Raw genomic sequence first — 45,895 nt, 5'->3', positions numbered from 1 at the left:
GACGGGAGCCGAACAGTGCGAATGCCGGTGCATGCCCGTCGGCGGGAATCAATGCCGCGGCCGACGCCCAGGACAAGGGCGGTCCGGGGCTGATCGAGCGGATGGTCACCTCGAAACTGCGCGTCGCGCGTCCTTCGATTCGCACGGCGGAGCCGAGTGCCACCTACCGCTTGCCGCTCAGGGCCGACGCCCGCACCGTCGGGGTGACCGCGTACCGGCTCGGACTCACCGTCGACGGCCGCGAGACGCTGTCGGGCATCTCGTTCAAGGCGCGTCCGGGCGTGTTCACCGCGGTCGTCGGGCCCTCGGCCGCGCGCAACTCCGCCCTGCTCGGACTGCTCGCCGGCTCCAGGCAGCTCAGCTCCGGGCGCGTCACCGTCGACGGCCACGACGTGCACGCCGCGCCGCAGTCCATGCGCACCCGCATCGGCATCGTGTCGCCCGACGACCGCCTGCACCGGCAGCTCACGGTCGAACGGGTCGTGGGATACGCCGCCGAACTGCGCCTGCCGCAGGATGTTTCGCCCGAGCAACGAGACCGCGTGGTCAGCCAGGTTCTCGAGGAACTCGAGCTGACACCGCACCGGGCCACTCGGATCGGCAAGCTGTCGCCCGAGCTGCGCCGGTGCGCCGCGCTCGCGGTCGAGCTCGTCACCCGGCCGACGCTGCTCGTGGTTGACGAGCCGAACGCCGGCCTGGATGCGGAACAACAGCGCCACGTGATGGCGATGCTGCGCCGCCAGGCCGACATCGGCTGCGTGGTCGTGGCGGCCGCGTCATCGCAGACGTCGTTGACCGGCCTGGACCTGTGCGATCAGGTGCTGGTTCTCACCTCGGCCGGTACGACGGCATTCCTCGGGCCGCCCGCGCAGATCGGGGCCGCGATGGGCACGGCCGACTGGTCCGCGGTGCTCGCCCGGGTGGGCGCCGATCCCGGCGGAACCCATCGCGCGTTCCGTGCCCACCCGTCGGCGTCGGCGTTGACTGCGCCGCCCGAGGTGGCCGCCCCGTCGCCGCCGCCCGCCGAACCCCCGATGGCGCGGCAGGTCCGGCTGCTGGCCCGCCGCGACGTCAGGCTGATCTTCGCCGACCGGCTCTACTTCATGGTGGTGGTGGTTCTGCCGTTCCTGCTGGCGGGCGTGACGCTGCTGATTCCGGGCGATTCGGGCCTGGCCCGGCCGCCGGCGGGCGCCGCCCACCCGCACGAAGCCATCGAGATCCTGGCCGCTCTCAACGTCGCCGCGGTGATCATCGGCACCGCACTGACGATCCGGGCGGTGGTGGGCGAGCGGCGCGTCTTCCGGCGCGAGCAGACTCTCGGGCTGTCGACGACGGCCTACCTGGCCGCCAAGATCCTGGTGTTCGGCGTCGCCGCGGCCCTGTTGACGGCCATCGTGTTCGCGATCGTCGTCGCCGACAAGGGCGGTCCCACGCGCGGCGCCGCCTTGCTGCACAACGCCACCCTCGAGCTCTATGTGAGCGTGGCGGTGACGGCCATCGTGTCCGCGGTGATCGGGCTCGCGTTGTCGGCGCTGGGCACGCGGCTGCGTGAGGTGCTGCCCCTGCTGTTGCCGGTGATCCTGGCGTCGGCGCTGTTCAACGGGAGCCTCGTTCAGCTGGTGAGCAAGTGGGGCTTCCAGGAGATCTCCTGGTTCGTTCCCGCCCGATGGGGCTTCGCCGCCTCGGCATCGACGGTCGACCTGCGCAGGGTCGACGCGCTGGCCGCCGACTCCCAGACGTGGACCCACTACAGCGGTTGGTGGGTGTTCGACATGACCATGCTGGTGCTCTTCGGCGTGGCGGCGACGGGCTTCGTCCTCTACCGGCTGCGGCCCGAGCCCGGCCTGGCCGGCATCACATCGCCAACAACAGGAACTGAGTGACCTGGCGGGGCGAGAAGTTGTTGTCGCTGACCAGCACCACCGACTGGCGGCCGTCGGGCAGCTTGGGGCCCAGCGTGATGCCCTCGACATTGTCCAGCGGTGACAGTCCCGGCGTGGACGACAAATCGACCGCCAGCGTTTTACTCATGTGTGTCACCGCCCCGTGCTGCATCGACGGGGTGGTCAAAACGTCTGTCGCCGCCCCGATTTCGGCGCGGTAGATCCGCACCGTCGGCGGCAGGGCCGACGATCGTTCGATCACCAAGAAGGTGGTGTCCGACAGGGCGACCAGATCGGACACACCGTTGACATCGGCGGGCGGTGCCGGCGGCTCCATCGGGTAGGCGTATTGGGCGGTGGGCGCGCCGGTCGCGACGTCGAACTTCGTGATCCGGGTGAGGATGCGATGGCCGCCGTCGCTGAGCGGACCGTCGTTGTAGCCGGGGTCCTCCATCGCGGCGAACAGCGACCGGCCGTCGGGTGTCAGCGCCAGGCCCTCCAGCGCCTTGTCCCTGCGCGGGCCCATGCGCTGAACGGACATCGCCAGATTGGCCGGCAGGGTGAACTGGCCCAGGTAGGCGCCGTCGAGCGCGGCGGTCCGGATCCAGGGGTCCAGCAACACCGGGCCGGCGGTGAGCCGCTCACCTTCGGAGGACCAATACAGCCGCTGCCGGGCGGGATCGAACGCGATGCCTTCGGGGTCGGGGGGAACGATCGGCGGCGTGGTATCCGCCCTGAGCGGCGGGAACGGCCGGCCGGACGGGTCGAGCAGCGGATGGGTGCCGGTGAACGTGACTCTGTCAATTCCCCTGTCCGACAGGGACAACTGCACCGTGTAGAACCGGGCCGGATTCTTCTTGGAGCGATCATCGCTGATCACGTAGTAGAGCTGACGGCCCGGGTCGTAACTGAGCGCCGACAGCCCGCCGATGATGGTGCCGTCGAAGGTGGCGTCGAACGGGACCTGCGACTGGCCCAGATACGTCAGCATCGGCCGCGGCGCGGGCGGACGCCCGGACGCGCATGCCGCCAACGCCAGGGCGAGACACATGCACGCCACCCACCGCCTCATACCCGAGAAGGTAGCGGGCGAGCGTGCACTCAGCGCGAAAATCCGGCCTCGACCTCGCAATGAATGCACGTTCGGTGAAAATCGGGTTGTTGTTTCACGCACCGCGAACCGGGGGATACGGTCGGTTTATGGCGCCAGATAGCACAACCATTGCCGAGCAGCTGCGCAACGCCCTCGACGGGCGTTGGCGCGACGTCAAGAACCAGCTGCGGTCCACCATGAGCGAGGACCTCTTCCGCCCGCACTACACCCCGAACACGGTGATCGCGCGCACCAAGGTGGCCGAGCAGATGAGGATCATGGCCGCGTTCGGCGCCGCCGCGGACAACTTCCGCAAAGAACATGGCGGCACCGGCGACATCGGCGCCGCGATCACGATGATCGAGATGCTCGCGATGTCGGATCTGTCGTTGATGGTCAAGGCCGGCGTTCAATGGGGGCTGTTCGGCGGGGCCGTGGAAAACCTCGGTACCGAGCGCCACCACGAGGCGTACGTGAAGAAGATCATCAGCCTGGAATTGCGGGGCTGCTTCGCGATGACCGAGACCGGACACGGCAGCGACGTGCAGTCGCTGGAGACGACCGCGACATATGACCCCGCGACACAGGAGTTCATCATCGACTCCCCCACGCCGACGGCCCGCAAGGATTACATCGGCGGGGCGGCCGAAACCGCCACCATGGCAGCGGTATTCGCGCAACTGATCACGACCGAGAACGGCGAGCCGGTCCAGCACGGCGTGCACTGTCTGCTGGTGCCGATCCGCGACGCCGACGGCAACGACCTGCCCGGGGTGACGACGTCGGACTGCGAGTACAAGGGCGGCCTGCCCGGCGTCGACAACGGCCGCATCGTCTTCGACCACGTCCGCGTCCCGCGGGTGAACCTGCTGAACAAATACGGCGACGTGGCGCCGGACGGCACGTACAGCTCGCCGATCGAGAATCCCAACCGCCGGTTCTTCACCATGCTGGGCACGCTGGTGCGCGGGCGGATCACGGTGGGTGGCAGCGCGGGCGCCGCCGGTCGCGTCGCGTTGGACATCGCCACGCGATACGCCTTGCAGCGCAAGCAATTCAGCGCACCCGATGACGAGTCCGAGGTGCTGATCATGGACTACCTGGTGCATCAGCGGCGGCTGTTTCCGCTGATAGCCAAGTCGTACGCGCTGCAGTTCGCGCAGAACGAGCTGGTCAGTAAATGCCACGACATCCAGACCGCCGACGCCGTCGACGCCGACGAGCAGCGCGAATTGGAGGCGCGCGCCGCCGGCTTGAAGGCGGCCAACACCTGGCACGCGTCCCAGGCGATTCAGGAGGCGCGAGAGGCCTGCGGCGGCGCGGGCTACATGGCCGAAAACCGGTTGGTCGCGCTGCGCGGCGACACCGACGTCTTCACCACGTTCGAGGGCGACAACCACGTCCTGACGCAGCTGGTGGCCAAGGAGCTGCTGACGGCTTACGCCGACGACATCCGCAGCATGAGCCCCGTCGAATGGGTCCGCTTCGCCGCCAACACCGTCGGTGAGCGAGTGGTCAAACGCACTGCGGCAGAGACGATCATCCAAACCATCGTCGACGCCCGGCAGGACAGCGAGGAAGAGGGCAGCCTGTTCAACCGGGGCACCCAGATCAAGATGTTCGAGGACCGGGAGGAATACCTGCTCGCCTCCGTCGCGCGCCGGCTGCAGGCCAAATCCAAGGAGATGTCGGAGTTCGACGCGTTCAACGCGGTGCAGGACCACGTGCTGCACGCCGCGGCCGCGCACATCGACCGGGTGATCCTCGAAGCGTTCGTCGCCGGCATCGACGCCTGCCCGCACGAGGAGGCCCGCGAGCTGCTGGGCATCGTATGCGACCTGTACGCGCTGTCGGTGATCGAGGACGACAAAGCCTGGTACATCGAGCATCGGTACCTGTCCACCGAGCGCGCCAAGGCCGTCACCCGGGGTATCAACGATCGATGCCGCGCGCTGCGCCCGCACGCGCAAACGCTCGTCGATGGTTTCGGGATCCCCGAGCAGCTGCGCTATGCCGAGATGCTGCACCCGGAGAACTTGGCGGAGACGGTCACGAGCTGACGGGCTGCTCGCCGAGCATCTCCCAGCCGGACCGCGCCGCGTCCCGTTGCGGCCTGACGTATCTGACCCAGGTCAGGATCGCGGCGCCGACATAACAGATCAGAAAGAACCAGAACGCCGGCGTCTCGGTGTCGGCGCTGGCGTAGGACTGCCGCAGCACCAGGTTGATCACCACTCCCCCGAGTGCGCCCAGCGAGCCGGCGAATCCGATCAGCGCTCCTGCCCGCACGGTCTCCCAGTGCCGCCGCTCGGCGTCGGCGACACCCAGAGCACGGCTTCGCTCCGCCACGACCGACGGGATGAGCTTGAACACCGACCCCTTGCCGATGCCGCAAAAGATAAACAGCGCAATGAATCCGACGACGTAGCCGATTGTCGTGAAAGCCCCCACCGGGTCGCCGGGGACGCGGGTGAGGTCTTCGTGGGTGCTGACGGCGACCAGGAAGCCTCCGGCGGCGATCATGGCGGTCAGGACGATCAGCGTGACGCGACCGCCGTCGAAACGATCGCCCAGCCTGCCACCGACCACCCGCGCGATCGATCCCAACAGCGGTCCGACGAAGGCGATTTCGGCAGCGTGCAGGGCGGCCTGCCCGTGGCTTTGCCCGGCCGCCATCAGGTTGTGTTGCAGCACTTGGCCGAAGGCGAACGCGAAACCGATGAAGGATCCCGCGGCGCACATGTAGAGGAATGAGATCGCCCAGGTATCGGGAAACGACAGGACGGATCGCACGTGGGCGACCTCGATGGAGTGGTCGAGGTTGTCCATGAACAGCGCCGCGCCGACACCGACGACGGCCAGGAGCACCAGATAAACGGCGCACACCCAGTACGGCGCCCTATGGCCGGCGGTGGCCAGGACCACCAGGCCGACGGCCTGGATGGCCGCGGCACCAAGGTTGCCGATCCCGCCGGTGAGCCCCAGCGCCATGCCCTTGCGCCGCTGCGGATAAAAGGATTCGACGTTGGCCAGCGACGCCGCGTAGTTCCCGCCGCCCAATCCCGTCAGCGCCGCGCACACCAGGTAGGGCCACAGTGGCAGGCCGGGATGGGCCAGCAGTGCGATGGCTCCCACGGTCGGGATCAGGAGCACGACCGATGACAGCACCGCCCAGTTACGCCCGCCGAACCTGGCGGTACCCATCGCGTAGGGGATACGCACGAGGGCCCCGACCAGGGCGGCGGTGGCACCCACCAGCAGCTTGTCGCCGGTGGTGAAGCCGTAGACGTCCTCCGGCATGAACAGCACCATGACCGACCACAGGTACCAGATGGAAAAGGCGACGTGCATGGTCGCGATCGACCAGATCAGGTTCCGGCGGGCAATCAGCCTGTTCCCGGCTTCCCACGCCGCGACGTCCTCTGGGTCCCAGTGCGAGAGGCGCCGCGAGCTGCCCATGAGACCTGCCTTCCTCCGCCGGATCCACTGCCTGGCACTGGTTGTCAAGGATGACAGGGCTTGCCTGGTTATGGCGCAGCCCGGCGTAAGAGTCTACTGAATAAAGCCTGTGAAATTGGTCTTTTGTCCGCGCGAAAGCCCCTCTCGGGACTGAATATTCACAACACGGGCCGGACAATCAACGTGCGGGATTCGCGCGTGTTCGGCTTGTGGCCCAACGTCATTGATTCGGGATCTTGCCGAGCGCCCTCAGCTTGCCGTCCGGGCCGATCTCGAACTTCACCGTGCCGATACCGGTGGGGCAGCACGGCTGATCGTTGCCCTTCAACCATTGGTACTGAACCGTGATGGCGTCCTCGGAGGGCGGAAGCACGGTGATGTACGGCTTCGGGTTCGGGGTCGCCGTGCCCAGCGGCGTGTTGTGATCGAAGAACAGCAGCTGCTGGCCGGTGGATTCGCCGGCAATGGTCGGGATGATCTGCACCCAGTACAAGCGGCACTTCCTGGCATGTCCGCGAGCGATTTCCACCCACGTCGTACCCGGGACGGTGATGGGAACCGACGCGATGGCGCGCTGCACCGTGTCGGGCGCCGGCCCGTCGGAGTCCTTGCACTTGTCGGCCGGCGCGGGCGGCGCACCGGTGTGCTTCTCGCCGCAACCGGAGGCCAGCAGGATCAACAGGATCACCATCAGCCGACGCACGCGGTGAGCTTAGCGAAGGCTGTGAATGTGCCGTTTGTTTGGTCGGAGACGCCATTCCGATGGGTAATGCCGCCACCGGCCCCGGTAGCCTTGAGCGCAGCCAGCGGGTCGACGATGACCCTTGCTGACCTGGGGGTTTGCGGCATTTCCGAGACTTCACGGACGCGCTTTGGCCGGTGAGAGGAAGCCGTAAAACGGGGGAAACTCCGGATACCCGGTGCCGAAACATCCTCGTCGCACCATTCGATGTAAGCCTGTTGCGCTCAAAGGAGGGAAGTGCGTGACCAGGGAGTCCATGGCGTCTCACAACGATGCCGTGAACACCGTGTGCGCTTACTGCGGCGTGGGCTGCGGGATGGTGTTGCAGGTCACAAACGACGCCGAGAGCGGCCGGCGTCACATCACGAAGTCGGTTGGGGACAAACAACATCCGGCCAACTTCGGCCGGTTGTGCACCAAAGGAACCACCACTTCGGACCTGTTGCAGGCGCCCGGTCGGATGGAAGCGGCGCACGTGCGCGCCGACCGCGGTGAACCGATCGAGGCCGTCGACATCGACAGCGCGATCACGCAGTGCGCGAACCGGTTACGGGCGATCATCGATGCGCACGGGCCGGATTCCTTCGCCATGTACGTGTCGGGACAGATGTCCATCGAGGCGCAATATCTGGCGAACAAGTTGACCAAGGGCTTCATCGGCACCAACCAGATCGAGTCGAACTCACGGCTGTGCATGGCCAGCGCCGGTTCCGGCTACAAACTCTCGCTGGGGGCGGACGGGCCGCCCGGCTCATACCAGGACTTCGAACACGCCGACGTCTTCTTCGTCATCGGCGCCAACATGGCCGACTGCCATCCCATCCTGTTCCTTCGGATGCTGGACCGCGTCAAGGCCGGGGCAAAACTGATCGTCGTCGATCCGCGCCGCACCGCGACCGCGGACAAGGCCGACCTGTTCCTTCAGATCGCGCCGGGTACAGATCTCGCCCTGCTCAACGGGCTGCTGCACCTGATCGTCGAAAACGGACACACCGACCCCGAATTCATCGCGGAGTTCACCGACGGGTGGGAGGTGATGCCCGGCTTCCTCGAGCAGTACGCCCCGGGCACGGTCAGCGAGATCACCGGGATCCCCGAGGCCGACATCCGCGCCGCGGCCCGCATGATCGGTGAAGCCGAGAACTTCGTGAGCTGCTGGACCATGGGCCTCAACCAGAGCACGCACGGCACCTGGAACACCAACGCCCTGTGCAACCTGCATCTGGCCACCGGCGCGATCTGCAAACCCGGCAGCGGCCCCTTCTCGCTCACGGGCCAGCCCAACGCGATGGGCGGCCGCGAAATGGGTTACATGGGACCGGGTTTGCCCGGCCAGCGCTCCGTCCTGTCGGCGGAAGACCGCTCCTTCACCGAAGACCAGTGGGCCCTCCCCCGAGGAACGTTGCGCACTGATGTCGGCACCGGCACCATCGACATGTTCTCCCGGATGGCCGAGGGCGACATCAAGGCGTGCTGGATCATCTGCACCAATCCCGTTGCCTCCGTGGCTAATAGGCGAACCGTGCTGGCCGGGCTGGAGCGCGCGGAATTGGTCATCACCCAGGATGCCTTCCTGCAGAACGAGACCAACGAATACGCCGATGTGCTGCTGCCGGCGGCCCTGTGGTCGGAGACCGAGGGCGTGATGGTCAACTCCGAGCGCAACATGACGCTGTTCCAGCCCGCCGTCACGGCCCCGGGTGATGCGCTGCCCGACTGGCAGATCATCGCCCGGATCGCCTGCGAGATGGGCTTTTCGGGCGCCTTCAGCTACAACTCCGCCGACGAGGTCTTCGAAGAGATCAAGCGATTCTCGAACCCCAAGACCGGCTATGATCTGCGCGGAGTCAGCTACGAGCGGCTGCGCCGGGGCCCGCTGCAGTGGCCCTGCGCGCCGGAGAACCCGGGCGACCGCAACCCCATTCGTTACCTCAACAACGGGGTCAGTCAGACCCTGCTGGTCCGCGAAGACGGCAGCGCACCCCGTTTGGCCTTCCCCACCGAGAACGGTCGCGCGGTGTTCTTCGCCCGCCCGCACCTGCCGCCCGAGGAAATGCCGGACAACGACTACCCGTTCCTGTTGAACACCGGCCGCCTGCCGCACCAGTGGCACACGATGACCAAGACCGGCAAGGTCGCCAAGCTCAACAAGCTCAATCCCGGGCCGTTCATCGAAATCCACCCCGAGGATGCCGCACGACTGGAGATCGCCGACGGCGACGCGACAGAAATCGCTTCCCGGCGTGGCCGGGCCGTGCTGCCCGCCGCGATCAGCGACAGGGTGCGCCCCGGTAACTGCTTCGCCCCCTTCCACTGGAACGACGTCTTCGGCGAATACCTGGCGATCAACGCCGTCACCAACGACGCGGTCGATCCCATCTCGAACCAACCGGAATTCAAAGCGTGCGCCGTCACGTTGGCGAAAGTCGCTGTCGCCGCGGCCGATCCGGCCGCCAAGCCGGCGGCGGACGCCGACACACCGCAACCCGCGCCCACGGAGGTCACGGAAATCAGCGTGTCACAGGTCGATGCCCTGGCCGACTTGCTCGGGGTGGCAACCAAAGCCGTGCCGGAATTCGACGAGCTCGGCCGCTCCTACCTGGCCGGGATGTTGACCGCGCTTCGCTCGGACGCCGGGCGACGCGTGACGGGGGTGCCCACCCTGCCCCAAAGCGCTCCTTTCGATTCCGGCACCCGGCTATGGGTGGACGGTCTGCTCGCGGGTCTGTTCTCGCGCGATGACGCGCCCCGCCCGGCGCCGGCCGCCAAGCAATCCACGACCGAGCCCCCCAACACCAAACCCGCGCCACGGGCACCCATCGTGGTGTTGTGGGCGTCGCAGACCGGGAACGCCGAAGAGCTCGCCGCCGAGGTCGCCGCGCGGCTGGGCGACGCCGAGTTGCCGGTCGCGTTGCACGCCATGGACGACTTCCCGGTGGCCGAGCTGGCCACGACGCGGGAACTGCTGCTGATCACCAGCACCACCGGTGACGGTGAACCGCCGGACAACGGTGCCGGCTTCTGGCGGGCGCTGACGGCGGACGGCGCGGCCAGGCTGACCGACACCCGTTACGCCGTGCTCGCCCTCGGCGACTCGAACTACGACGATTTCTGCGGCCACGGACGCAGCCTCGACACACGCCTCACGGAACTGGGCGCGACCCGCATCGCCGATCGAGCCGACTGTGAGCCCGACTATGACGACGCCGCGGCCAAGTGGCTGGGCGAGGTGATGGAGGCGCTCACCCGCGCGCCGGCGCCTGTCGGCCGCGATCAGCACGCGCCGGCACGCGCAACGCCCACGGTCCCGTCGCCCTCCCGGGCCGCCCGGCCGGGCGCGGGCACCTACAACAAAAAGCATCCGCTGATCACCGGCGTGGTCCGCAACACCGTGCTTAGTCGGCCGGAATCGGCAAAAGACGTGCGTCAGCTGGTTTTCGACCTGCCGGAAGAAACGGTGAAGTACGAAGCCGGTGACGCGCTCGGGGTGTGGCCGCGCAACAGTGACCAACTGGTCGACGAATGGCTCTCCGTCACCGGACTGGACGGGCAGACCCCGGTCGAGGTCGGCGAGCACGGGTTGATGTCGTTGCGCTCCGCCCTGACCGAGCGCCTGGAGATCGCCCACATCAGCCGGGACCTCGTGCGGTTCGTGCAGGAGCGCACCGGCGACCCGAAACTCGCCGAGCTGCTGAAGCCGGACAACAAAGCCGCCCTGAGCGATTGGACATGGGGCCGCCAGTCCATCGACCTGCTGGCACGTTTACCGGTCTCGGCGTCGGCCCACGAATGGGTGCGGGTCCTCAAACGCCTTCAGCCGCGGCTGTACTCGATCTCGTCGAGCCCTAAAGAGCACCCCGGGGAAGTCCATCTGACGGTGTCGCCGGTGCGTTACAACTTCCAGGGCGTCCCGCGCCGCGGGGTGTGCTCGACATATCTCGCGGACCGCTCCCCCGGCGACCGGGTCGCCGTCTATCTGCAGCCATCGAGCAACTTCCGGCCGCCCAGCGATCCCGACACCCCGATGATCATGGTCGGTCCCGGCACCGGGATCGCGCCGTTCCGTGGTTTCCTGCAGGAGCGTCGCGCGCTCGGCCACACCGGCCCCAACTGGCTGTTCTTCGGTGAACAGCACGCGGCCACCGACTACTACTACCGGGACGAGCTCGAGCAGATGCGCAGCGACGGGTTCCTCACCGAGTTGGACCTCGCCTTCTCCCGGGACCAACGCGAGAAGGTGTACGTGCAGCACCTGATGCGTCAGCGCGGCGCCCAGCTGTGGCACTGGCTGCAGGACGGGGCCCAACTGTACGTGTGCGGCACCGCGGACCCCATGGCCAAGGACGTCGACCGCGCGCTCTGCGAGATCGCGGCCGAACACGGCCGGCTCGAGCCCGATGACGCCAAGGAGTACGTCCGCTCGTTGAGCGCCGACAAGCGCTATCACCGCGACGTGTACTAGGGCTGCCGTTCCCGCCCGACTCGTAATACGACGGAAACGTCGCGCACCTGTCGCTGAAACAACCTCGCTGCACCATTCAGTCATTGGTGGCGCCGAGGAGGGACTTACGCGTGGCTCTGGATTTCGATGGGCCCCTCGAGGACACCGTGCAGGCCGTCTGCCCGTTGCGGTGCCGCCTGCGCCGGGCCGCCGCAGGCGACGACGGTGACCAGGTCGACTGGGCCGGGTTGCCGATCAACTTGGACCTGGCGTTCTCGCCCCAGCAGCGCGACAAGGTGTACCGGCAGCACCTGATGCGCAAGCGCGGCACACAGCTGCGGCGCTGGGCGCCAATCGGGTCTCACTTGTGCGTTTGCGAAGAAACCGCCCGCGACGCACACCTCTAGCTACAGTTCGCATCCCGCGCTCGCCGTGAGATTCGGCGGCAGTTAAGTTCAGCGCGAGCGTAAAACATTATCTGCGAAAGCAATTCCGCGCGGATAGGCTGGCTGGGTGGCCGATCATCCGTCGTCATACTTGGTGCTGGCGTCCCAGCGCAGTGGCAGCACGCTACTGGTCGAGTCGCTGCGCGCGACCGGCGTCGCGGGCGAGCCGCAGGAGTTCTTCCAGTACCTGCCGGCCACCAGCCAGGCGCCACAGCCCCGCGAATGGTTCGCCGGCGTGGAGGACGAGTCGATCCTGCGCCTGCTTGACCCGCTCGACGCGGGCACCCCGGACCTCGCGCCGGCCGAGATCTGGCGCGACTACATCCGCACGGTCGGCAGGACGCCGAACGGCATCTGGGGCGGCAAGCTGATGTGGAACCAGACGCCGCTGTTGTTGAAGCGTGCTAAAAACCTGCCGAATCGCAGCGGCGACGGCTTGCTTGCGGCGATCACCGACGTAGTCGGCGAGGAGCCGCTCTTCATCTATGTGTACCGCCCCGACGTGATTTCGCAGGCGGTGTCGTTCTGGCGGGCGGTGCAGACGCGGGTGTGGCGGGGGCGGCCCGACCCGGCCCGCGACGCGCGCGCCACCTATCACGCGGGCGCGATCGCACACGTCGTGACCATGCTGCGCGCCCAGAACGAGGGCTGGCGAAATTGGTTCGCCGAGGAAGACGTCAAGCCCATGGAGATTCCGTATCCGGTGTTGTGGCGCAACCTGACTCAGGTGGTGGCCGCCATCCTGGAGGCGTTGGGGCTCGACCCGCGGCTGGCGCCCGAGCCGGTGCTGGAACGTCAGGCCGACCAGCGCTCCGACGAGTGGGTGGACCGGTACCGTGCGGATGCTGAGAAGCTCGGCCTGCCAACCTGACCGCGGTGGACGGCCGAGGGCTTCGGCAAACGACGAGCCAAACGGCGAAATCCTTGGATGTCCTATAGTGGGGCCTATGCAACAGGCCACACAGCCGTGCCTCATCATTACGCGCCGCTTGACCGTGCGCTGTTGTTGTCGCTGTTGTTGATTTCCTGACGCCGCAGGAATCGTCGCGCTTACCGCGGTTTGCGGGCACCGGCACAGGTAACACCCCCTTGCCGCCCACGCGCGACAGTCAATCCCAGGAAGATCAACCCATCGATGACCATGTTGTCCCCGCGCCACCGCGCCGCCATCGAATTCGACATCACCCGGCGCGCCGACGAAGCTTGTACTGACATCGTTTGAGGAAGACGGATGAGCATCGCAGAGAACGTCACGCAACTAATCGGAAATACGCCGCTGGTCCGGCTGAACCGGGTCACCGAAGGCGCAGTCGCCGACGTCGTCGCCAAGCTGGAATTCTTCAACCCCGCAAACAGCGTCAAGGACCGTATCGGGGTGGCCATGCTGGACGCGGCCGAGCAAGCGGGCCTGATCAAACCCGACACGATCATTCTGGAACCGACCAGCGGGAACACCGGCATCGCGCTGGCGATGGTGTGCGCCGCCCGGGGTTACCGGTGCGTACTGACGATGCCGGACACCATGAGCACCGAACGCCGAATGTTGTTGCGCGCGTTCGGTGCTGAGATCGTCCTGACGCCGGGCGCCGACGGCATGGCGGGTGCCATCGCCAAGGCCGAAGAGTTGGCCAAGAACGACCAGCGGTACTTCATACCTCAGCAGTTCGAGAATCCCGCGAATCCGGCGATCCACCGCAAGACGACGGCCGAAGAGGTATGGCGGGACACCGACGGCGAGGTCGACTTCTTTGTCGCCGGGGTCGGCACCGGTGGCACCATCACCGGCGTCGCCCAGGTCATCAAGGAACGCAAACCATCGGTGCAGATCGTGGCCGTGGAGCCCGCAGCGTCGGCCGTCCTGTCCGGGGGGCAGAAGGGACCTCACCCCATCCAGGGCATCGGCGCCGGATTCGTGCCGCCGGTGCTCGATATGGATCTGGTCGACGAAGTCGTCACGGTCGGCAACGAAGAGTCGCTGGAAATGGCCCGACGGTTGGCGCGGGAGGAGGGGCTGCTGGTCGGCATCTCCTCGGGCGCGGCCGTGGTGGCCGCGCTTGAGGTGGCCCGCCGCCCGGAGAACGCCGGCAAGCTCGTCGTGGTCGTGCTGCCCAGCTTCGGCGAGCGCTATCTGAGCACGCCACTCTTCGCCGACCTGGCGGGATAGCAATGCTCGCGACGATACGACGTGACATCCGGGTGGCCAGGGAGCGTGACCCGGCCCGCCCCACCACGCTGGAGGTGATCTTCGCTTACCCCGGCGTGCACGCCATCTGGGCGCATCGCATCAACCACTGGTTGTGGCTTCGCGGCGCACGGCTGGCTGCCCGAACGCTGGGGGAACTCACCCGCATCCTGACCGGCGTCGAGGTCCACCCCGGCGCGGTGCTGGGCCCGGGCCTGTTCATCGACCACGCGACCGGCGTCGTCATCGGAGAGACGGCCGAGATCGGCGAGGACGTCACGCTCTACCACGGGGTCACCCTGGGCGGCAGCGGCACGGATACGGGCAAGCGCCACCCGACGATCGGTGACCGAGTCGTCATCGGTGCCGGCGCGAAAGTGCTCGGAGCGATCAAGATCGGCGACGACAGCCGAATCGGCGCCAACGCCGTCGTCGTCAAAGAGGTCCCGTCGAGCGCCGTGGTCATCGGGGTGCCCGGACAGGTCATCAGCAGGCACGGCCGAAGCAGCCCGGACGACTCGATGATGCCCGACCTCGTCGGCGTCAGTCTCCAGTCCCTGCTCACCAGGGTCGCCAAGCTGGAGGCCGCCAACGACGGGCAACAATCCACGCGTGTCATCCGGCCACCCGAAGCCGGGGTGTGGCACGGCGAAGACTTCTCGATCTGAGGGATCCATTGAGCACTGTGATGGTCGTGGTGACCGCGCTGATCGCGACGCTGGGAGCCGCCAGCGCGGCAGGCGTGCTGGTCAATCGACGCTCGGGGGTGCTGCGCGAGACGGCTCCGGGCCTGCCGCAGGACACGGCCGACCTCGGCTTATCCGAGGTGGGTCCGACGGTCGTGCACTTCACTGCCGCCTGGTGCGGTCCCTGCGCCTCGGTGCGTCGCGTGGTCGAGCAGGTGTGTACGGATCTTCCGTACGTCACTCATGTCGAGATCGACATCGACGCCCACCCCGCCGCCGCCAAACGGCTTTCGGTGCTGTCGCTGCCGACCACGTTCATCTTTGACGCCGGGGGCCGTCAGCGATACCGCAGCGCGGGCGTACCCAAAGCCACGGAGTTGCGGCAGGCGCTGCAGCCTCTGTTGGCTTGACCGGCCGCCGACTGGCGCTTCAAACGCTCTTCAAGATGCGTTCACCGCGATCGACGCTACGGTTGCCCCAGGGGCCAAGCAGGGGACGGAGATTGCGATGAGCGACGCCCACGCGCCGCGGATTCCGCCGGCACTCGCTGCGCCGAGCCTGAACCGCGGAGTCGGCTTCACGCACGAGCAGCGCCGCCGGCTGGGGCTGACCGGACGACTGCCCTCGGCGGTGCTCACCCTCGACGAACAGGCCGACCGGGTATGGCATCAATTGCAAAGCCTGGCAACCGATCTGGGCCGCAACCTGCTGCTGGAACAGCTGCACTACCGCCACGAACTGCTCTACTACAAGGTGCTCGAAGACCACCTGCCCGAGCTGATGCCGGTGGTCTACACCCCCACCGTCGGCGAGGCCATTCAACGGTTCTCCGACGAATACCGCGGGCAGCGCGGGCTGTTCCTGAGCATCGACGAGCCCGACGACATCGAGGCGGCCTTCGCGACCTTCGGGCTGGAGCCCGGTGACGTCGACCTGATCGTGTGCACCGACGCCGAAGCGATCCTGGGCATCGGCGACTGGGGCGTGGGCGGCATCCAGATCGCGGTGGGCAAGCTCGCGCTGTACACCGCCGGCGCCGGCATCGACCCGCGCCGCTGCATCGCGGTCTCGCTGGACGTCGGCACCGACAACGAACAACTCCTGCAGGATCCCTTCTACCTGGGCAATCGTCACGCCCGGCGCCGCGGCGCCGAATACGACGCCTTCGTCAATCGCTACATCGAAACCGCGCACCGGCTCTTCCCGAGGGCCATCCTGCATTTCGAGGACTTCGGGCCCCTGAACGCCCGGGGCATCCTGCACACCTATGGCGACAAGTACTGCGTGTTCAACGACGACATCCAGGGCACCGGCGCCGTGGTCGTCGCGGCCGCCTACGGCGGATGCCACGTCACCGGTGTGCCGATGCGCGACCAGACGGTGGTGGTCTTCGGGGCCGGGACCGCCGGGATCGGGGTGGCCGACCAGATTCGCGACGCGATGGTCTCCGACGGCGCCACCGTCGAGCAGGCGACGGCGCAGATCTGGCCGATCGACAAGCAGGGCCTGCTGTTCGACGACATGGACGACCTGCGCGACTTCCAGGTGCCCTACGCCAAGAACCGCGCCCGGCTGGGCGTGAGCGACGGCGAGCGGGTGGGCTTGGTGGACACCATCAAGCTCGCCTCCCCCACCATCCTGCTGGGCGCCTCGGCCGTCTTCGGCGCGTTCACCGAGAAGGTCGTGCGTGCCATGGTCGCCTCCTGCGAGCGCCCGATGATCTTCCCGCTGTCCAACCCGACCTCACGCATGGAAGCCGTGCCGGGCGACCTGCTGCAGTGGTCCGACGGCAAGGCGCTGATCACCACGGGAACCCCCGCCGCCCCGATCGAGTACGACGGCACCACCTACACCATCGGCCAGGCCAACAACGTGCTGGTGTTCCCCGGGATCGGGCTGGGCATCATCGTTGCCGGGGCCCGGTTGCTGACCAAGGGAATGCTGCAGGCGGCGGCGGAAGCCGTTGTGCGACAAGCCAGCCCGTCAGCCCTCGGGGATTCGTTGCTGCCCGACGTCCGGGACTTGCGCGCCATCTCGACGGCGGTTGCCGAAGCCGTGTATCACGCCGCCATCGCCGACGGGGTGGCGACGCGAAACCATGACGATGCCCGGCAAGCAGTCCTCGACATCATATGGACGCCGATTTACGACTAGCGGCCGCGCGGTCAAGCGGCCGCGGGGTCACTCGGATGTACTGTGAGCGGCGTCATTTCCACGCTGATCCAGGCGAGCAGCGGCAGCGATTCAGAAGATCGCCGCATGGCCCCGGCGTCCGCGGCGCACCACAGGCCCAGCGCGCGCTGATCGCCGGACTGAGACGGCAGCATCCACAGCCGCTCGAGGTGTCCTTGTTCGGCGAGCCGGCGGGAATGGGCGGCCTCGCGCGCGGACGTCATCGACGGTTTCCGGTGCGGTTCCGTCCGGAACGTGAGCGGTCATGATGACCAGGGACTCCACGATCCCTCCCAAATGAGTTGTGCGCGAACATACTGCACGCAGCGGTCGATCGTCAGCAGGCCGGCTCGAAATATACGGGGCCACACGCCGAAATAGGGTTCACCTCACGAACCGGCCGATCGCGACGAAGGCGGCGAGCAGCAGGAGAATCACGTTGATTGGCAACGGTTGTCGCTCGTTACGAGTCAGGTGCACGCGCATTGCGCCAATCTGCACGACGACCAGGCCGACCGCAGCGATCGGGGTCAGGGCGCGGGCGATGCCGGTTGCCTCGGGCAGGGTCACACCGAGCGCGCCGAGGATCTCGACCGCGCCGACGGCCTTGACGGCGGCGTCCGAGTGGTCCTTCATCCAGTCGAGCCGGCCCGATGCCACAAGTTGTTCGCGCGGCCGAACGACCTTGAGCCCGCCCGCCGCAAGGTAGACGAATGCGAGCAGACCCTGCCCAGCCCACAGTGCGATGTTCACGGCATTCCCCAATCCTTACGATTTGTGTGTAGCCACATCGTGTGTCAGCACTGGGGCCCTCGCAAAAGGCACATCGATGTATGCATTCAGGACGGAGGCTTCGATATGACCAACGTCACACGGAAGACGCCGCGGATACCCGAGGGCGGTGCGGTCCGGGAGGTCCTCGATCGCATCGGCGACAAGTGGAGCCTGCTGGTCATCGGCACGCTGCGTGACGGGCCGATGCGGTTCGGCGAGCTGGAGGCGACCGTGGAAGGGATCTCGCAGCGGATGCTCACCCTGACGCTCAAGCATCTGGTCGAGGATGGCCTGGTCGACCGGACGGCCTACGCCGAAGTGCCACCGCGAGTCCAGTACGAACTGACCGAACTCGGATGGACATTGCTACCGCTGGTGATTTCCCTGGCCGAGTGGGCCATGGCGCATCATGAGCAGATCAACGCCAACCGCACGTCTCGGTAACGCGGGATACACAACGACGTTTGCGGCTCCCCCGGGTGGACTCGAACCACCAACCCTTCGGTTAACAGCCGAATGCTCTGCCAATTGAGCTACAGGGGACTAACCAGATTCGCGGGACGACTCTAGCGTACTGGCGGGACGCGGCCCAACTAGCGGGGACCAACACATCGCGACCGTGGCTGGTGGCGATCGCTAGCGTTGCGTAGCCGGGCGCGGCGGGTCGGCACCGACTTATTGGTGCCCCTCTACAACGCACGCACCCGCCCGGGTGAGGCAGGATGGAACCGTCGCTAGTCGGGAGGAACGTTTTGATCCGCTATGTGGTGGTGCTCGGACTGGGCTATGTGCTGGGCTCGAAGGCCGGGCGGCGCCGATATGAGCAGATCGTGGGCACCTATCGGGCGCTGACCAGCAGTCCCGTGGCCAAGTCGGTGGTCGAAGGGGGGCGCCGCAAGATCGCGAACCGGATCTCCCCGGACGCCGGATTCGTGACCGTCGCCGACATCGACGACCAGACGGCCATCATGGAGCGTGACCCCGGGCGAATGGCCGACGAGGCCCTCACATCGGCAGATCGTCGCCGCTAGCCTGCTCCAGCAGGCTGCGCCGGTAGGCCTCCATCGCGACCAGGTCACCGAACAACGCGTGGTACTCGTCACCCTGTTCGATCGGCGACATGCGCTGCAGCTTTGACTTCACCTCGGCGATCTGGTGGCCCATCCACACTTCCTGCAGCCGGGCCAGCACGCCGGCGATGTAGCGGGGTAGCTTCTCGTCGTCGACCTCGATGGCCTCCACGCCCAGCTCGTTGATCAACCCCGCGGTCAGGTCGGATCCGGCGCGCTGGCGCACCGCATCGATCCACTGCGCCCCCGTGACGCCGCTCGACGTGCCGCCCGCGGCCTCGATGGCCCCGCGCACGGCGGCATACCCGGGATGGGTGAAGCTTTCGACCGTCAGCGTGTCGAACACCGGCCCGGCCAGCGCCGGCGACTGCAGCGCCGACTTGAGCGCCTCGCGCTGGAGCCGCAGGGTCGGGTCGCGCGGGTCGGGGCGGGCGGCGGCCGGTTGCGCCGGCGCCGTCGCACGGGCCTGCTGGGGGGCGCGGCGGGAGGCGTTGGCACCGGCACCGCCCCGGGCGGGGGCCGGCGACTTCTTGGCCTGGCCGCGTACCCGGTCGATGACCTGCGCGACGTCGTCCCAGCCGACCCAGCCGGCGAGCTGGCGGGCGTATTCGTCGCGCAGCGTCGGGTCTTTGATCTGGGACACCATCGGCACGCACCGACGCAGCGCCCCGACCCTGCCCTCGGCGCTGTCCAGGTCCATCTCGGCGATCGCCGTGCGGATCGCGAACTCGAACAACGGGGTGCGCCGCGCCACCAGGTCGCGCAGGGCGCCGTCGCCGGACTTCAGGCGCAGGTCGCAGGGATCCATGCCGTCCGGGGCCACCGCGACGAACGACTGCCCCGCCAGGTTCTGCTCCCCGCCGAAGGCCTTGAGCGCGGCCGCCCGCCCGGCCTCGTCGCCGTCGAAGACGTAGATCAACTCGCCGCGGAAGAAACTGTCGTCCATCATGAGCCGCCGCAGCATCGCCAGGTGCTCGTCACCGAACGCGGTGCCGCACGACGCCACCGCGGTGGTGACGCCGGCCAGATGCATTGCCATCACGTCGGTGTAGCCCTCGACGACGACCGCCTGGTGTCCCTTGGCGATGTCGCGCTTGGCCAGATCGATGCCGAACATCACCGACGACTTCTTGTACAGCAGCGTCTCGGGCGTGTTGATGTACTTGGCTTCCATCGGATCGTCGTCGAAGAGCCGGCGGGCGCCGAACCCGATCACTTCGCCGGCCGCAGTGCGGATGGGCCACAGCAGCCGGCGGTGGAAGCGGTCGATGGGGCCGCGACGGCCCTGCCGCGACAGGCCGGCCGCCTCCAGCTCCTTGAACTCGAAACCCTTGCGCACCAGATGTTTCGTCAATGAGTCCCAGCCGGACGGCGCGAAGCCACAGCCGAAGCGACGGGCCGCCTCGGCGTCGAAATTCCGCTCGGTCAGGTACCGGCGAGCCGGCGCGGCCTCGTCGGACTCCAGCGCCGCGGCGTAGAACTCCGCCGCGGCCGCGTTGGCCGCGACCAGCCGGCTGCGACTCCCGCGGTCCCGCTGCACGCTGGTCGCCGGGCCGGTGTAGCTGATGGTGTGGCCGATCCGGTCGGCGAGCAGTTCAACGGCCTCGACGAAGGTGACGTGTTCGATCTTCTGGATGAAGGCGTAGACGTCGCCGCCCTCCCCGCAGCCGAAGCAGTGGAAGTGGCCGTGGTTGGGGCGAACGTGAAACGACGGCGACTTCTCGTCGTGGAATGGGCACAGGCCCTTGAGGGAATCGGCTCCGGCGCGGCGCAATTGGACGTAGTCGCCGACGACTTCCTCGATGCGGACACGCTCGCGGATGGCCGCGATGTCGCGGTCGGGGATCCGGCCGCGGCCCCTGGGCCGGGCGTCGTCCTCCCCCGCGCGCGGGTGGCGCCCCCACGAACCTGCCGGGCTGGACATCGGCTCAGTCTAGAGCGCCGAGCCGGCCGGCTATCCGGTTCCGATGACGCCGCACGCCACCCGGTCCATCGCGTTGTCGCTGTATTCGGCGCCGTGCAACATCAACGCCTTGCCGTCGCCACCCACCAGGACATCCCGGGTGAACGCGTCGGTGGTGGTCACCAGGTAGGCCGACCCGTCCTGGCGCACCTCGAGCGACGTCAGGTCGCCGCTTTCGGGCTTACCGGTGTGGCCGGGCGCGTTGTAGTGACCGCCCGCCGAGAGGAAGTTTCCGGGCGGGCCGCCGGTCGGGGCGACGGAGTTGGGCTCGCACTTGCCGAACTCGTGGACGTGCATCCCGTGGAAGCCCGGCGACAGGATGCCCGGGGCGACCGTCTTGACGGTGACGGTCACGTAGCCGCCGGTGAAGTCGAACGTCGCCGTGGCGACGGACCGGCCGTCCGGCGTCTTCAGTTGCGCGCTGAGCGATTCGCCGTTGGGTGCCGGTGTGGTCGTCTCTCCCGACGAGGCCGGCGGGGCGCTCTTGACCGGAGGGGTGGTGCCGGGCTGGGTGCTCGCGTGTTGTGGTGAGCTGCAGGCGGTCATGACGACGACGGGAAGCCCCACCGCGAGGGTGGCGATGCCGCTGAATTTGGTCATGCGGGGCAGCCTAGTCCGCGACGGGGACGCCGCTGCCGTGGGATGACCTGCGGAGGACCGCGGCCTAACCGGTGGTCTGGCGCGCGTCGATGCGCTCCAGCCGGCCTTCGGTATAGGAGGCGATCTGGTCGACGATGACCCGTAACCGGGCGCGGTCGTCGGCCGCGACGGTGAACGCCGCGGCGAAGACCGGGTCGAGCGTGTGCGGCGCCCCGACATGCAGCCATTGCGCCACCCGGTGGATCCGTTCACGTTGCAGGGCCTGGGTGCCCAGATGGCGCGGGTCGGACATGATGAACTGCAGCGCAAGGATTTTCAGCAGCGCGACCTCGGCGCGCACCAGGTCGGGGACCAGCAGGTCGGCCCGGTAGCGCACCAGCGGCCCGGGACCGGCCGCGGCCCGGGTGGTGGCGATGGCGGCCGACGCGAACCTGCCGACCAGTTCACTGGTCAGTCGCTTGAGCGCGACGGACGCCGACAAGGTGGCGTCGTACTTGCCGACGGCGGCCACCACGGGCAACGCCGAGAGCCGCCCCGCGGCCGCCATGAAGTCGTCGGCGCTGACCCGGAAGAATTCGCTCTCACCCAGTTTGGCCAGGGCGGCGGCCTCGTGCTCATCGGCGAGCACCCGCAGGTCGATGCGTTGGGAGACGACTCCGTCCTCGACGTCGTGGACGGAGTAGGCGATATCGTCGGCCCAGTCCATCACCTGTGCTTCCAGGCACATCCGGCCTTCCGGCGCGCCGGCCCGAACCCAGTCCGCCGGCCCGCGATCCTCCTCGTAGAAACCGAACTTTCTCTTCTCCGTGCCGGGCCCCTTGCCGCGGTACCACGGATACTTGGTGACCGCGTCCAAAGACGCGCGGGTCAGGTTCAGCCCCGCGCTATTGCCTTGTTCGTCAAGGATTTTGGGCTCGAGGCTGGTCAGGATGCGGAAGTTCTGCGCATTGCCCTCGAAACCGCCGTGGCCGGCGGCGACCTCGTCCAGGGCGCGCTCGCCGTTGTGTCCGTAGGGCGGGTGGCCGATGTCGTGCGCCAGCCCGGCCAGCTCGACCAGGTCGAGGTCACAGCCCAAGCCGACCGCCATCCCCCGCCCGATCTGGGCGACCTCCAGCGAGTGCGTCAGCCGGGTGCGCGGCGTGTCGCCCTCGCGAGGCCCGACCACCTGGGTCTTGTCGGCCAGCCGGCGCAGCGCGGCGCTGTGCAACACGCGGGCCCGGTCCCGCGCGAAGTCGGTACGGTGCTGACCTTCCGTACCGGGCAGACCCGCAGTCTTCGGCGCTTCGCGCACCCGCCGTTGACGGTCGAAGTCGTCGTAAGGGTCTTGCCGATTCGTGTTCACCTTCTCAATCACCGCAGCACAGTCTGCCAGGGAATGCCGGACGAAGTACCGGCCCGGCGCGCGGGGTATTTGCCCGCATCCCGGCGGCGCTAAATTGACCTCATGCGCATGCGCACTGCCCGCCTGCTCGGTCTGATCGGGGCGATCCTCGCGCTCGGTTTCGGTGGCGGGCTGCTGGTGGCACCCCCGGCCGGCGCGCAGCCCCCGTTCCGGCTGGCGGACTACGTCACCGACAACGCGGGCGTCCTGACGGACTCCGGCCGCGCGGCGGTCACGTCGGCGGTGGACAAGCTGTACACGGATCGCCACATCCGGCTGTGGGTGGTCTACGTCGACGACTTCTCCGGCCAGAGCCCGGTGAGCTGGGCACAGCGCACGGTGAGTTCCAGCGATCTGGGCGGCTATGACGCCCTGCTGGCCGTCGCGACCAACAGCCGCGCGTACGCCTTCCTGGTGCCATCGACCGTCAAGAGCGTCAACGCACGACAGGTCGATGACTTGCGGCACAACAAGATCGAGCCCGCCCTGCACAACGGCGACTGGAGCGGCGCCGCGGTTGCGGCGGCCAACGGGCTCAACACGTCGCCGGGCTCGTCGGGACGGGTGGCCTTGCTGGTCACGCTGGCGATCATTCTGGCCGCGGTGACGGCGCTGCTGTTGGTCATGCGCTATCGCGGCCGGCGGCGCCGCGCCGCCCAACTGGCCGCGGCCCGCCGCGTCGATCCCACCGACGTCGACGCGCTGGCCGCCGTGCCGTTGCAGGCCCTCGACGACCTGTCCCGCGCACTGGTGGTGGATGTCGACAACGCCGTGCGAACCAGCTCCAACGAACTCGACCTGGCGATCGCCGAGTTCGGCGAAGAGCGGACCCGGCCGTTCACCCAGGCTGTGGACAATGCCAAAGCCGCTCTGTCGCAAGCGTTCACGGTGCGCCAACAGCTCGACGACAGCACACCGGAGACCCCCGACCAGCGCCGCGACCTACTCACCCGAGTCGTGGTGTCCGCGGCCCGCGCCGACCGTGAGCTGGAGTCGCAGACCGAAGCCTTCGAGAACCTGCGCGATCTGGTGATCAACGCCCCGTCGCGGCTCGACGCGCTGACCCGGCAGTACGTCGAGCTCACCACCCGCATAGCCCCCGCAGAACAGCGACTGGCTGAGCTGCACCACCAATTCGACGCTGCCGCGCTGACTTCGGTGTCCGGCAACGCCTCAGCCGCCAAGGAGCGGCTGGCGTTCGCCGACCGCAACATCGGCACCGCCCGGGGGCTGGCCGGCGAAGCGGTCGGCGGCCGGCAGGCCGGTCTGGTGGATGCCGTCCGCGCCGCCGAGTCCGCGCTCGGGCAGGCGCGGGCGCTGCTCGACTCGGTGGACAACGCGGCCACCGACATCCAGCACGCCATCGACCGGCTACCGTCGGCCATGGCCGACACTCAGGCGGACATCAAGCGCGCGAACGAGCTCGTGCAGAAGGCGCAGACCACCAAATCCGCCCATACCGGCGATCTGATATCCGCACGCGATGCGGCCGCGCGGGCCGTCGACGGTGCGCGCGCCGGCGGCTCCACCGACCCGCTCGGCGCCTTCGCGCAGTTGGCCAAGGCGGATTCCGATCTCAACGGGCTGCTGGTCAAGCTGGCTCAGGAGCAAGCTACCGCCGAACAGCTCAACCGGTCGTTGGAGCAGGCGTTGTTCACCGCGGAATCCCGGGTGCGGGCGGTCTCGGACTACGTCGACACGCGACGGGGCAGCGTCGGGCCGGAGGCCCGCACCCGGCTCGCCGAAGCCGAACGGCACCTGCAAGCCGCACGGGACAAGAGGGCGGACAACCCCACCGAAGCGATTTCCCACGCCAACGCGGCGTCGACGCTGGCCGCCCAGGCGCAGTCCTTGGCCAATACCGACGTGCAGTCGGCTCAGCGGGCCTTCACCCGTGGCGGGGGCGGCGACATGGGCGCGATGCTGGGCGGAATCATCATCGGCAACGTGCTCAGCGGCGGCATGCGGGGCGGATTCGGCGGCTGGACTCCGACATCGTTCGGCGGTTCGTCAGGCGGCGGCTTCATGGGCGGCGGCGGCCGATTCTGAGCCGCCCACCGAGAATCCAACCGTCAGCCGGCGGCCGGTGAATGCGGGATCACGCCCCCGCTGCGCGGCATTTCGAACTGGGGTTCGGCTTCGCCTTCCCACCGCGTCCACTCGTTCCACTGGGTGGCCTCCGCAACCGCGACCGCGGCGGGAACCGGGGCGTCCGTGTAAGGGTCGCCGGCGTCGGCGCTCACTTCCGGCTTCGGGGCCCAGTGGTCGTAGTCATCCGGCGGCACGGCCACACCCCATTTGAGCGGAACCGACAGGCCACCGAGCATCCCCGACTCACCCCGAACCGCTGCCACCGAGTCATCTGGTAGCGGCGGACCAAGAGGCAAAAGCATGTTGCCCCCTTCCACAGCCGATCTTCGGACGCTGTGGCCGAACCAATTAACACCAAGCAGCCACATCGTAAGCCAAACGCGAGACAAATACCCGAAAAACGTGGATTTGCTTTCGGCGAGCGCACGCCCCAAGCCGACGCGGTCGTCGGCCCCTTATCCGCCTTTGGTCCGCGGCACCACCTTAGGCCGCGACTGCACCACGTGGGGATTCTCCCCGCCGCGGCGCCCCCGCCGATCGGTCTTGTTCTCCTCGCCGTCCCGATCATCCACCGCCATGGCCACGGCCGGCGTAGAACCGGCGGATGCGGACGACGCGGAGGACCCGCCGGTCGCGATCGGGGTGGGCAGTTGGGTGCCCAGCGCCGGTACCGCCAGACTCGTCAGGACCGCCGGCACCGGCATCGACCCCTGCCAGGTCGGCGGCACCGTAATCGCCCCCACGAACCGCGCGGTGCCCATCCCGGCCGTGGCCGGGCCCAGCCCGCCGAGCGACTGCAGCCCGTGAACCCCACCGGCGGGCGCGAGTGGAACCTCCGCGGACACGGTGGTGACACCGCCCGCCGCCGGTGCCGCGGGCCCCACACTGTGGGCCAGCACCATCATCGGGGACATCAGCGCGCTCGCGGGATACATCCCGATCGGCGCCAGCGCGGTCATCGTCGTCACCGGCATCGACGACAGCAACGACGTCACCGACGACAGGCCGGGGAAAAACGCCCCCAACAGCGACTGCAGCTCGGACACGAACGAGGCCCCTAGAGACCCGAACGCCCCGAAAGCCTGGGACGCCCAGTCCAGCGGCGCCGTCACCAAGCTCGCCAATCCACCCAGGGCCACCGGCGGGGCGCTGAAGGCCGGCAGCGTCGCCGCCACCGTCTGGGCCCCGACGTTATAGCCGACCATCGCGGCCACGTCCTGGGCCCACATCTCCATGTATTCGATTTCGGTCATCGCGATCGCCGGCGTGTTCTGACCGAAGAAGTTCGTCGCGATCAGCATCAGTAACCGGAGGCGGTTGGCGAGCACCTCCGGGGTGGGCACCGTCGCCATGAACGCCGCCTCGTAGGCCGTCGCCGCCGCCGTCGCCTGGGCGGCCGCCATCTCGGCTTGTGCGGCCGCCGAGATCAGCCACTGCAGGTACGGCGTCGCCGCCGCCACCATCGCGACCGAGGAGGGGCCGGTCCAGGGCCCGGCGGCCACGCCCGTCACAACCGACTCAAATGACGCAGCAGCAGCCGCCAAGTCCTCCGCCAGCGCCTGCCAGGCCGAGGCCGCCGTCAACAATGAGCCGGGCCCGGCGCCGCCATACATGAGCGCAGAGTTGATCTCGGGGGGGAAGAAGAGAAAAGCTGGAATCATCACATCCCCAACCCACCGACCGAGTCAACGGCACCTACGCTCACACGAATCGACACCCACCCCCGGCGACTAGACACGTGAGGAACATCGCCTTAAGAGCCTAAAGCAATCGGATACCCGAGACCGCTTTTTTACGAAACGTTTAATCACGCGACGAAGGGGGTGCGGGCCTGTCCACCAGGCAAGTCAGGGCCCCGGCGGGTGTGCGCCGCCGGAACCGGTCAGCAGCCCTTGAGCCGCGCGGCCAGATAGTCGGCCACGGCGTTCATCGCGACGCGCTCCTGCGTCATGTCATCGCGCCGGCGCACCGTGACGGCGTTGTCTTCGAGCGAATCGAAGTCCACCGTCACACAGAACGGGGTACCCACCTCGTCCTGGCGCCGGTAGCGTCGCCCGATCGCGCCGGCGTCGTCGAAATCGATGTTCCAGCAGGTGCGCAACTCTGCGGCCAAGTCACGCGCCTTGGGACTCAGGTCGGCGTGCCGGGACAGCGGCAGCACCGCGGCCTTGACCGGCGCCAGCCGCGGGTCCAGGCGCAGCACCGTGCGCTTCTCCATGACGCCCTTGGCGTTGGGCGCCTCGTCCTCGGTGTAGGCATCGATCAGAAACGCCATGAACGACCGGGTGAGACCGGCGGCGGGTTCGATGACGTACGGGGTGTACCGCGTATCGGTCACCTGGTCGTAGTAGGACAGGTCGGCCCCGGAATGCTTTGCGTGAGTGGACAAGTCGAAATCGGTCCGGTTGGCGACGCCTTCCAGCTCGCCCCACGGGTTGCCGGCGAAGCCGAACTTGTACTCGATGTCGACGGTGCGGTCGGAGTAGTGCGAAAGCTTCTCCGCCGGGTGCTCGAATAACCGCAGATTCTCCGGGTTGATACCCAGCTCGACATACCATTGCAGCCGGGTGTCAATCCAATACTGGTGCCATTCCTTCGCGGTCGACGGCTCGACGAAGAACTCCATTTCCATTTGTTCGAACTCGCGGGTCCGGAAAATGAAATTGCCCGGCGTGATCTCGTTGCGAAAGCTCTTGCCGATCTGGCCGATACCGAACGGCGGCTTCTTGCGCGCGGTGGTGGCGACGTTGGCGAAGTTGACGAAGATGCCCTGCGCGGTCTCTGGACGCAGGTAGTGCAGCCCCTCCTCGGTCTCGATGGGCCCGAGGTAGGTCTTGAGCATCATGTTGAACTCGCGGGGCTCGGTCCAGCGCCCCTTGGTGCCACAGTCCGGGCAGACGATCTCGGTCATCGGCACCGAGCCGGGGTCGTCGATCCCCTTCTTCGCCGCATTCTTGGCTAACCACGCCTCCTGCATGTGGTCCTGGCGATGCCGGTGGTGGCAGTTGAGGCACTCGACCAGCGGGTCGTGGAACACCTCGACGTGGCCGGAGGCCACCCACACCTGCCGCGGCAGGATGATCGAAGAATCGAGTCCCACCACGTCGTCGCGCCCGGTCACCACCGAGCGCCACCACTGCCGTTTGATGTTCTCCTTGAGCTCCACACCCAGCGGCCCGTAGTCCCACGCCGACCGGGTGCCGCCGTAGATCTCACCCGAGGGAAAGACGAAGCCGCGCCGTTTGGCCAGATTCACTACGGTGTCGATGACGGACGCCACGGGGCGGTGCACTCCCTTTCCGGGTTTGAACGGGCGCGCATGGCGGCCGACCGCCGTGCGCAGAGCATCAGTCATGGTAGCGATCGGCGCCGCGGTCTTTGACATGCGTCATCATGCATGTGACAGTGGAAGTCGGCCGCCCGCGTGACCTCACGGCGGGACCTCCCCACTACCTGGCACTTCTCGAAGGTGATGACTTCCTCCCATGGCGATGTCCCCCTCCCCGCCTTCCCCGATGCCGACCACCGCCGGTAGCGACATGGGATCGGCCATCAGCGTGGTCGCCCAGGAGCACGGCGACGCCGGGCCCGGCGGACATCGCGCGCTGGCCGACTATCCCGTCCCGCCGTCGCGGGAGATTCTCGACGCGGCCGGCGAGCTGCTGCGCGCGCTGGCAGCTCCGGTACGGATCGCCATCGTGCTGCAGCTGCATGAATCCCACCGCTGCGTGCACGAGCTGGTCGACGCGCTCGGCGTCCCGCAGCCACTGGTCAGCCAGCACCTGAAGATCCTCAAGGCCGCCGGCGTCGTCACCGGCGAGCGCTCCGGCCGCGAGGTGCTGTACCGGCTGGCCGACCATCACCTGGCGCACATCGTCGTGGACGCGGTCGCCCACGCAAGCGAGGAGACCCAATGACCGGCGTGAGCGTCCGGTCGACCCGTCAGCGGGCGGCGATCGCCACCCTGATGGACACCCTCGACGACTTCCGCTCGGCGCAGGAGTTGCACGACGAGCTGCGCCGCCGCGGCGAGAACATCGGGTTGACCACGGTCTACCGGACGCTGCAGTCGATGGCGGCCGCCGGCATGGTCGACACGCTGCGCACCGACACCGGCGAGTCGGTTTACCGCAGGTGCTCCGAACACCACCATCATCACCTGGTCTGCCGCGGCTGCGGTTCCACGATCGAGGTCGGCGACCACGAGGTCGAGGAGTGGGCGGCACAGGTCGCGGCCAAACACGGCTATTCCGACGTCAGCCACACCATCGAGATCTTCGGCACCTGCAAGGACTGCCAATAACCCGTCGAACGTGAAACCGTCAGGCCGTCAGCGCGCTGCGGATCCCGGCGCCCGTATCGAGCACCAGCAGGATCAGGGTGCGCAGCGCGTCGTCGGTCAGGCCGGCGCCGGGAAAGTTGTACCGCAGCATGACGTCGGCGCTCTTCGCACCGCCCTTGCCCGAGTTGCGTTGTACCGCCTTCTCGTTGACCTTCTCCACGAGCGTGACGCTGCCGAAGTTGCTGTCGCGGGCCTGCCTGGCGACCTGGTCGCTGATCTTCTTGGTCAGGGGCAGGTCCCACGCCACGACCTGGGTGAGCGAGACGAGGTCGAGGTCGTCGGCGATGTGAACCACCCGCAACGAGGCGATGGTCCCGGCGTGGCGCACCGTCAGCGCACCGTCGGACTCCTCCTCGACCGGGAGGACTTCGCCGAGCACCGACGCCAGCCGCTCCTGCAGTGATGGCATCGGATCATCCCCGTGAGGACCCGGTGCGCCCGGCTCCGCCGCGCTTCCGGTCCCCACTACGCGCTCCCGAATCTTCTGTTGCGCGAAGCGTATTCCTCGCACGCCGCCCACAAGTCGCGGCGGTCGTAGTCGGGCCACAGCTTGTCCTGGAAGATGTATTCGGCGTACGCCGCCTGCCACAGCATGAAATTGCTGGACCGCTGCTCCCCCGACGTCCGCAGGAACAGGTCCACGTCGGGGATGTCGGGCCGCTGCAGGTGATGCGCCACCGTCGCCTCCGTGACGCGCTCCGGGTTCAGCCTGCCGGCGGCGGCCAAGCGCGCAATTTCCTTTGCTGCGTCCGCGATTTCGGCGCGACCACCGTAGTTGACGCAGTAGTTGACGGTGATGATGTCGTTGCCCTTTGTCATTTCCTCCGCGACCGCCAATTCGTTGATGACGCTGCGCCACAACCGTGGCCGGGACCCGACCCACCGGATGTTGACCCCGATCGTGTTGAGATTCACCCGGCGCATGCGCACCACGTCTCGGTTGAAGCCCATCAGGAAGCGGACTTCCTCGGGCGAACGCTTCCAATTCTCGGTGGAAAAGGCATAGAGGCTGAGCCATTTGATCCCAAGTTCAATTGCGCCGCAGACGATGTCGATCACAACCGCCTCACCCGCCTGATGCCCGTCGGTGCGGCGCAGCCCCCGTTGGGTGGCCCAGCGGCCATTTCCGTCCATCACGATGGCGACATGGTTGGGCAGTCGGTCGGCCGCAATCCGCGGCGCGGCGGCCTTGGAGGGGTGCTGCGGCGGCCGGCGCGGGCCGCCGTCGGGCGACGGTGGCAACTCCGGGAATACGACCGGCCAGGTCGACTTGTCCGGAAAGGTCGGGTAGTCCTCAGGTGCCGGCGGCAGTTGCGGGAAGTCGGTGGACCCCCACGTGCGCTCGTGGTTCTTAGCCACAATCCAAATCCTGCTCGACCAGCGCAGCGCGCCGTTCGGCGATGGCACGGTCGACGTGATACGTCCGTTCCACCAGTGGCAGCGTCTTGAGCTGCCGTTCCAGGTGCCATTGCAGGTGCGCGGCCACCAGTCCGCTGACGTAGCTGCGGTGCGATTGCGGGGTCTTGTCGGCGAACTCCCAATCGCCGTCGTGCAACGCGGACATCAGATCCAGCACGCCCGGCGGCGGTGTCGTCGAACCGGCCGGACGGCAGTGTGCACAGACGCTGCCCCCGGCGCCGACATGAAACGCGCGATGCGGGCCGGGGGTGGCGCACCGGGCGCACTCGGTCAGCGCCGGCGCCCATCCGGCGATGCCCATGGCGCGCAGCAGGTAGGCGTCCAGCAGCAGGTCCCGGGACCGGCGGCCGTCGGCCACCGCCCGCAACGCGCTCACCGTGAGCCGGTGCAGGGCCGGGGCGGGGGCCCGCTCCTCACCGGCGAGGCGTTCGGCGGTTTCCAGCATCGCGCACCCGCAGGTATAGCGGCCGTAGTCGCTGACGATGTCGGTGGCGAACGCGTCGATCGAGACAACCTGGGTGACGATGTCGAGATTGCGGCCGGGATGCAGTTGCGCGTCGATGTGCGCGAACGGTTCCAGCCGCGCCCCGAATTTGCTGCGGGTGCGACGGACACCCTTTGCCACCGCCCGAACCAGCCCGTGGTCGCGGGTGAGCAGGGTGACGATCCGGTCGGCCTCGCCGAGCTTGTGTTGACGCAACACCACCGCCCGGTCTCGATACAGCCGCATCACAATAGTTTTGCACCCCGCCGCGACAATGCTGGTATCCGCGCCGATTAGTCTCGTACCCCGTGATTGGCGCTTCCGAGTCGAGTACCGGGTCCGTTTTCGGATCCGGTGGCCAGCGCCTGCCCACACTGACTGACCTGCTCTATCAGCTGGCGAGCCGCTCGGTGACATCCGTCACACTGGTGCGCCGGTCCCTGCACGCCATCCACGCGAGCCAGCCGACGCTGAACGCCTTCCGCGTGGTGCTCACCGAGTCGGCACTGGCCGATGCGGCGGCGGCCGATCGTCGGCGCGCGGCCGGGGACACGGCGCCGTTGCTGGGCATCCCGATCGCGGTCAAGGACGACGTCGACGTTGCCGGGGTGCCGACCGCCTTCGGCACCGAGGGACATGTCCCGCCCGCCACCCACGACGCCGAGGTCGTTCGCCGCCTGAAGGCGGCGGGCGCGGTGATCGTCGGCAAGACCAACACCTGCGAACTGGGTCAGTGGCCGTTCACCAGCGGACCCGGATTTGGGCACACCCGTAACCCATGGTCGCGCCGGCACACCCCGGGCGGCTCGTCGGGGGGCAGTGCGGCCGCGGTGGCCGCGGGGCTGGTCACCGCCGCGATCGGCTCCGACGGCGCCGGCAGCGTTCGCGTCCCCGCCGCGTGGACGCACCTGGTGGGCATCAAACCGCAGCGTGGCCGCATCTCCACCTGGCCGCTGCCGGACGCGTTCAACGGCATCACGGTCAACGGCGTGCTGGCACGCACGGTGGCCGACGCGGCGTTGGTGCTCGACGCGGCTTCGGGCAACGTCGAGGGCGACCGGCACAAGCCGCCCCCGATCACCGCGTCCGACTATGTCGGTATCGCGCCCGGCCCGCTGAACATCGCGTTGTCAACCCGGTTCCCCTACACCGGTTTTCGGCCCAAGCTGCATCCCGAGATCCTGGCCGCGACGCGAGCAGTGGCCACGCAGCTCGAGCTGCTCGGCCACACGGTGGTGCCGGGAAATCCCGACTACGGCCTGCGGCTGTCGTGGGACTTCCTCGCGCGGTCCACCGCCGGCCTGCGGGATTGGGAGGAGCGGCTGGGCGACGGGGTGATCCTCGATCCCCGCACGCTGGCGAACCTGCGCGTGGGCCATGTGCTGGGCCAGGCCATCCTGCGGACCGCACGCCGGCACGAAGCCACCCTCCAGCGGCGGGTGGGTTCCGTCTTCGACATCGTTGACGTCGTCCTGGCCCCGACCACGGCCCAACCGCCGCCGCTGGCGCGCGCGTTCGACCGGTTGGGCAGCTTCGGCACCGATCGGGCCATGATCGCCGCGTGCCCGGCCACGTTCGCGTGGAACGTGCTGGGGTGGCCGTCGATCAACGTGCCGGCTGGGTTCACCTCCGAGGGGCTGCCGATCGGCGTGCAGTTGATGGGGCCCGCCAATAGCGAAGGCATGCTGATCTCCCTGGCCGCCGAGCTGGAGGCCGTCTGCGGATGGTCGACCAAGCAGCCCACGATGTGGTGGACCGGCGAAACGGGCACGCCGCCGGTGGCGGGCGCCCCGCCGACGCAGAGGTGAAACGTCGACCGGTGCACCGCCTGATGTCGACTTCGCTTGAGCGGCTTCGGGTTTGCCGATGCCCACACCGGGTTGAGATGATGCGGCATCGGGAATCGCTGGCGGCGGTGCGCGAACACGGATTGCTCGAGGTCACCGAGGCGCTCGCATAGCGGGCATCAAGGCGGGTATTCCGGAACGATGGACCAATCTGATGCTCCGCTGTTAGATGCGCTGGTCGATTACCGCGAGAAGAACCGGTACGGGTTCACCCCGCCCGGTCACCGGCAGGGCCGCGGCACCGATGAACGGGTCCTGGCGGTCCTGGGCCGGGAGCCGTTCGCCGACGACGTGCTGGCCAGCGGCGGGCTGGATGACCGCAGAACCAGCCACCAATACCTGAAGCACGCCGAGGACCTGATGGCACAGGCCGTGGGCGCCGACATCGCCTGGTTCTCCACCTGCGGCAGCTCGCTGTCGGTCAAGGCGGCGATGATGGCCGTGGCCGGCGGTGACGGCAGCCTGCTGGTCAGCCGCGACAGCCACAAGTCGATTGTGGCAGGGCTGATCTTCTCCGGCGTGCAACCCCGGTGGATCACCCCCCGCTGGGACGCCGAGCATCATTTCTCGCATCCGCCGTCACCGCAGCAGGTGCAGGAGGCCTGGGAGAAGCACCCCGATGCCGCCGGCGCGCTCGTCGTGAGCCCGAGCCCGTACGGCACGTGTGCCGACATCGCCGGGATCGCCGAGGTGTGCCACGCGCGCGGCAAGCCGTTGATCATCGACGAGGCGTGGGGGGCGCACCTGCCGTTCCACGAAGACCTGCCGACGTGGGCGATGGACGCCGGTGCGGACGTTTGCGTGGTCAGCATTCACAAGATGGGGGCGGGTTTCGAGCAGGGGTCCGTTTTTCACGTGCAGGGCGACCGGATCGATCAGGACCGGCTCTCCGCATGCGCGGACCTGCTGATGACCACCAGTCCCAACGTACTGGTGTACGCCGCCATGGACGGCTGGCGCCGTCAGATGGTGCAACGCGGGCACGCATTATTGCGCGCTGCAATGGATCTCGCCGGTCAGCTGCGTCGGGACATCGAAGCCATCCCCGACGTGAAGGTGCTCGACGACGAGTTGCTCGGTGTGCAGGCCTCCCACGACCTGGATAGGCTGCAGGTGTTGATGGACGTGTCCGCGACGGGCACCTCGGGTTATCAGGCCCATGACTGGCTGCGCGAGCACGCGCACCTGGACACCGGGATGAGCGATCACCGCCGCACTCTGGCGACGCTGTCCATGGCCGACGACGAGGACACCGCCGGCCGCCTCGTCGACGCGCTCACGGACTGGCGCAAGGCCGCCGACGGGTTCGACCCGCCACCGCGGATCGACCTGCCGTCACCCGAGCAACTGCAGCTGGAGACGGTCTGCCTGCCGCGCGACGCGTTCTTCGGGTGCGTCGAGACGGTGTCCACCGACCGGGCCGCCGGTCGCGTCGCCGCCGAGCAATGCACACCGTATCCGCCGGGGATTCCCGCCGTGGTGCCCGGCGAGCGTCTCAACGACGCCGTGCTGGACTACCTGTGCTCGGGTGTGCAAGCCGGGATGAACGTTCCCGACGCGGCGGATCCGTCGCTACAGACCATCCGCGTGCTGGCGTGACCCCTGACTCTCATCAGCTGGCGCGCGGTCGCGACATCACCCGGTTGCCAACGGCTTTGACGCCGTCGGGCAGTACACGGTTGGCCGCACCCGTGGCCTTGACGAGGACCGAACCGGACAGTGAAAAAACCTTGTCCTGGCGGTCTAGAAGCCCAGCCGACCAAGCTGTTTGGGGTCGCTCTGCCAGTTCTTTGCGACCTTGACGCGCAGGTCGAGGTACACCTTGGTGCCGAGCAGCTTTTCGATCTGGCCGCGCGCGGCCGTACCCACCTCCCGCAGCCGGGCGCCGCCCTTGCCGATGATGATGCCCTTTTGGCTGTCGCGCTCGACGTAGAGCAGCGCGTGCACGTCGATCAGGTCGTCGCGATCCTCCCGCGGGCTGACCTCGTCGATGACCACCGCCAACGAGTGCGGCAGCTCGTCGCGGACCCCCTCCAGGGCGGCCTCGCGGATGAGCTCCGCCATCAGCACCTCCTCGGGCTCGTCGGTCAGCTCACCGTCGGGGTAATACGCCGGACCGACGGGCAGCGCCGCCGCCAGCACGTCGATCAGAACGTCCACCTGCGTCCCGGTCGTCGCAGAGACGGGCACGATCTCGGCCGAGTCGCCGACGAGTTCACTGACCGCGACCAACTGCGCGGCCACCCGGTCCTTGGGCACCTTGTCGATCTTGGTGACGATGGCCACCAGCGTCGTTTTCGGTGCGGTCGAACGGATTTGGTCGACGATCCACCTGTCCCCCGGGCCGATCGCCTCATCGGCCGGGATGCACAACCCGATCACGTCGACTTCGGCGTAGGTGTCGCGCACGAGGTCGTTGAGCCGCTTGCCCAGCAGGGTGCGCGGCCGGTGCAGGCCGGGCGTGTCGACGAGGATGATCTGGAAGTTATCGCGGTGGACGATTCCGCGGATGGTGTGCCGAGTGGTCTGCGGCCGCGTCGAGGTGATCGCCACCTTGGTGCCGACGAGCGCGTTGGTCAGCGTCGACTTGCCGGTGTTCGGCCTGCCGACCAAACAGACGAAGCCCGAATGGAATTCGGTCATCCCGCCGCGCCGCTCAACCATGCTCGTCGACCCCGGGGTCGCGGGAGCCATTGGGCTCCGGCTCGGCCGGGCTCAACAGGACGGTCCCGACCCGTACCCGCCCGCGGTGGTCGGTGCCGCCCTCGGCCTGCAGCCGCAGACCGTGCGAGACCACCTCGGCGCCCGGCAGGGGCACCCGGCCCAGCTCCAGGGCGAGCAGACCGCCGACGGTATCGACGTCGAGATCGTCGTCGAAGTCCACGTCGTACAGTTCGCCGAGGTCTTCGATCGGCAGCCGCGCCGAGACGCGGAAACGTTTGTCGCCCAAGTCTTCTATCGGCGCCGTCTCCGCCTGGTCGTACTCGTCGGCGATCTCGCCGACGATCTCCTCCAGCACGTCTTCGATGCTCACCAGGCCGGCTATCGCGCCGTACTCGTCGACCAGGAGTGCCATGTGGTTGCGGTCCCGTTGCATTTCGCGCAGCAGCGTATCCAGCGGCTTGGAGTCCGGAACGAAGACCGCCGGGCGCATCACCTGCGCCACGGTGATGCCCCGGCCGCCGTCACCCGACAAAAAGCTTTGCTGCACAAGGTCTTTGAGATATACCACCCCGACAATGTCGTCGACATTCTCCCCGATCACGGGCAGGCGGGAATGCCCGCTGCGCACCGCCAGGTTCAGCGCCTGACTGGCGAGCTTGTCGCTTTCGATCCAGATCATCTCGGTGCGCGGCACCATCACCTCGCGGGCCGGGGTGTCACCGAGCTCGAACACCGACTCGATCATCCGGCGTTCGTCGGCGGCGACCACGCCGCGCTGCTGGGCCAGGTCGACGACCTCGCGCAGCTCGATCTCGGACGCGAACGGCCCGTTGCGCAAGCCGCGGCCGGGCGTCAGCGCATTACCCAGTACCACCAGCAACCGGCTCAGCGGCATCAACAACCACGAAATGAGGCGCAGCGAGACGGCCGTCGTCAACGAGATGGAATACGCGTGCTGGCGGCCCAGGGTGCGCGGCCCGACCCCGATGACGACGAAACTCATCACCACCATGGTGGCCGCGGCTCCGAACAACGCCCAGTTCAGACCGAAGTTGTCGTACAGGAACAGCACCAGCAGCACGGTCGCCGTGACCTCGCAGGTGATCCGCAGCAGCACAACCAGGTTGATGTAGCGCGGCCGCTCGGCCATCACCTCCGCCAGCGACACGGCGCCGGGTCTCTCCTCGCGCACCAGCTCCTGGACCCGGGCCAGCGACACCGTGCTGATCGCGGCGTCGATCGCGGCGAAGAGCCCGCCGATGGCGATCAGCGCCATCGCGCCGAGCAGCCAAGACAGGCCGGTCAACTGCCGGAGGACCTTGACGTGCTGACGGGCTGCCCTACGTCGTCGTCACTCCGCTTCCGGTTGAGCGCCCAGGCGGTGAGGCCGACGAACACCCCCAGCGCCCCGTAGCCCAAGGCCGAGGGCCACCAGGGCTGGGCGGGTTGGGCCGGCTCCTCGTGCGGGCGGACGGCCAGCACCACCAGGAAGCTGCCGTCGTCGGTCGGCCCGGCGTGCGGCAACGACTGAGTCTTGGTCACCCTGATCTGGGCGTTGCTGCTGCTGGAGTCGTTGATCTCGCCCCAGGCCATCGTGGAGTCGTCGAGCAGGAAGGTCTGCTGACTGCCCCCGGGCTGGCTTTCGTCCCGGCCCACCACCGCCACTTGGGCGACCTCCAACGTCTGGTTGGCGGCGGGGACGGCGACCAGGACGGTCTGGTACACCTTCGGGGCGGCCGGCGGCTTGAAATCCGGCGGCGGGGGGCCGTTGAAGCCGTCCGGCGGTACCGAGCCACCGCCATAGAAGCTGCCCGCCGCCACCCAGCTGTCACCGACCGCGGTGAACGGGACCACGCCGACGGTCGCGGCGTCCAGCACGATGCGGGAACCGGCCGGCAGGTACGCCTCCCGGTCGGCGCCGTTGTAGGAGTAGCGGAAGACCATGCCCTCTTTGAGGGGGTTGAACAGCGCCGGGCGGCGGTAGGCGTCGTCGTAGTCGACGTAGTCCCAGTGCCGGGGCCGGACCAGCCGCTGATTGTCGACCTTGAGGACGTCGACGTTTTCCCGGTGGGCGCTGACGACATTCTGTACCCGCTGGTTGAAGTCGACCTGCTTCGGCGGCTTCGGGGGGTCGGCGGGATTGACCCGCGTCGCCGGAGCGGCCTTGGCCGCCGCGACCGCCTGCGGCGGGACGTCGAGCCCCCGTGGCGGGGCCACCACCGAGACGTTTCTCGACGCGTCGGGGCCCGGCGGATTGATCGTGGCAACCGGGTTGGTGGGCGGCAGATTCGGCGGGATGACCGGCGGCGCATGCACCGGCTCCGGGCTCGGCGGCACGTACGGGGGAAGCTCGGGGACCTGCACCGGGGTCGGGGACGGCTGAGCCCGGCGGGGCGGCGCGTCCTGGGAGCACACGTTGGAGGTGTGATACTGCGCCACCAGGTACTGACACCAATTGCAGCTGGCGGGGTTCGACCCAGCACCGGCGCAGGGGGCCGCCTCCGCCGCACCGATCGTGGCCACCAACGTGACCGGTGCGAAGGTGATGGCGGCCGCGGCCGCGATTCCCAGTATTCGAAGTCGGCTCAATTGTCGAAATACCTCGACTTGTCCAGCAACCGGCGATCCCGCTCCAGCTGGCGGTCCTGCTGGTAGGCCTCGACCTGCTCGGCGACCCATTCCTCGAGCAACCGGTCCTGCAGGGCGAACATTTCCTTTTCCTCGTCCGGCTCGCCGTGGTCGTATCCCAGCAGATGAAGCACGCCGTGGATGGTCAGCAGCGCCAGCTCGTGGCCCAGGCTGTGGCCCGCCGCGTCGGCCTGCCCGGCGGCGAATTCCGGGCACAGCACGATGTCGCCCAGCATCGACGGTCCCGGCTCCGGGGCGTCGGGCCGGCCACCCGGCTCGAGCTCGTCCATCGGGAAGCTCATCACGTCCGTCGGCCCGGGCAGGTCCATCCAGCGCATGTGCAGGTCGGCCATCGCCGCGGTGTCCAGCAGCACCATGGACAGCTCGGCGGCGGGGTTGACGTCCATCTTGGCGATGACAAACCGTGCGACGCTGATCAACTCGGTTTCGGAGACGTCGATGCCCGACTCGTTGGATACCTCGATGCTCATAGCTGCTTACGGCCCTATCACCGGCGCCCGCGGGAGCCCGACGCGCGCCTGGCCGCCCGGTTCATCGTCAGCCCGGGCTCCTCGAATTTCGCGTAGGCGTCCACGATTTCGGAGACCAGCCGGTGGCGCACCACGTCCACGCTGGTGAGTTCCGCGATATGGATGTCCTCGACGCTGTCGAGGATCTCGATGGCCGACCGCAGGCCCGACCTGGCGCCGCCGGGAAGATCCACCTGGGTGATGTCCCCGGTGATGACCATCTTGGAGCCGAAGCCGAGCCGGGTGAGGAACATCTTCATCTGTTCGGCGGTGGTGTTCTGCGCCTCGTCGAGGACGATGAAGGCCGAATTCAGCGTGCGGCCACGCATATACGCCAGCGGCGCCACCTCGATGACCCCGGCGGACATCAGCTTGGGGATCAGCTCGGGATCCATCATGTCGTAGAGCGCGTCGTACAGCGGCCGCAGGTACGGGTCGATCTTCTCACTCAGGGTGCCCGGCAGAAACCCAAGGCGCTCACCGGCTTCCACCGCCGGCCGGGTCAGGATGATGCGGTTGACCTGTTTGGTCTGCAGCGCGCTGACCGCCTTGGCCATCGCCAGATACGTCTTCCCGGTGCCGGCCGGGCCGACCCCGAAGACGATGGTGTTGTCGTCGATCGCGTCGACGTAGCGCTTCTGGTTGAGCGTCTTGGGCCGGATCGTCTTTCCGCGCCGCGACAGGATGTCCAGGGTGAGCACCTCGGCCGGTGACTCGTTGTCGGTGCCGGCCAGCATCGCGACGCTGTGGCGGACCACCTCCGGTGTCAGCGGCTGCCCGTTGGCGACGATCGCGACCAGCTCGGAGATCGCCCGCTCGGCGAGCGCGACGTCGGCCGGCGCACCCGAGACCGTCACGGCGTTGCCACGCACGTGCAGGTCGGCACTGAGGCTGCGTTCCAACGCGCGGAGGTTTTCGTCTGCCGAGCCCAACAAGCCGACGACGACATCGGGCGGAACATCGATGCTGCTGCGTACTTGGGCGTTGGCCTGGAGGCCTCCGGCTGTGTCAACAGCGCTGGTCTCGCGGGGCGTCACGTGGTTCTCGATGCCTGCTTTCTCGGCTTGTCGGTGGTTTGCTCGGCTGCCTAAGTCTACGCCCGGGCCCCGCGTTGGTCAGCCTTCAGCCGCGGAATTGGAGGGTGGAAGCGTCGTCCCAGCGTGGGGTGAGGACGCCGAGCGCCCCCAGCGCCACCGCCGCGGCGGTCGAGGTGCGCAGCACCTGCGGGCCCAGCCGCACGGGTAGCGCCCCCGCCCCCGTCAACACGGCGATCTCGTCGGGGGCGATGCCGCCTTCGGGGCCCACCACGAGAACCAGCGACGTCGCACGGGCGACGTCGAGGCGGTTCAGCGGGTCGGTCGCCGACTCGTGTAACGCCAGCACCACCGCCCCGGCGTCCGCTTCGGCACGGATTCGCTGGGCCAGTTCCGCGGTGGACAGCACGCCGTCGACGGGCGGGATGTGCGCCCGTCGGGATTGCCGGGCCGCGGACCGGGCGACGGCCCGCCACCGGCGCAGGCCCTTGTCCGCGCGGGGGCCCTGCCAGGCTGCCACGCACCGGGACGCCTGCCAGGCCAGGAACGCGTCCGCGCCGGCTTCGGTGGCCAATTCGATGGCCAACTCCGACCGGTCCGACTTCGGCAGCGCCTGCACCACCGTCACCGGCGGCCGGCCGGGCGCGACGCTCCAGCGCTTCAGCACCCGGGCCCGCAACCCGTCGCGGCCGGCGTGCTCGACCTCGCAGTGCGCCAGGCCGCCGGCGCCGTCGCCGAGGACCAGTTGCTCGCCGGGACGGATCCGCCGCACGGTGGCGGCGTGAAACCCCTCGTCACCCTCGACGAGGGCCAGCGACCCGACATCGGGCAGCGCGTCGACGTAGAACAGGGTCGCGACCATGTGCGCGCCGTTTTCGGAGCCGCTAGCGCCCGGTGAAGGTCTCACGCAGCCGGCTGAACAGCCCACCGCCGCCGTGCGTCGAGCGGACCTCGGGCACGTCGCGGCTGCGCCGGTTCTTCAGCTCCCGCAGCAGTTCGGTGTCGTGGTGATCGAGCCGGCTGGGCACCACCACCTCGACGTGGACGTGCAGGTCGCCCCGGGTGCCCGAGCGCAGGTGCGGCATGCCGTGGCCGCGCAGCGTGATGACCGAATTCGGTTGCGTGCCCGGCGGAATCGTGACCTCGCTGAGGCCGTCCAGGATGGCGTCGACGGTGATCGTGGCGCCCAGGGCCGCGTCGACCATGGGCACCGACACCGTGCAGTGCAGGTCGTCACCTTCGCGCACGAAGACGTCATGGGGCTGCTCGTGAACCTCGACGTACAGGTCCCCGGCCGGGCCTCCACCGGGTCCGACCTCGCCCTGAGCGGCCAGCCGCACTCGCATGCCGTCGCCGACCCCGGCGGGGATCTTGACGCTGATCTCGCGGCGGGCCCGGACGCGGCCGTCGCCCATGCACTGGTGGCAGGGATCCGGGATGACCACGCCGACGCCGCGGCAGGTGGGACACGGGCGCGAGGTCATCACCTGACCCAGCAGCGAGCGCTGCACCGTCTGGACCTCGCCGCGGCCGCCGCACGTGTCGCACGGCACCGGCACGGAATCGCCGTTGGTGCCCTTGCCCTGGCAGCGGTCGCACAGCACCGCGGTGTCGACGGTGACCTGCTTGGTCACACCGGTCGCGCACTCCTCGAGGTCGAGCCGCATCCGCAGCAGCGAGTCCGAGCCGGGCCGCACCCGGCCCATGGGGCCGCGCGAGGTCGCGCCGCCGCTGAAGCCGCCGCCGAAGAACGCCTCGAACACGTCGCCGAGGCCGCCGAAACCGCCACCGAAGCCGCCGCCCGCCGCGGCGTTCTCCAGCGGATCGCCACCCAGGTCGACGATGCGCCGTTTCTCCGGGTCGTTCAGCACCTCGTAGGCGACGCTGATCTCCTTGAACTTGGCCTGCGCGGCCTCATCCGGGTTGACGTCGGGATGCAGTTCGCGCGCCAACTTGCGGTACGCGCGCTTGATCTCCGCGTCGCTGGCGTTTCTGCTCACGCCGAGCAGCCCGTAATAGTCGCGTGCCACGCCTGACTCTCCTAAACCTGGTCTTTATCCCGCGCCTGCGCATACTGCGGGTGCGCGTTCATCGAGCACCCAGGACTTCGCCGATATAAAGGGCAACCGCGGCGACGCTGGCAATAGTTCCCGGATAGTCCATCCGGGTGGGCCCCAGCACACCCATCCCGCCGAAGACGGTGTCGGAGGTGCCGTAGGCGGTGGTGACCATCGAGGTGCCCGCCATCTCCTCGGCGGCCGTCTCATGGCCGATGCGCACCGTCACCTTACCGGCTTCCTGCTGGGCCGCCAGCAACCGCAGCACCACCACCTGCTCCTCGAGCGCTTCCAGGATGGAGCGCAGCGAGCCGCCGAAATCGGCGGCGTTGCGTGTGAGGTTGGCGGTCCCGCCCATCAGCAAGCGTTCTTCGCTGTGTTCCACCAGCGACTCCAGCAACACCGTCGCGGAGCGGCCGACGGCGTCACCCAGGCCGTCCGGGGCGCGCAGCTGCCCGGCCAGGTCGGCCACCGCGATCGAGGCCGCCGAGAGCTTCTTGCCGACCAGGGCCTGGCCCAGCATCTCGCGCAGCTGGGACAGCTGGTGGTCGTCGATGACGTCGCCGAGCTCGACGATGCGCTGATCCACGCGGCCCGTGTCGGTGATGACCACCATCAGCAGCCGGGCCGGGGTCAGCGCGATCACTTCGAGGTGGCGCACGGTGGACGACGTCAGCGTCGGGTATTGCACCACCGCCACCTGGCGGGTCAGCTGGGCCAGCAGCCGTACCGCCCGGCGCAGCACGTCGTCCAGGTCGACACCGGACTCGAGGAAGCTCAGGATCGCGCTCCGCTCGGCCGAGGACAGCGGCTTGACGTCGTGGAGGCGGTCGACGAATTCGCGGTAGCCCTTCTCCGTCGGCACGCGTCCGGAGCTGGTGTGCGGCTGGGTGATGTAACCCTCGGCCTCCAGCACGGCCATGTCGTTGCGGATGGTCGCGGACGAGACGCCCAAGTTATGGCGCTCCACCAGGCTTTTGGATCCGATGGGTTCCTTGGTGGCAACGAAATCGGCGACGATGGCACGCAACACCTCGAAGCGACGATCGTCGGCACTTCCCACTCGTGTCACCTCCCTGCACCGCGCTGACCGGTCCATTTTACGGGTCTCGAGTAGTGCCAACCGTTAGCAGCAGCCGTTCGCCGGCGCCCGGCGGCGGCAATCGGCGGGGCCCGCCGCGATCCGGGCGCCTTCGACGCTGACGCCGCGTCTTCCGACTAGCCTGTCCAGCATGAACCGGTCCGGTGATGGCAGCGCGTCGCGGAAGATCGGCCGATGATCTTCAAGGGCGTGCGCGAGGGCAAGCCGTATCCCGAGCACGGGCTGACCTACCGGGACTGGTCCCAGATCCCGCCGCAGCAGATCCGGCTCGACGAACTGGTCACCACGACGACCGTGCTCGCCCTGGACCGCCTGCTGTCGGAGGACTCGACCTTCTACGGCGACCTGTTCCCGCACGCGGTGCGGTGGAAGGGCGTCACCTATCTCGAAGACGGCCTGCACCGGGCGGTCCGGGCGGCGTTGCGGAACCGCACCGTGCTGCACGCGCGGGTGTTCGACATGGACATGGCGCCGGGGCCGCCGCGGTAGCCCGGTCACGTTCGTGCGGCGCCCGGTGTCGACGTAGTGAGGACGTTGGTTCACACCCCAACTCGCTAGGAGGATGCCATGTCCCGGTTGCCAGGGGTCTCCGACCGCGACGCCGGCCTGGGCGCCCGGGTCGCCTTCTTCTTCACCAAGCGCAAGCTGGCGCAGATGACCGGTCTGCAAACCGCCGGGGTGCTGGAACCGCTGCGGATGTACGCGCACATCCCCCGGCTGCTCAACGCCTACGGCAAGCTCGAGCAGGCCGAGTCGAAGCTGGACATCCTCAGCCCGCGCCACCGCGCGCTCGCCGAGCTGAAATCGGCGACGACCGTGCGCTGCGAGTACTGCATCGACCTGGGTTCGCAGATCGCCCGCCAATGGGGCATCACCGACGAGGAACTGCTCGCCCTGGCGGACTATCGACACGCCGCGTGTTTCTCCGATGTCGACAAGCTGATCCTCGAGTACGCCACCGCGATCAGCCGGACCCCGGTCGAGGTCAGCGACGAGCTCTTCGACGCGCTGCGCGCGCATTTCGACACCGCCCAACTCGTCGGGCTCACCCACGTCATCACGCTGGGCAATCTGCGCGCCCGGTTCAACCTCGCCCTCGGGATCGGCTCGTCCGGCTTTTCCGGCGACCGGGTCTGCGCCCTGCCCGACACCGGCGGCGGCACGTGACCGCGGATGCGTCGGTGACGGCGCGGTTCGAGGCGGCGCGGCCACAGCTGGGCGCCATCGCCTACCGCATGCTGGGCTCGATCGACGACGCGCAGGACGCCGTGCAGGAAACGTGGCTGCGGCTCAACGGCCGGGGCGCCGAAGGCGCTGACGAAATAGCCAACCTGGACGCGTGGCTGACCACCGTGGTGGCCCGCATCTGTCTGAACGTGCTGCGCGACCGCCGGGCCCACGGGCGGGAGGAGCCGAACCTGGTCCTGCCGGATCCGATCGTGGAAGCCGACGGCGAATTCGACCCGGAACGCCGGGCGATGCTGGCCGACGCGGTGGGGCTGGCGTTGTTCGTGGTGCTGGACACCTTGCCGCCGGAGCAGCGCCTGGCGTTCGTGCTGCACGACGTCTTCGCCGTGCCGTTCGACCAGATCGCACCCATCGTCGGCCGGACGCCGGAGGCCACCCGCAAGCTGGCCAGCCGGGCGCGCCGACGCATCGAGGAGGCCGACCCGACTCCCGACGGCGACATGGTCGCCCAGCGGGAGGCCGTGGACGCCTTCTTCGCGGCGGGCCGAAGCGGGGACTTCGACCGCCTGGTGGCGGTGCTGCACCCCGACGTGGTGCTGCGCGGCGACTTCGGGCACGGCACCGCCGGTTTCCGCACCCAGGGGGCGTCCGCCGTCGCGAAGCTGGCCCGCGCCTACGCGGGTCCGGACCGCGAGGTGCGCGCCGCGACGGTCAACGGCGCCGCGGGCGCGGTGATCTTCGTGGCCGGCCGCGCGACGGCGATTATGGGCTTCGTGGTGCGCGACGGCCTGGTGGCCTCGATCGACGTCCTGGCCGACCCCGTCCGCGTCGCCGGATCAGACCTGCGCGCGCTGCGCGTCGATCATTGACCGGCGGCCTGCAGCAACTCCATCGCCGACGCCCGCGACAACACCCAGCCGCCCTGGTTGACGAACGTGATGTTCTGGGTGACCGGCGACGTCAGCTTCGGACCGGAGACCGCGACGTCGGCCGTGGCCGTGCCGGCGGCGGCCGGCTGGATGTTCGTGATGTCGAACGACAGGGGCAGGTCGCCGTTCTTGGCCGCCTTCTGCAGCTTCTTGTCGGCGACGTGCGCCTCGATCCCGCTGATACCGCCCTGCACCAGGTTGCTCTTGCTGGCGAAGGGCACGCTCGGGTCGGCCAGGCTGTTCAGCACGCCGGTCAGCTGGTCGGCGGTCGGGACGTCGGCGGCGACCGGAGCCGGATCCTGCGGCAACGGCGCGCCGACCGCGGCGAGCCGTACCTGATCCACCGGCGCCGCGCTGGACGCCGCCGCGGCGGCCGCGCCCCCGATGACGGCGAAGGCCGCCACACCGGCGGCAAGCAACTTAACGGTTTTCATGGTTCCCCCTTCGACGGGCACGAATCTTCGCAACGACCCACACATCTGGCGTGTGTCAACGCGCCTGCTACTCCTGTTGTTTCGCGACTCGGCACGGCTACGTTACGGCCGGGCCATGTGAAGACAACAAGCACAACCTATGCGCTGACTGTGTGGCCGCCCAGAATACCGGCCGCCTAGTTCGTCGCCGTCGCAGCCTGGATCAGGGCGATGGCGGCGTCGTGCTGCAGGACCCAGTTCCCGCCCTGATTGAC

The 45,895-nt window shown here is 68.3% G+C and carries 43 protein-coding genes and 1 tRNA gene (1 of these 44 running past the window's edge); 19 read left to right on the top strand and 25 right to left on the bottom strand.

Annotated features, from left to right (window positions below; translation table 11 throughout):
• Positions 1-101: 101 nt before the first annotated feature.
• Positions 102-1,883 carry an ATP-binding cassette domain-containing protein gene (locus A5692_RS06730; protein WP_068053758.1) on the top strand — a complete coding sequence of 594 codons (1,782 nt, stop codon included), beginning with the start codon at positions 102-104 and terminating at the stop codon, positions 1,881-1,883.
• On the opposite strand, the gene A5692_RS06725 is transcribed toward A5692_RS06730, so the two are convergent.
• Complete coding sequence (locus A5692_RS06725; RefSeq protein WP_068053718.1) at positions 1,855-2,955, bottom strand: esterase-like activity of phytase family protein; 1,101 nt, start codon at positions 2,953-2,955, stop codon at positions 1,855-1,857. The two genes, A5692_RS06730 and A5692_RS06725, sit on opposite strands and share 29 nt — an antisense overlap.
• Positions 2,956-3,083: 128 nt before the next feature.
• Here A5692_RS06725 and A5692_RS06720 point away from each other — a divergent pair, with 128 nt between their 5' ends.
• Positions 3,084-5,036 (top strand): acyl-CoA dehydrogenase, encoded by a 1,953-nt coding sequence (locus A5692_RS06720; protein ID WP_068053716.1) that lies wholly within the window; start codon positions 3,084-3,086, stop codon positions 5,034-5,036.
• On the opposite strand, the gene A5692_RS06715 is transcribed toward A5692_RS06720, so the two are convergent.
• Entirely contained in the window at positions 5,026-6,435 is a 1,410-nt protein-coding gene (locus A5692_RS06715) for a NarK/NasA family nitrate transporter (protein WP_068053713.1), read from the bottom strand. The genes A5692_RS06720 and A5692_RS06715 overlap by 11 nt on opposite strands.
• A gap of 220 nt (positions 6,436-6,655) precedes the next feature.
• Entirely contained in the window at positions 6,656-7,123 is a 468-nt protein-coding gene (locus A5692_RS06710) for an LppP/LprE family lipoprotein (protein ID WP_068053755.1), read from the bottom strand.
• A gap of 310 nt (positions 7,124-7,433) precedes the next feature.
• On the opposite strand from A5692_RS06710, the gene A5692_RS06705 reads away from it, so the two are divergent.
• The 7 genes from A5692_RS06705 (at position 7,434) to A5692_RS06675 (ending at position 17,086) form a co-directional block, all read left to right on the top strand.
• On the top strand, positions 7,434-11,639 hold the full coding sequence (locus A5692_RS06705; protein WP_068053752.1) for a bifunctional nitrate reductase/sulfite reductase flavoprotein subunit alpha: 4,206 nt from the start codon (positions 7,434-7,436) through the stop codon (positions 11,637-11,639).
• A 146-nt stretch (positions 11,640-11,785) separates the two neighbouring features.
• A complete protein-coding gene (locus A5692_RS06700) occupies positions 11,786-12,025 on the top strand; it encodes a hypothetical protein (protein ID WP_068053748.1) in 240 nt (79 codons plus the stop codon).
• Between the two features lie 106 nt (positions 12,026-12,131).
• Entirely contained in the window at positions 12,132-12,935 is an 804-nt protein-coding gene (locus tag A5692_RS06695; protein WP_068053710.1) for a Stf0 family sulfotransferase, read from the top strand.
• A 360-nt stretch (positions 12,936-13,295) separates the two neighbouring features.
• The gene (cysK, locus tag A5692_RS06690) at positions 13,296-14,228 is read left to right on the top strand and encodes a cysteine synthase A (RefSeq protein WP_068053708.1); all 933 of its coding nucleotides are present in this window, start codon (positions 13,296-13,298) and stop codon (positions 14,226-14,228) included.
• A gap of 2 nt (positions 14,229-14,230) precedes the next feature.
• The gene (gene cysE, locus A5692_RS06685; RefSeq protein WP_068053706.1) at positions 14,231-14,914 is read left to right on the top strand and encodes a serine O-acetyltransferase; all 684 of its coding nucleotides are present in this window, start codon (positions 14,231-14,233) and stop codon (positions 14,912-14,914) included.
• 20 nt (positions 14,915-14,934) lie between these two features.
• Positions 14,935-15,342, top strand: coding sequence for a thioredoxin family protein (locus A5692_RS06680; RefSeq protein ID WP_369830270.1), 408 nt, complete (start codon positions 14,935-14,937; stop codon positions 15,340-15,342).
• Between the two features lie 97 nt (positions 15,343-15,439).
• Complete coding sequence (locus A5692_RS06675) at positions 15,440-17,086, top strand: NAD-dependent malic enzyme (RefSeq protein ID WP_068053698.1); 1,647 nt, start codon at positions 15,440-15,442, stop codon at positions 17,084-17,086.
• Positions 17,087-17,097: 11 nt separating this feature from the next.
• Here A5692_RS06675 and A5692_RS06670 read toward each other — a convergent pair whose 3' ends face one another.
• Both A5692_RS06670 and A5692_RS06665 read right to left on the bottom strand, forming a co-directional pair.
• On the bottom strand, positions 17,098-17,328 hold the full coding sequence (locus A5692_RS06670) for a muconolactone Delta-isomerase family protein (RefSeq protein ID WP_156765956.1): 231 nt from the start codon (positions 17,326-17,328) through the stop codon (positions 17,098-17,100).
• 160 nt (positions 17,329-17,488) lie between these two features.
• Positions 17,489-17,857, bottom strand: a complete 369-nt coding sequence (locus A5692_RS06665; RefSeq protein ID WP_068053695.1) for a DoxX family protein — start codon at positions 17,855-17,857, stop codon at positions 17,489-17,491.
• 105 nt (positions 17,858-17,962) lie between these two features.
• Between A5692_RS06665 and A5692_RS06660 the strand changes: the two genes are divergently transcribed.
• Entirely contained in the window at positions 17,963-18,322 is a 360-nt protein-coding gene (locus A5692_RS06660; RefSeq protein ID WP_068053692.1) for a helix-turn-helix domain-containing protein, read from the top strand.
• 26 nt (positions 18,323-18,348) lie between these two features.
• On the opposite strand, the gene A5692_RS06655 is transcribed toward A5692_RS06660, so the two are convergent.
• Positions 18,349-18,421 (bottom strand) — tRNA-Asn (locus A5692_RS06655).
• Between the two features lie 209 nt (positions 18,422-18,630).
• Between A5692_RS06655 and A5692_RS06650 the strand changes: the two genes are divergently transcribed.
• On the top strand, positions 18,631-18,909 hold the full coding sequence (locus A5692_RS06650) for a hypothetical protein (protein WP_068053690.1): 279 nt from the start codon (positions 18,631-18,633) through the stop codon (positions 18,907-18,909).
• On the opposite strand, the gene dnaG is transcribed toward A5692_RS06650, so the two are convergent.
• The 3 genes from dnaG to A5692_RS06635 form a co-directional block, all read right to left on the bottom strand.
• Positions 18,884-20,872 carry a DNA primase gene (gene dnaG, locus A5692_RS06645; RefSeq protein WP_068053687.1) on the bottom strand — a complete coding sequence of 663 codons (1,989 nt, stop codon included), beginning with the start codon at positions 20,870-20,872 and terminating at the stop codon, positions 18,884-18,886. The genes A5692_RS06650 and dnaG overlap by 26 nt on opposite strands.
• 30 nt (positions 20,873-20,902) lie before the next feature.
• On the bottom strand, positions 20,903-21,511 hold the full coding sequence (locus A5692_RS06640) for a superoxide dismutase family protein (RefSeq protein WP_082962421.1): 609 nt from the start codon (positions 21,509-21,511) through the stop codon (positions 20,903-20,905).
• Between the two features lie 64 nt (positions 21,512-21,575).
• A complete protein-coding gene (locus A5692_RS06635) occupies positions 21,576-22,865 on the bottom strand; it encodes a deoxyguanosinetriphosphate triphosphohydrolase (RefSeq protein WP_369830267.1) in 1,290 nt (429 codons plus the stop codon).
• Positions 22,866-22,961: 96 nt separating this feature from the next.
• On the opposite strand from A5692_RS06635, the gene A5692_RS06630 reads away from it, so the two are divergent.
• The gene (locus A5692_RS06630; protein ID WP_068053741.1) at positions 22,962-24,941 is read left to right on the top strand and encodes a TPM domain-containing protein; all 1,980 of its coding nucleotides are present in this window, start codon (positions 22,962-22,964) and stop codon (positions 24,939-24,941) included.
• A 23-nt stretch (positions 24,942-24,964) separates the two neighbouring features.
• Here the strand turns inward: A5692_RS06630 and A5692_RS06625 are convergent, their stop codons facing one another.
• The 3 genes from A5692_RS06625 to A5692_RS06615 form a co-directional block, all read right to left on the bottom strand.
• The gene (locus A5692_RS06625; protein ID WP_369830266.1) at positions 24,965-25,285 is read right to left on the bottom strand and encodes a hypothetical protein; all 321 of its coding nucleotides are present in this window, start codon (positions 25,283-25,285) and stop codon (positions 24,965-24,967) included.
• 153 nt (positions 25,286-25,438) lie between these two features.
• Positions 25,439-26,644, bottom strand: a complete 1,206-nt coding sequence (locus A5692_RS06620; RefSeq protein WP_068053681.1) for a PPE family protein — start codon at positions 26,642-26,644, stop codon at positions 25,439-25,441.
• 221 nt (positions 26,645-26,865) lie between these two features.
• Positions 26,866-28,275 carry a glycine--tRNA ligase gene (locus tag A5692_RS06615; RefSeq protein ID WP_068053738.1) on the bottom strand — a complete coding sequence of 470 codons (1,410 nt, stop codon included), beginning with the start codon at positions 28,273-28,275 and terminating at the stop codon, positions 26,866-26,868.
• A 247-nt stretch (positions 28,276-28,522) separates the two neighbouring features.
• Here A5692_RS06615 and A5692_RS06610 point away from each other — a divergent pair, with 247 nt between their 5' ends.
• Positions 28,523-28,900: an ArsR/SmtB family transcription factor gene (locus tag A5692_RS06610; RefSeq protein ID WP_369830269.1), complete on the top strand. Its 378-nt coding sequence runs from the start codon at positions 28,523-28,525 to the stop codon at positions 28,898-28,900.
• Complete coding sequence (locus A5692_RS06605) at positions 28,897-29,286, top strand: Fur family transcriptional regulator (protein WP_068053676.1); 390 nt, start codon at positions 28,897-28,899, stop codon at positions 29,284-29,286. Before A5692_RS06610 ends, A5692_RS06605 begins: the two co-directional genes overlap by 4 nt.
• A 19-nt stretch (positions 29,287-29,305) precedes the next feature.
• On the opposite strand, the gene A5692_RS29400 is transcribed toward A5692_RS06605, so the two are convergent.
• The 3 genes from A5692_RS29400 to recO are packed head-to-tail and all read right to left on the bottom strand — an operon-like array spanning position 29,306 to position 31,474.
• Positions 29,306-29,734, bottom strand: a complete 429-nt coding sequence (locus tag A5692_RS29400) for a hypothetical protein (protein WP_068053673.1) — start codon at positions 29,732-29,734, stop codon at positions 29,306-29,308.
• 56 nt (positions 29,735-29,790) lie between these two features.
• Positions 29,791-30,684, bottom strand: a complete 894-nt coding sequence (locus tag A5692_RS06595; protein WP_068053671.1) for a decaprenyl diphosphate synthase — start codon at positions 30,682-30,684, stop codon at positions 29,791-29,793.
• On the bottom strand, positions 30,677-31,474 hold the full coding sequence (recO, locus tag A5692_RS06590) for a DNA repair protein RecO (protein WP_068053668.1): 798 nt from the start codon (positions 31,472-31,474) through the stop codon (positions 30,677-30,679). Before recO ends, A5692_RS06595 begins: the two co-directional genes overlap by 8 nt.
• 62 nt (positions 31,475-31,536) lie before the next feature.
• On the opposite strand from recO, the gene A5692_RS06585 reads away from it, so the two are divergent.
• Both A5692_RS06585 and A5692_RS06580 read left to right on the top strand, forming a co-directional pair.
• Positions 31,537-33,036, top strand: coding sequence for an amidase (locus tag A5692_RS06585; RefSeq protein WP_068053665.1), 1,500 nt, complete (start codon positions 31,537-31,539; stop codon positions 33,034-33,036).
• Positions 33,037-33,216: 180 nt separating this feature from the next.
• Entirely contained in the window at positions 33,217-34,674 is a 1,458-nt protein-coding gene (locus tag A5692_RS06580) for an aminotransferase class I/II-fold pyridoxal phosphate-dependent enzyme (protein WP_068053662.1), read from the top strand.
• A gap of 144 nt (positions 34,675-34,818) precedes the next feature.
• Here A5692_RS06580 and era read toward each other — a convergent pair whose 3' ends face one another.
• The 8 genes from era to hrcA form a co-directional block, all read right to left on the bottom strand.
• A complete protein-coding gene (gene era / locus A5692_RS06575) occupies positions 34,819-35,718 on the bottom strand; it encodes a GTPase Era (protein WP_068053656.1) in 900 nt (299 codons plus the stop codon).
• A 13-nt stretch (positions 35,719-35,731) separates the two neighbouring features.
• Positions 35,732-37,045: a hemolysin family protein gene (locus tag A5692_RS06570; protein ID WP_068053654.1), complete on the bottom strand. Its 1,314-nt coding sequence runs from the start codon at positions 37,043-37,045 to the stop codon at positions 35,732-35,734.
• Positions 37,042-38,328, bottom strand: a complete 1,287-nt coding sequence (locus A5692_RS06565) for a hypothetical protein (RefSeq protein ID WP_068053653.1) — start codon at positions 38,326-38,328, stop codon at positions 37,042-37,044. Before A5692_RS06565 ends, A5692_RS06570 begins: the two co-directional genes overlap by 4 nt.
• Entirely contained in the window at positions 38,325-38,858 is a 534-nt protein-coding gene (gene ybeY / locus A5692_RS06560) for an rRNA maturation RNase YbeY (protein WP_068053651.1), read from the bottom strand. The genes A5692_RS06565 and ybeY overlap by 4 nt, the downstream gene beginning before the upstream one ends.
• A 17-nt stretch (positions 38,859-38,875) precedes the next feature.
• Positions 38,876-39,934, bottom strand: a complete 1,059-nt coding sequence (locus A5692_RS06555; RefSeq protein ID WP_068053648.1) for a PhoH family protein — start codon at positions 39,932-39,934, stop codon at positions 38,876-38,878.
• An 85-nt stretch (positions 39,935-40,019) separates the two neighbouring features.
• The gene (locus tag A5692_RS06550) at positions 40,020-40,793 is read right to left on the bottom strand and encodes a 16S rRNA (uracil(1498)-N(3))-methyltransferase (protein ID WP_068053645.1); all 774 of its coding nucleotides are present in this window, start codon (positions 40,791-40,793) and stop codon (positions 40,020-40,022) included.
• A gap of 22 nt (positions 40,794-40,815) precedes the next feature.
• Entirely contained in the window at positions 40,816-41,961 is a 1,146-nt protein-coding gene (dnaJ, locus tag A5692_RS06545; protein ID WP_068053643.1) for a molecular chaperone DnaJ, read from the bottom strand.
• A gap of 58 nt (positions 41,962-42,019) precedes the next feature.
• Positions 42,020-43,051, bottom strand: coding sequence for a heat-inducible transcriptional repressor HrcA (gene hrcA, locus A5692_RS06540; RefSeq protein WP_068053640.1), 1,032 nt, complete (start codon positions 43,049-43,051; stop codon positions 42,020-42,022).
• Between the two features lie 213 nt (positions 43,052-43,264).
• Here hrcA and A5692_RS06535 point away from each other — a divergent pair, with 213 nt between their 5' ends.
• The 3 genes from A5692_RS06535 to A5692_RS06525 all read left to right on the top strand — a co-directional run bounded on the left by A5692_RS06535 (position 43,265) and on the right by A5692_RS06525 (position 45,147).
• Positions 43,265-43,579 carry a type II toxin-antitoxin system VapB family antitoxin gene (locus A5692_RS06535; protein WP_068053637.1) on the top strand — a complete coding sequence of 105 codons (315 nt, stop codon included), beginning with the start codon at positions 43,265-43,267 and terminating at the stop codon, positions 43,577-43,579.
• A 78-nt stretch (positions 43,580-43,657) separates the two neighbouring features.
• Positions 43,658-44,257, top strand: a complete 600-nt coding sequence (locus tag A5692_RS06530; RefSeq protein ID WP_068053634.1) for a carboxymuconolactone decarboxylase family protein — start codon at positions 43,658-43,660, stop codon at positions 44,255-44,257.
• Complete coding sequence (locus A5692_RS06525) at positions 44,254-45,147, top strand: sigma-70 family RNA polymerase sigma factor (RefSeq protein WP_068053630.1); 894 nt, start codon at positions 44,254-44,256, stop codon at positions 45,145-45,147. The genes A5692_RS06530 and A5692_RS06525 overlap by 4 nt, the downstream gene beginning before the upstream one ends.
• Here A5692_RS06525 and A5692_RS06520 read toward each other — a convergent pair.
• Both A5692_RS06520 and A5692_RS06515 read right to left on the bottom strand, forming a co-directional pair.
• A complete protein-coding gene (locus A5692_RS06520; protein ID WP_068053627.1) occupies positions 45,141-45,641 on the bottom strand; it encodes a hypothetical protein in 501 nt (166 codons plus the stop codon). The two genes, A5692_RS06525 and A5692_RS06520, sit on opposite strands and share 7 nt — an antisense overlap.
• Before the next feature lie 176 nt (positions 45,642-45,817).
• Positions 45,818-45,895, bottom strand: partial view of a hypothetical protein gene (locus A5692_RS06515; RefSeq protein ID WP_068053736.1) — the final stretch only. It continues 441 nt past the right edge of the window; 78 of the gene's 519 nt are visible here — the last part of the coding sequence; the start codon falls outside the window, past its right edge — the gene reads right to left on this strand; the stop codon is at positions 45,818-45,820.

It is taken from the genome of Mycobacterium sp. E342, from assembly GCF_001667665.1.
GTDB lineage: Bacteria > Actinomycetota > Actinomycetes > Mycobacteriales > Mycobacteriaceae > Mycobacterium.
The sequence above is the reverse complement of the archived record's forward strand: the minus strand, read 5'-3'. Positions and strand labels throughout refer to the sequence as shown.

Excerpts from the sequence above, each read along its gene's own strand:
- recO (WP_068053668.1), bottom strand. The coding sequence starts at position 31,474 with ATGCGGCTGTATCGAGACCGGGCGGTGGTGTTGCGTCAACACAAGCTC.
- A5692_RS06530 (WP_068053634.1), top strand. The coding sequence starts at position 43,658 with ATGTCCCGGTTGCCAGGGGTCTCCGACCGCGACGCCGGCCTGGGCGCC.
- ybeY (WP_068053651.1), bottom strand. The coding sequence starts at position 38,858 with ATGAGCATCGAGGTATCCAACGAGTCGGGCATCGACGTCTCCGAAACC.
- A5692_RS06730 (WP_068053758.1), top strand. The coding sequence starts at position 102 with ATGGTCACCTCGAAACTGCGCGTCGCGCGTCCTTCGATTCGCACGGCG.
- A5692_RS06680 (WP_369830270.1), top strand. The coding sequence starts at position 14,935 with ATGGTCGTGGTGACCGCGCTGATCGCGACGCTGGGAGCCGCCAGCGCG.
- A5692_RS29400 (WP_068053673.1), bottom strand. The coding sequence starts at position 29,734 with ATGCCATCACTGCAGGAGCGGCTGGCGTCGGTGCTCGGCGAAGTCCTC.
- A5692_RS06675 (WP_068053698.1), top strand. The coding sequence starts at position 15,440 with ATGAGCGACGCCCACGCGCCGCGGATTCCGCCGGCACTCGCTGCGCCG.
- cysK (WP_068053708.1), top strand. The coding sequence starts at position 13,296 with ATGAGCATCGCAGAGAACGTCACGCAACTAATCGGAAATACGCCGCTG.
- A5692_RS06715 (WP_068053713.1), bottom strand. The coding sequence starts at position 6,435 with ATGGGCAGCTCGCGGCGCCTCTCGCACTGGGACCCAGAGGACGTCGCG.
- A5692_RS06725 (WP_068053718.1), bottom strand. The coding sequence starts at position 2,955 with ATGAGGCGGTGGGTGGCGTGCATGTGTCTCGCCCTGGCGTTGGCGGCA.
- A5692_RS06535 (WP_068053637.1), top strand. The coding sequence starts at position 43,265 with ATGATCTTCAAGGGCGTGCGCGAGGGCAAGCCGTATCCCGAGCACGGG.
- A5692_RS06625 (WP_369830266.1), bottom strand. The coding sequence starts at position 25,285 with ATGCTTTTGCCTCTTGGTCCGCCGCTACCAGATGACTCGGTGGCAGCG.
- A5692_RS06670 (WP_156765956.1), bottom strand. The coding sequence starts at position 17,328 with ATGACGTCCGCGCGCGAGGCCGCCCATTCCCGCCGGCTCGCCGAACAA.
- A5692_RS06640 (WP_082962421.1), bottom strand. The coding sequence starts at position 21,511 with ATGACCAAATTCAGCGGCATCGCCACCCTCGCGGTGGGGCTTCCCGTC.
- A5692_RS06660 (WP_068053692.1), top strand. The coding sequence starts at position 17,963 with ATGACCAACGTCACACGGAAGACGCCGCGGATACCCGAGGGCGGTGCG.
- A5692_RS06705 (WP_068053752.1), top strand. The coding sequence starts at position 7,434 with ATGGCGTCTCACAACGATGCCGTGAACACCGTGTGCGCTTACTGCGGC.
- A5692_RS06520 (WP_068053627.1), bottom strand. The coding sequence starts at position 45,641 with ATGAAAACCGTTAAGTTGCTTGCCGCCGGTGTGGCGGCCTTCGCCGTC.
- A5692_RS06605 (WP_068053676.1), top strand. The coding sequence starts at position 28,897 with ATGACCGGCGTGAGCGTCCGGTCGACCCGTCAGCGGGCGGCGATCGCC.
- A5692_RS06550 (WP_068053645.1), bottom strand. The coding sequence starts at position 40,793 with ATGGTCGCGACCCTGTTCTACGTCGACGCGCTGCCCGATGTCGGGTCG.
- cysE (WP_068053706.1), top strand. The coding sequence starts at position 14,231 with ATGCTCGCGACGATACGACGTGACATCCGGGTGGCCAGGGAGCGTGAC.
- A5692_RS06580 (WP_068053662.1), top strand. The coding sequence starts at position 33,217 with ATGGACCAATCTGATGCTCCGCTGTTAGATGCGCTGGTCGATTACCGC.
- A5692_RS06720 (WP_068053716.1), top strand. The coding sequence starts at position 3,084 with ATGGCGCCAGATAGCACAACCATTGCCGAGCAGCTGCGCAACGCCCTC.
- dnaG (WP_068053687.1), bottom strand. The coding sequence starts at position 20,872 with ATGTCCAGCCCGGCAGGTTCGTGGGGGCGCCACCCGCGCGCGGGGGAG.
- A5692_RS06610 (WP_369830269.1), top strand. The coding sequence starts at position 28,523 with ATGGGATCGGCCATCAGCGTGGTCGCCCAGGAGCACGGCGACGCCGGG.
- A5692_RS06620 (WP_068053681.1), bottom strand. The coding sequence starts at position 26,644 with ATGATTCCAGCTTTTCTCTTCTTCCCCCCCGAGATCAACTCTGCGCTC.
- A5692_RS06630 (WP_068053741.1), top strand. The coding sequence starts at position 22,962 with ATGCGCACTGCCCGCCTGCTCGGTCTGATCGGGGCGATCCTCGCGCTC.
- era (WP_068053656.1), bottom strand. The coding sequence starts at position 35,718 with ATGACCGAATTCCATTCGGGCTTCGTCTGTTTGGTCGGCAGGCCGAAC.